This window comes from Fulvimarina fulva (genome assembly GCF_039652615.1).
In the GTDB taxonomy this organism is placed as follows: domain Bacteria; phylum Pseudomonadota; class Alphaproteobacteria; order Rhizobiales; family Rhizobiaceae; genus Fulvimarina.
Genome location: NZ_JBDJAC010000011.1, coordinates 94,659 through 144,984, shown reverse-complemented (window position 1 = coordinate 144,984; position 50,326 = coordinate 94,659). Strand labels below are relative to the sequence as shown.

46 protein-coding genes and 1 tRNA gene are annotated in these 50,326 nt (G+C 61.1%); 15 read left to right on the top strand and 32 right to left on the bottom strand.

Annotated features, from left to right (window positions below):
* From ABDX79_RS15380 to ABDX79_RS15370, 3 genes are all read left to right on the top strand, one after another.
* On the top strand, positions 1-384 hold a 384-nt coding region (locus ABDX79_RS15380), incomplete at its 5' end, for a hypothetical protein (protein WP_346221184.1).
* 504 nt (positions 385-888) lie between these two features.
* Positions 889-1,722 (top strand): DeoR/GlpR family DNA-binding transcription regulator, encoded by an 834-nt coding sequence (locus ABDX79_RS15375; protein ID WP_346221183.1) that lies wholly within the window; start codon positions 889-891, stop codon positions 1,720-1,722.
* On the top strand, positions 1,719-2,936 hold the full coding sequence (locus ABDX79_RS15370) for an MFS transporter (RefSeq protein WP_346221182.1): 1,218 nt from the start codon (positions 1,719-1,721) through the stop codon (positions 2,934-2,936). Before ABDX79_RS15375 ends, ABDX79_RS15370 begins: the two co-directional genes overlap by 4 nt.
* A 75-nt stretch (positions 2,937-3,011) precedes the next feature.
* Here ABDX79_RS15370 and grpE read toward each other — a convergent pair whose 3' ends face one another.
* The 4 genes from grpE to metH form a co-directional block, all read right to left on the bottom strand.
* Positions 3,012-3,698 carry a nucleotide exchange factor GrpE gene (gene grpE, locus ABDX79_RS15365; RefSeq protein ID WP_463671185.1) on the bottom strand — a complete coding sequence of 229 codons (687 nt, stop codon included), beginning with the start codon at positions 3,696-3,698 and terminating at the stop codon, positions 3,012-3,014.
* Between the two features lie 177 nt (positions 3,699-3,875).
* Entirely contained in the window at positions 3,876-4,973 is a 1,098-nt protein-coding gene (hrcA, locus tag ABDX79_RS15360; RefSeq protein ID WP_346221188.1) for a heat-inducible transcriptional repressor HrcA, read from the bottom strand.
* Positions 4,974-5,125: 152 nt separating this feature from the next.
* On the bottom strand, positions 5,126-5,950 hold the full coding sequence (locus ABDX79_RS15355) for a 3'(2'),5'-bisphosphate nucleotidase CysQ family protein (protein WP_346221180.1): 825 nt from the start codon (positions 5,948-5,950) through the stop codon (positions 5,126-5,128).
* Positions 5,951-6,017: 67 nt separating this feature from the next.
* Positions 6,018-9,815 carry a methionine synthase gene (gene metH, locus ABDX79_RS15350; RefSeq protein ID WP_346221179.1) on the bottom strand — a complete coding sequence of 1,266 codons (3,798 nt, stop codon included), beginning with the start codon at positions 9,813-9,815 and terminating at the stop codon, positions 6,018-6,020.
* Between the two features lie 169 nt (positions 9,816-9,984).
* Here metH and ABDX79_RS15345 point away from each other — a divergent pair, with 169 nt between their 5' ends.
* Entirely contained in the window at positions 9,985-10,605 is a 621-nt protein-coding gene (locus tag ABDX79_RS15345; protein WP_346221178.1) for a Uma2 family endonuclease, read from the top strand.
* A gap of 38 nt (positions 10,606-10,643) precedes the next feature.
* On the opposite strand, the gene ABDX79_RS15340 is transcribed toward ABDX79_RS15345, so the two are convergent.
* From ABDX79_RS15340 to rbfA, 4 genes are all read right to left on the bottom strand, one after another.
* Positions 10,644-11,579 carry an alpha/beta hydrolase gene (locus ABDX79_RS15340; protein ID WP_346221177.1) on the bottom strand — a complete coding sequence of 312 codons (936 nt, stop codon included), beginning with the start codon at positions 11,577-11,579 and terminating at the stop codon, positions 10,644-10,646.
* A 1-nt stretch (position 11,580) separates the two neighbouring features.
* Entirely contained in the window at positions 11,581-12,672 is a 1,092-nt protein-coding gene (gene corA / locus ABDX79_RS15335; protein ID WP_346221176.1) for a magnesium/cobalt transporter CorA, read from the bottom strand.
* A gap of 108 nt (positions 12,673-12,780) precedes the next feature.
* Positions 12,781-13,767, bottom strand: a complete 987-nt coding sequence (gene truB / locus ABDX79_RS15330; RefSeq protein ID WP_346221175.1) for a tRNA pseudouridine(55) synthase TruB — start codon at positions 13,765-13,767, stop codon at positions 12,781-12,783.
* The gene (gene rbfA, locus ABDX79_RS15325) at positions 13,767-14,192 is read right to left on the bottom strand and encodes a 30S ribosome-binding factor RbfA (RefSeq protein WP_346221174.1); all 426 of its coding nucleotides are present in this window, start codon (positions 14,190-14,192) and stop codon (positions 13,767-13,769) included. Before rbfA ends, truB begins: the two co-directional genes overlap by 1 nt.
* A gap of 418 nt (positions 14,193-14,610) precedes the next feature.
* Between rbfA and ABDX79_RS15320 the strand changes: the two genes are divergently transcribed.
* Entirely contained in the window at positions 14,611-16,128 is a 1,518-nt protein-coding gene (locus ABDX79_RS15320) for a peroxidase family protein (RefSeq protein ID WP_346221173.1), read from the top strand.
* A 135-nt stretch (positions 16,129-16,263) separates the two neighbouring features.
* Here ABDX79_RS15320 and ABDX79_RS15315 read toward each other — a convergent pair whose 3' ends face one another.
* The 4 genes from ABDX79_RS15315 to ABDX79_RS15300 form a co-directional block, all read right to left on the bottom strand.
* The gene (locus ABDX79_RS15315) at positions 16,264-16,704 is read right to left on the bottom strand and encodes a hypothetical protein (RefSeq protein WP_346221172.1); all 441 of its coding nucleotides are present in this window, start codon (positions 16,702-16,704) and stop codon (positions 16,264-16,266) included.
* A gap of 252 nt (positions 16,705-16,956) precedes the next feature.
* Complete coding sequence (locus ABDX79_RS15310) at positions 16,957-17,778, bottom strand: MBL fold metallo-hydrolase (RefSeq protein ID WP_346221171.1); 822 nt, start codon at positions 17,776-17,778, stop codon at positions 16,957-16,959.
* 112 nt (positions 17,779-17,890) lie between these two features.
* Complete coding sequence (locus tag ABDX79_RS15305; RefSeq protein WP_346221170.1) at positions 17,891-18,973, bottom strand: endonuclease/exonuclease/phosphatase family protein; 1,083 nt, start codon at positions 18,971-18,973, stop codon at positions 17,891-17,893.
* A 245-nt stretch (positions 18,974-19,218) separates the two neighbouring features.
* A complete protein-coding gene (locus tag ABDX79_RS15300) occupies positions 19,219-19,998 on the bottom strand; it encodes a 3-hydroxybutyrate dehydrogenase (protein ID WP_346221169.1) in 780 nt (259 codons plus the stop codon).
* Between the two features lie 276 nt (positions 19,999-20,274).
* Here ABDX79_RS15300 and ABDX79_RS15295 point away from each other — a divergent pair.
* Positions 20,275-20,350, top strand: a tRNA-Thr gene (locus ABDX79_RS15295).
* Positions 20,351-20,691: 341 nt separating this feature from the next.
* On the opposite strand, the gene ABDX79_RS15290 is transcribed toward ABDX79_RS15295, so the two are convergent.
* The 15 genes from ABDX79_RS15290 to ABDX79_RS15220 all read right to left on the bottom strand — a co-directional run bounded on the left by ABDX79_RS15290 (position 20,692) and on the right by ABDX79_RS15220 (position 37,003).
* Positions 20,692-21,108: a hypothetical protein gene (locus tag ABDX79_RS15290; RefSeq protein WP_346221168.1), complete on the bottom strand. Its 417-nt coding sequence runs from the start codon at positions 21,106-21,108 to the stop codon at positions 20,692-20,694.
* A 22-nt stretch (positions 21,109-21,130) separates the two neighbouring features.
* On the bottom strand, positions 21,131-21,676 hold the full coding sequence (locus tag ABDX79_RS15285) for a chemotaxis protein CheD (RefSeq protein ID WP_346221167.1): 546 nt from the start codon (positions 21,674-21,676) through the stop codon (positions 21,131-21,133).
* Positions 21,673-22,062, bottom strand: a complete 390-nt coding sequence (locus tag ABDX79_RS15280; protein ID WP_346221166.1) for a response regulator — start codon at positions 22,060-22,062, stop codon at positions 21,673-21,675. The genes ABDX79_RS15285 and ABDX79_RS15280 overlap by 4 nt, the downstream gene beginning before the upstream one ends.
* 117 nt (positions 22,063-22,179) lie before the next feature.
* On the bottom strand, positions 22,180-23,202 hold the full coding sequence (locus ABDX79_RS15275; RefSeq protein WP_346221165.1) for a protein-glutamate methylesterase/protein-glutamine glutaminase: 1,023 nt from the start codon (positions 23,200-23,202) through the stop codon (positions 22,180-22,182).
* Positions 23,199-24,116 carry a CheR family methyltransferase gene (locus ABDX79_RS15270; protein WP_346221164.1) on the bottom strand — a complete coding sequence of 306 codons (918 nt, stop codon included), beginning with the start codon at positions 24,114-24,116 and terminating at the stop codon, positions 23,199-23,201. Before ABDX79_RS15270 ends, ABDX79_RS15275 begins: the two co-directional genes overlap by 4 nt.
* Positions 24,113-24,580, bottom strand: a complete 468-nt coding sequence (locus ABDX79_RS15265; RefSeq protein ID WP_346221163.1) for a chemotaxis protein CheW — start codon at positions 24,578-24,580, stop codon at positions 24,113-24,115. The genes ABDX79_RS15270 and ABDX79_RS15265 overlap by 4 nt, the downstream gene beginning before the upstream one ends.
* Before the next feature lie 5 nt (positions 24,581-24,585).
* A complete protein-coding gene (locus ABDX79_RS15260) occupies positions 24,586-26,901 on the bottom strand; it encodes a chemotaxis protein CheA (RefSeq protein ID WP_346221162.1) in 2,316 nt (771 codons plus the stop codon).
* A gap of 62 nt (positions 26,902-26,963) precedes the next feature.
* Positions 26,964-27,326 (bottom strand): response regulator, encoded by a 363-nt coding sequence (locus ABDX79_RS15255; RefSeq protein ID WP_346221161.1) that lies wholly within the window; start codon positions 27,324-27,326, stop codon positions 26,964-26,966.
* 29 nt (positions 27,327-27,355) lie between these two features.
* On the bottom strand, positions 27,356-27,655 hold the full coding sequence (locus ABDX79_RS15250; RefSeq protein WP_346221160.1) for an STAS domain-containing protein: 300 nt from the start codon (positions 27,653-27,655) through the stop codon (positions 27,356-27,358).
* On the bottom strand, positions 27,655-29,451 hold the full coding sequence (locus ABDX79_RS15245) for a methyl-accepting chemotaxis protein (RefSeq protein ID WP_346221159.1): 1,797 nt from the start codon (positions 29,449-29,451) through the stop codon (positions 27,655-27,657). Before ABDX79_RS15245 ends, ABDX79_RS15250 begins: the two co-directional genes overlap by 1 nt.
* A gap of 1,037 nt (positions 29,452-30,488) precedes the next feature.
* Complete coding sequence (locus tag ABDX79_RS15240) at positions 30,489-32,480, bottom strand: HAMP domain-containing methyl-accepting chemotaxis protein (RefSeq protein WP_346221158.1); 1,992 nt, start codon at positions 32,478-32,480, stop codon at positions 30,489-30,491.
* Between the two features lie 526 nt (positions 32,481-33,006).
* Positions 33,007-33,627: a 3-isopropylmalate dehydratase small subunit gene (leuD, locus tag ABDX79_RS15235; protein ID WP_346221157.1), complete on the bottom strand. Its 621-nt coding sequence runs from the start codon at positions 33,625-33,627 to the stop codon at positions 33,007-33,009.
* A gap of 3 nt (positions 33,628-33,630) precedes the next feature.
* Positions 33,631-35,046, bottom strand: coding sequence for a 3-isopropylmalate dehydratase large subunit (gene leuC / locus ABDX79_RS15230; protein WP_346221156.1), 1,416 nt, complete (start codon positions 35,044-35,046; stop codon positions 33,631-33,633).
* A 244-nt stretch (positions 35,047-35,290) separates the two neighbouring features.
* Positions 35,291-36,076, bottom strand: coding sequence for an L-threonylcarbamoyladenylate synthase (locus tag ABDX79_RS15225; RefSeq protein ID WP_346221155.1), 786 nt, complete (start codon positions 36,074-36,076; stop codon positions 35,291-35,293).
* Between the two features lie 153 nt (positions 36,077-36,229).
* Complete coding sequence (locus ABDX79_RS15220) at positions 36,230-37,003, bottom strand: sulfate transporter family protein (RefSeq protein WP_346221154.1); 774 nt, start codon at positions 37,001-37,003, stop codon at positions 36,230-36,232.
* Between the two features lie 106 nt (positions 37,004-37,109).
* Here ABDX79_RS15220 and ABDX79_RS15215 point away from each other — a divergent pair, with 106 nt between their 5' ends.
* Positions 37,110-37,289 carry a DUF2256 domain-containing protein gene (locus ABDX79_RS15215; RefSeq protein WP_346221153.1) on the top strand — a complete coding sequence of 60 codons (180 nt, stop codon included), beginning with the start codon at positions 37,110-37,112 and terminating at the stop codon, positions 37,287-37,289.
* A 15-nt stretch (positions 37,290-37,304) separates the two neighbouring features.
* On the opposite strand, the gene ABDX79_RS15210 is transcribed toward ABDX79_RS15215, so the two are convergent.
* Positions 37,305-38,603: a cyclopropane-fatty-acyl-phospholipid synthase family protein gene (locus tag ABDX79_RS15210; protein ID WP_346221152.1), complete on the bottom strand. Its 1,299-nt coding sequence runs from the start codon at positions 38,601-38,603 to the stop codon at positions 37,305-37,307.
* A gap of 146 nt (positions 38,604-38,749) precedes the next feature.
* On the opposite strand from ABDX79_RS15210, the gene ABDX79_RS15205 reads away from it, so the two are divergent.
* On the top strand, positions 38,750-39,322 hold the full coding sequence (locus ABDX79_RS15205) for a carboxymuconolactone decarboxylase family protein (RefSeq protein ID WP_346221151.1): 573 nt from the start codon (positions 38,750-38,752) through the stop codon (positions 39,320-39,322).
* Positions 39,323-39,338: 16 nt separating this feature from the next.
* Here ABDX79_RS15205 and ABDX79_RS15200 read toward each other — a convergent pair whose 3' ends face one another.
* The 3 genes from ABDX79_RS15200 to ABDX79_RS15190 form a co-directional block, all read right to left on the bottom strand.
* On the bottom strand, positions 39,339-39,851 hold the full coding sequence (locus tag ABDX79_RS15200; RefSeq protein ID WP_346221150.1) for a thermonuclease family protein: 513 nt from the start codon (positions 39,849-39,851) through the stop codon (positions 39,339-39,341).
* Between the two features lie 686 nt (positions 39,852-40,537).
* Positions 40,538-40,744, bottom strand: coding sequence for a DUF1674 domain-containing protein (locus ABDX79_RS15195; RefSeq protein ID WP_346221187.1), 207 nt, complete (start codon positions 40,742-40,744; stop codon positions 40,538-40,540).
* 129 nt (positions 40,745-40,873) lie between these two features.
* Complete coding sequence (locus tag ABDX79_RS15190) at positions 40,874-41,149, bottom strand: hypothetical protein (protein WP_346221149.1); 276 nt, start codon at positions 41,147-41,149, stop codon at positions 40,874-40,876.
* 204 nt (positions 41,150-41,353) lie between these two features.
* Between ABDX79_RS15190 and htpX the strand changes: the two genes are divergently transcribed.
* From htpX to ABDX79_RS15165, 5 genes are all read left to right on the top strand, one after another.
* Complete coding sequence (gene htpX / locus ABDX79_RS15185) at positions 41,354-42,328, top strand: zinc metalloprotease HtpX (protein ID WP_346221148.1); 975 nt, start codon at positions 41,354-41,356, stop codon at positions 42,326-42,328.
* A gap of 5 nt (positions 42,329-42,333) precedes the next feature.
* Positions 42,334-43,755 (top strand): RsmB/NOP family class I SAM-dependent RNA methyltransferase, encoded by a 1,422-nt coding sequence (locus tag ABDX79_RS15180; protein WP_463671184.1) that lies wholly within the window; start codon positions 42,334-42,336, stop codon positions 43,753-43,755.
* Positions 43,756-43,759: 4 nt separating this feature from the next.
* On the top strand, positions 43,760-43,975 hold the full coding sequence (locus tag ABDX79_RS15175; protein WP_346221146.1) for a hypothetical protein: 216 nt from the start codon (positions 43,760-43,762) through the stop codon (positions 43,973-43,975).
* An 83-nt stretch (positions 43,976-44,058) separates the two neighbouring features.
* Positions 44,059-45,675, top strand: coding sequence for a bifunctional phosphoribosylaminoimidazolecarboxamide formyltransferase/IMP cyclohydrolase (purH, locus tag ABDX79_RS15170; RefSeq protein WP_346221145.1), 1,617 nt, complete (start codon positions 44,059-44,061; stop codon positions 45,673-45,675).
* 208 nt (positions 45,676-45,883) lie between these two features.
* A complete protein-coding gene (locus ABDX79_RS15165) occupies positions 45,884-47,284 on the top strand; it encodes a nucleobase:cation symporter-2 family protein (RefSeq protein WP_346221144.1) in 1,401 nt (466 codons plus the stop codon).
* A gap of 90 nt (positions 47,285-47,374) precedes the next feature.
* Here ABDX79_RS15165 and ppa read toward each other — a convergent pair whose 3' ends face one another.
* A complete protein-coding gene (gene ppa, locus ABDX79_RS15160; RefSeq protein ID WP_346221143.1) occupies positions 47,375-47,911 on the bottom strand; it encodes an inorganic diphosphatase in 537 nt (178 codons plus the stop codon).
* A gap of 297 nt (positions 47,912-48,208) precedes the next feature.
* Between ppa and ABDX79_RS15155 the strand changes: the two genes are divergently transcribed.
* Entirely contained in the window at positions 48,209-49,546 is a 1,338-nt protein-coding gene (locus tag ABDX79_RS15155; RefSeq protein ID WP_346221142.1) for a flagellin N-terminal helical domain-containing protein, read from the top strand.
* Positions 49,547-49,926: 380 nt separating this feature from the next.
* Positions 49,927-50,326, top strand: a 400-nt coding sequence (locus ABDX79_RS15150; protein WP_463671183.1) for a flagellin N-terminal helical domain-containing protein, incomplete at its 3' end; no start/stop codon positions are given.

The following is a 50,326-nucleotide window of genomic DNA, read 5'->3' as shown; positions in this document are numbered from 1 at the left end:
GGCAAAGGTACCGTCCAGAAAGCCAGGAACCGCAAAAACGCCGCCCACGTCTCTCTTTCTTCTCAATATCACATAACCAACTTGTCAAAGAACACGCAGTCACAAAAACCGCGCCGGACAAAAGCCAAAGACCGTAAAAGGCCATTCACCCATCCGTTGGAGAAAAAATCTTTCGTCCCGCCCGATCGATCCAGTGGACCAAATCCCGGAGGGCGAAAGCATTCCGCCGATATAGAAACACGTCACAAAAGCTTCAAGACCCAATCAGCGTTTCCGCCAATTGCAGCAATTCCAAATCCTCGGAACCACCGCCTCGAAGCCTGGGACCAGAGCGAGCTGGAGAGCTCGCCGGCGGCCCCTGCGCCGTCGATGAGCGGCATATAGGCCAATCAAATTCCAACCGTCAACAGCCAAATTCAAAAATCTCAAAGAAAATTCGCACCGCAACAAAACACGGCAAAACCACCCAAATGCTTGGAAAATAAGCTCTCCCCACGTCACCAATCCGTCAAACACAACAAATCAATGACAGAACCTCCAAACCCATAACCACGCCCCCAACACCACGCCAGGCATCCCCCTCCCCCGGACGCAACGCCCAGACGCAGCGCCAGACACGAACAAGCCTCAGCCCCCAAACCACGAAGATGGTGCAAGCGCCCGCCAACCATACGCGCGCCCATCCGCCGGACCGCAAGCGCGTGGAAAATCGCGGAGACAATTCGGAAAACGCAAGACAGAAGACAGGGCAGACGCCCGCGAGTAAGGCGCGCCTCGGTGACCCCCAATAGACTACCCCCTCGAAACGCTCCCGCATCGCCTCGCATTCGTGGTATTGCAAGGTTTTTCCGAATTATGCATGGTTCTGGAACGGTGATTGGAGGAACCATGACGGCAACCATCTCCCGGCAGAGGCTCGCAGACATTCGCGAGCGACTCGCAATGGAGGGGCAGGTATCAGCCACCCGGCTCGCGGCCGAATTTTCCGTTTCCGAGGACACGATTCGCCGCGACCTGCGCCTGCTTGCCGCCGAGGGCTATTGCGAACGTGTCTATGGCGGCGCGATTCGACCGAAGACCCTCCCTTCCAGTTTCACCCATCGACGTGACGAACAGACGGCGGTGAAACGCATTCTCGGACGGCTCGCGGCCGAACTTGTTCAGCCCGGCGAGACGATTTTCATCGATGCGGGCTCCACCAATCTGGAGATCGCCAGGCATCTTCCACGCCTCAAGCCGCTTACGCTGGTCACCAATGCGCCAGCCATCGCCGAGGCGGCGGCATCGCCCGACGGACCCGATATCGTCCTCATCGGCGGTCGCTTCGATGCCAATCTCGGTTCCTGCCTCGGTGGCAAGGCCCTTCGCGATATCGAGGAGATCAATCCGAGCAGAGCCTACATCGGCACCTGCGCTCTCTCCTCCGAAGGCGGACTATCGGCATTTTCCGCTGAGGAAGCCGAACTCAAGGCCGCGATCGCACGACGGAGCGCGAGGGTCGTCATCGCCGTGACGCGGGACAAGTTCGGCTATACAGCCCCATTCTCCTTCGCCGGTCTCGACGCGCTTGACCAACTGGTGACGGACGAGTGCGAACACGACTTGCTTCGCGATCTCAAGGGTCGGGGCGTGAACATCATAACCGCCGGTCGTCAGCCCGACGATGTGAACCGGACGGTGCGACCGGGCGATACATTCGAAGATCAGGACCAGGCCTCATGAGCGCTTTCAACCCGACGTCAGACCGCAAGGCGTCCCCGCGGCAGACCTTCATCCGCCTCGCGGTGAGCCTTGGCTTCTTCGTCAACGGGTTCGGCCTCGGCAGCTGGACGCCGGAAGTCCCGATCATCGGTGCGCGACTGGGCCTGACGCCCGCGACCTTCGGCTTCATGGTTCTGATCTTCGGTCTTGGCGCGGTCATGGCGATGCCGATCGTCGGCGCATTGATCGCCAAACGCGGATCGCGAGATGTCACAGTCGGAACGCAAGTCATCTTCGCGCTCGCCATCGCCTGCCTCACAACCGCCCCTCACCCCGCACTCGCGGGATTGGCGGTTTTCGTCTTCGGCATCGGGCTCGGCGGCATGGATGTCGCGATCAATGCGAATGCGGTGTCGGTCGAGCGTCACATGGATCGGGCGATCATGTCGTCCTGCCATGGCTTCTGGTCCCTCGGCGCCTTCGCCGGAGCCGGGCTTGGTGGCACGCTGATCGAAACCTTCGGTCCGGTCGGGCACACCCTCATCGTCGCAAGCTTTGCCCTTCTGACGCTGCTCTATGTGGCGCCAAACATGCTGGACGACAGACAGGCCCCCCTGCCCAAGGACACGACGGCGGCCCGCCTACCGATGCGGGACATGCTCGCAGCCCAGCGCACGCCGCTGCTTCTCGCAATCGCCATTGGTCTCGTTGCCCTCGGTGGTTTCGTCCAGGAAGGCGTGGTCATCGACTGGAGCGCGGTTTACCTGCGCGACGAGCTTGGCGTCACGCTCGCGGCCTCCGGCTTTGGTTTTGCGGCCTTTTCAGCAACGATGGCGCTGTTTCGCTTCATCGGAGACGGAATTCGCGAGCGCTATGGCGCCGTCAGAACCGTTCGCGTCTCCCTGATGATCGCCCTTTGCGGTCTCGTCGTGCTGATCTTCGCGAGCTCGCTGCCGACCGCCCTGATCGGTTTCCTCATTCTCGGCATCGGCTTGTCGAATGTCGTTCCGATCGCCTTTTCCGCCGCCGGAAACCTGAAGGGCCTCGCCGACGGCACCGGCATCTCCATTGCCTCCGCGATCGCTTATTCCGGCGGTCTGATCGCCCCTGCCCTCGTCGGGATCGTTGCCGCTGCCTATGGGTTTTCGACGATCTTCGCTGCCCTTGCCACGATTACCGTTGCGATCATGGCGTCGGCGAAGCTCCTGAAAAGGGCCGACCGCGACAGGGCGTGAGCCACAAACGAAAAACCCCCGAAGCCGATTCGGCTCCGGGGGCTGTCGAAAATTCATTCCGCATCAAGCGGTTGCTCAGAGAGAGCTGCCTGGCGCACTGGCCTGACCGGTGGTCTGCTCGGTCGCATCGTCATGGCCCATGGCGGGCTCGCTCGGCTTTGCGGCACCCTGCTTCGGGCCGCCCTTGGCAACGCCGACCATCGCCGGACGCAGCACCCGTTCGCCGATCGCGTAGCCGGCCTGAACGACCTGAACGACCGTGTTGTTCGGAACTTCCGGGTTCGGCACTTCGAACATAGCCTGATGGAAGTTCGGATCGAACTTCTGCCCTTCGGGATCGAGCTTCTTGACGCCGTGTTTTTCCAGCGAGGTCTGAAGCCCCCGCTCGGTCATCTCAACACCCTCGATCAGCGCGGTCAGGCCATTCTCGCCGCCGGCGCGGGCTTCTTCCGGCACCGCGTCGACGGCACGACGCAGATTGTCAGCGACCGAGAGCATGTCGCGCGCAAAGTTCGTCACCGCGTAACTGCGGGCGTCCTTCACCTCGCGTTCGGTCCGGCGACGCAGATTTTCCATGTCGGCGGCAAGCCGGAGCAGGCGCTCCTTCACATCGGCGTTTTCCGTTTCAAGCTCGATGATGCGCGCCTCGTAGCGCTCGGTGACGCCATCGCCCTCATCACTGGCTTCGGCGTCTTCGAAAGCGAGCGTCTCGTCGTCCTCGTTTTCGAGATTGGCGAATTCGCTTCTGCCGGTATCGCTCATCATGCCTCGACTGGTCCTTCGTGCATCGTGTCTTGCCCCGAGAACGCCAGGCCGCTTCGATCCGTGTTGAGCGGACCGCAGTGCGGAGCGTCGGGAAATGTCAGTATCTCGACCGCGCATATCGAATTGACGCGCCGGAAAATCAAGCCTTCGCACAGCGCTCCCCGCGATCTTCCCTCAGGGCCTCGACAGAAGCCGGGAGACCAGACGTGCCGTGTAATCGACCATCGGCACGATCCGGCGATAGTTGAGGCGCGTCGGCCCGATGACGCCGACGGCGCCGATCACCCGTTCGTAGCCGCCGCCGGTCGCCTCCTTCTCGTAGGGAGCAACGACGAGCGAGGAGCCGGACAGGGAAAAGAGGTTGTTTTCCTTGCCGATGAAGATGCGAACGCCATCGCCCTTCTCGGCAAGCCCCAGGAGTTCGATCATCCCGCTCTTGGTTTCCAGATCGTCGAAAAGCAGCCGAAGCCGTTCGAGATCCTCGGCCGCGGTCACGTTTTCGAGGAGGTTCGCGCGGCCACGTACGATGAGACGGGAAGGCTGATCTCCGCCAGCGCCCGACCAGACCGCGAGCCCCTGCTCCACCAGCTGCTGGGACAGAACGTCCAGCGCGGCATTGGTCTCGGTCTTCAGCTGGTCGATCCGCGCCCGCGCCTCTTTGAGCGTGCGGCCCGCCACATGGGCGTTGAGGAAGTTTCCGGCCTCTGTCAGCTGGGAATGGGTGACGCCCGTTGGCAGATCGAACAGGCGGTTTTCAACTTCTCCGTTGACGCCGACCAGCACCGCGAGCGCCCTGGTTGGCTCGAGACGGATGAATTCGATGTGCTTCAGTCTCAGGTCGGACGTCGCCGTCAACACGATCCCGGCCCCCCGAGACAGGCCGGAGAGCAGCTGGCTCGCCTCGGTCAGGAGCGAATCGAACGGTCTGCCGTCGCCGGCAAGACGAACTTTCTCCTCGATCTCCTCGCGTTCGGAGGCGGCGAGATCGCCGACCTCCAGAAAGGCGTCGACGAAGAAGCGCAGGCCGAGTTCCGTCGGCATGCGTCCCGCGCTGATATGGGGCGAATAGATGAGTCCGAGCGCCTCCAGATCGCTCATCACATTGCGGACCGAAGCGGGAGACAGCGAAGTGGTCAAGAGTTTGGAGAGCATGCGCGAGCCGACGGGCTCGCCCTGATCGAGATAGCTTTCGACGATCAGCTTGAAGATCTCGCGCGAGCGAGCGTCAAGCGGCTGGGGCATGTCGCCGAGCGGGTGCTTCAATTCGGTCATGGCTGAAGAGACTAGATAGTTTCGCGCAGTGATGAAACGGGCTTCGTCCGTTTTCATGTGGGTATCGATCGTTTCCCATGAAGGGCGGATCTGTGGATCGCCTGAGGCTTTTCGATCACTCGATCCCCTGAGAGGCGCGTTTTTGCTGGCGTTCAGCCTCTGCGGATCACGCCATCGCGGTCCAGGAGCTTCGGATCTCCGACTGCGATGAAGAAGCCGTTCGCGAAAACGTCTTCCCGCCTGATGCGCGTGCGTCCGTAAAGCCCGTAGAGAAAGGGTTCGCCGGAAGGCGTGACGACGCAGCCGCCGGCCGCGAGAAGAACCCCGTGACCAGCCGCCGTGTCCCACTGCATGGTCCGGTTGAAGCGCGGATAGAGATCGCCCCTGCCTTCCGCCAAGAGGCAGAGCTTCAGGGAGGAGCCTATGGCGATCGTTCCGGCGATGTCGAGGCCGTCGAGATAATCTTTCGTGGTGCTGCTCAGATGGTTGCGGCTCACCAACGCCTCGACCCGCTCGGGCGCCTCGCGCACGGCGAGCCTGATCGTCTCCCCGTTTCGCTCCACCGTCGGCTCAAGTCCGAGACCGCCGGAATAGATCTCGCCGGTCGCCGGAACACCGACGCAGCCGAAGACCGGCACGCCGTTTTCGACGATCGCGATGTTCACCGTGTAGTCGGGTTTACCGGCGATATAGCTTTTCGTGCCGTCGAGCGGGTCGACGAGCAGGAACCGGTCCCCGATCTCCGGCACGCGGCCCGCCGAAAAGCGCTCTTCGGCAACGATGGGGATCGACGACCGTGCCTCGATATGGGCAGTGATCGCGCGTTCCGCCGCACGGTCGGCCATGGTGACCGGCGAGGCATCGTCCTTGTATTCGACATGGACATCGGCATTGAGGGCCATGATTGCGTCCATCCCGGCTTTCACGGCCAGAATGATGTCTTGCGGGTCGATGTCCGCCGTTATCGCGCCCGGCAAATCGCTTCTCCGCAGATGGCCCTCAAAGGAGGAGACGTTAAGACGATCCGAGCAGTTTGGAAACCGCCTATTCGGCGGCTTCCTTGGTCACTTCTTCGTCGGGTCCCCCGACCTTCGCCGGCACATAGTTGAGAACCGGGCCAAGCCAGCGTTCGATCTCCGCTACTGGCATACCCTTGCGGGCCGCATAATCCTCGACCTGATCCCGCTCGACCTTGGCGACGCCGAAGTAATGGGATTCCGGATGGCCGATATAGAGGCCGGAAACGGACGAGGACGGCCACATGGCGAAGCTCTCGGTCAATTCGACGCCGATCTTTTCCTTCGCATCCAGAAGCTTGAAGAGGGTTTCCTTTTCCGTGTGATCCGGCTGGGCCGGATAACCGGGAGCCGGCCGAATGCCAGCATAGGTTTCCGAGATGAGATCTTCGTTAGAAAAGGCCTCGTCCGGCGCGTAGCCCCAGAACTCCTTGCGCACGCGCTCGTGCATGCGTTCGGCGAAGGCTTCGGCGAAGCGGTCGGCGAGCGCCTTGACGAGGATCGCGTTGTAATCGTCGTTCTGGCTTTCGAAGCGCTTGGAAATCTCCGCCTCTTCGAGACCCGCCGTGACGCAGAACCCGCCGACATAGTCCTGAACGCCGCTATCCACGGGCGCGACGAAGTCCGACAGGGCGATGTTCGGCCGGTCTCCGCGCCGCGCCAGCTGCTGGCGAAGGGTGAAGAACGTCTGGAGCTCCTCCGACCGGGCCTCGTCCTTGAAGAGCTTGATGTCGTCGCCGAGGGAATTGGCCGGCCAGAAGCCGATGACGGCTTTCGGCGTGAACCATTTCTCGTCGATGATCTTTTTCAGCATCTCCTGGGCGTCGGAATAAAGCGAGCGCGCGGTCTCGCCTTGGCTTTCGTCGTCGAGGATCGCCGGATAACGCCCCTTCAGCTCCCAGGACTGAAAGAACGGCGTCCAGTCGAATGTTTTGGCCAGATCCTCCAGATCCCAGTCCTCGAACACCTTGATGCCTGTGAAGCTTGGTGCCTTCGGCTTGTAGCCTGTCCAATCGATCTTCACCGGATTGGAGCGGGCATCGGCGAGCGTCAGGCGCTTCTTGTCGCGCTCCGACTTCAGATGTTTTTCGGCAACCTCGGCATATTCGGTGCGAACCTTCTGGATCGCGGTATCCCGGGTCTCCTTCGACAGAAGCCCGGAAACGACGCCGACAGCGCGCGAGGCGTCGTTCACATGGATCGCCTGCCCCCTCGAATAGGCCGGGTGGATCTTCACGGCGGTGTGGACGCGACTCGTCGTCGCCCCGCCGATGAGAAGCGGCAGGTCGAAGCCCTGCTTTTCCATCTCGGCGGCGACGTTCACCATCTCATCGAGAGACGGCGTGATGAGGCCGGACAGGCCGACGATATCGACCTTGTGCTTCCTAGCTTCCTCGAGAATCTTCGCAGCCGGCACCATGACACCGAGATCGATGACCTCGTAATTGTTACAGGCGAGAACGACGCCGACGATGTTCTTGCCGATGTCGTGGACGTCGCCCTTCACGGTCGCCATCAGGATCTTGCCCTTGGCTTCCTGCTTGCCGCTCTTTTCCGCTTCCATGAACGGATTGAGATAGGCGACCGCCTGCTTCATGACCCGCGCCGATTTCACGACCTGCGGCAGGAACATCTTGCCGTCGCCGAAGAGGTCGCCGACGACATTCATGCCGTCCATCAGCGGTCCTTCGATGACGTGCAGCGGACGCTCGGCCTTGAGCCGCGCCTCTTCCGTGTCCTCCTCGATGAAGGTTGTGATGCCGTTCACCAGCGAGTGGGTCAGCCGTTCGTTGACCGGCTTCTCGCGCCAGGAGAGATCCTTCTCCCGGCCCTTCGAGCCGCCCTTGTCCTTGTACCGCTCGGCGAGCTCCAGGAGGTTCTCGGTCGCGTCCTCGCCGTTCTTCGGTTTGCGGTTGAGGATCACGTCCTCGCAGGCCTCGCGCAGCTCATCGTCGATCGCATCGTAGACGATCAGCTGGCCGGCATTGACGATGCCCATGTCCATGCCCGCCTTGATGGCGTGGTAGAGGAACACGGCATGCATCGCCTCGCGCACGGCGTCATTGCCGCGGAACGAGAAGGAGAGGTTCGAAACGCCGCCGGAGATATGGACGAGCGGCATCTTCTCGCGGATCTCGCGCGTCGCCTCGATGAAGTCGACGCCGTAATTGGCGTGCTCCTCGATACCCGTCGCGACCGCGAAGATGTTCGGATCGAAGATGATGTCTTCCGGCGGAAAGCCCACCTCCTCGGTGAGAATCCGATAGGCGCGCTCGCAGATATCGACCTTGCGCTCCTTGGTGTCCGCCTGACCGGTTTCGTCGAACGCCATGACGACGACGGCAGCGCCATAGGCGCGCACGAGCCGCGCATGTTCGCGGAAGGCGTCCTCGCCCTCCTTCATGGAGATCGAGTTGACGATGCCCTTGCCCTGGACGCATTTCAGGCCGGCCTCGATCACCTCGAACTTGGAGGAATCGATCATCACCGGCACACGCGCGATATCGGGCTCGGACGCGATCAGGTTCAGATAGTCGACCATCGCCGCTTGAGAGTCGAGCAGGCCCTCATCCATGTTGACGTCGATGATCTGGGCGCCGTTCTCAACCTGTTGGCGCGCGACATCCAGCGCAGCGGCGTAGTCATTTTCCTTGATCAGCTTTCGGAAACGGGCAGACCCCGTGACATTGGTCCGCTCGCCGACATTTACGAACGGAATTTCCGAGGTCAGCGTGAACGGTTCGAGGCCGGAGAGCCGCATCAGCGGCTTCTTCTCGGGCAGTTTGCGGGGCGCATAGTTCGCGACCGCCTTGGCCACCGCCGCGATATGATCGGGCGTCGACCCGCAGCAACCGCCGACGATGTTGACGAGGCCGTCCTTGGCGAACTTCTCGACCTCGGCGCCCATCGCCTCCGGGCTCTGGTCGTATTCGCCGAATTCGTTCGGCAGGCCGGCATTGGGATAGGCGCAGACGAAGGTGTCGGCGGCCGCGGAAATCTCGGCGAGATGGTCCTTCATCGCCTCCGCGCCGAGGGCGCAGTTGAGACCGATCGTGAAGGGGCTGGCGTGGCGCACGGAATTCCAGAATCCGGTCGGGGTCTGGCCCGACAGGGTGCGGCCCGACAAATCGGTGATCGTGCCGGAAATCATGATCGGAAGGCGAACGCCACGCTCCTTGAAGATCTCCTCGCAGGCAAATATCGCAGCCTTGGCGTTCAGCGTGTCGAAGATCGTCTCGATCAGCACGAGATCAATGCCGCCATCCATCAGCCCGCGCAGCTGCTCGCCATAGGCCTCGCGCAATTCGTCGAAGCTCGTTGCGCGATAGCCGGGATTGTTGACGTCCGGAGAGATCGAGGCGGTGCGGTTCGTGGGACCGAGCGCACCGGCGACGAAGCGGCGCTTGCCGTCCTTGTCTTCGGCCCGCAGACAGGCCCGCCGGGCGAGCCGCGCACCGTCGCGGTTCAGCTCGTAGACCTGATCTTCCATCGTGTAGTCGGCCTGGGCGATCGAGGTCGACGAGAAGGTGTTGGTCTCCAGAATATCCGCGCCGGCCATGGCGTAGTTGAAATGGATGTCCTCGATTTGCTTGGGCTGGGTGAGGTTCAGAAGATCGTTATTGCCCTGCAGGTGGCATTCGCACTGGCCGAAGCGGTGGCCGCGAAAATCCTCTTCGCCAAGGCCCAGAAGCTGGATCTCGGTTCCCATCGCGCCGTCGAGCACGAGAATGCGCTCCGAGACGGCATTTTTCAAAGCTTCCAGGGTTTCCGCAGGATTGCGGCCTTCGGTCATCGGTCCGAAGAGCTGGTCGGTCGTGTCGGACATGGATCGATCCCTTTTAGAACGTTACCTGCGAAATCACATAAAGATATGTTTATGTCAACAACTCGCCAGTGCCACCGGACCTCCGAAACAGTCCCGACATGACTCGTCAAATGGCTCAAAACGCCCTTATAATCCAGAAAGAAGCGCAAGAAGGCACGAAGCTGTCACCATGTCCGCATTGTCCCGCGATGTCCTTGAGGCTGGCGATCAGGCGCCGAACACGACCCAGGCTGCGGAAGGCTTGCCGCGCCGTCGCTTTTCGGTCGCGGAAATCGAGGCCTTCGTGCGCACCGGCCTCATCCCCGAACACGAACGGTTCGAACTCATCGGCGGGGAGATCGTCCCGATGTCACCAAAGGGCATGCGCCACGAGCGTATCAAGACCTGGCTTGCCAAGACCCTTTACCGGCAACTTCCCGATCGCTTTCTGACGACGTCCGAAACGACATTGAAGCTCGGATCTGATACATTCCTGGAGCCGGATTTTGTGCTTTACGAAACGACATCCGGCATAGGGAGCCTCGATCCTTCGACCTGCCTTCTTGCGATCGAGATCGGCATATCGAGCCTTGCCTACGATCAGGGTCCGAAGGCCGCGATCTACGCCTCCTTCGGTGTCCGCGAACTCTGGGTGATCGACGGAACGCGCCTCAAGACCCGCGTCTTCCGCGAGCCCGGCCCGGACGGCTATGGCTGGATCGCCGATCATGCGCCGACCGAAGCGCTCGAACCGCTCGCCGTTCCGGGCTTTTCGCTCACACTTTACGATTACGAGAGTTTCGAGGGCTGACCGGCCACCAGCCGGACCGCCTTAACTTCGACCAGACTCTATCCGGCGTCGAGGAATTTGCCGATCATCTTTTGCGCTTCTTTCCCCTCGTCGATCCAGCCGGCCATTTGGAAGATGCCGTGGATCGTGCCTTCAAAACGCTGGTGATCGACCGTTACGCCAGCCTCGGCCAGACGATTTGCGAAAGCCTCTCCCTCGTCGCGCAGCGGATCGTGTTCGCAGGTGACGAGAAGCGTGCGTGGCAATTTTGCGAGATCGCCGGCCATCAGTGGCGAGACCGCGGGTAAGGACCGGTCCGCCTCATTCGGCACGAAGAGGGCGTTCTCATAGAGAAGGGACTCCTCGGTCATCACGTGTCCCGCCTCCGATCGAAGCGAAGGATGATCCCGGTCAGGGCGCAGATCCGTATTCGGATAGAGCATCACAATGGCGTCCGGCAGCGGATCGCCCGCATCCCTGAGTGCGATCGCCGTGAGCGCGGCGAACATCCCGCCGATGGAATCGCCCCCGATCGTGATGCCGCTTTTCGCGCAACTCAGACCGCTCGCTTGTGCCATCAGCGCCCGTGTCGCGGCGATGCAATCCTCCTGCGGGGCGGGCGACACATGCTCCGGCGCCAGACGATAATCGACCGAGGCGATGGTCCGTCCGGTCGCCCCGCAGAGCTGGCGAAGCGCGGTATCGTGACTGTCGAGGGAGCCCGCCATCGCGCCGCCACCGTGATACCAGATCAGAAGCTTCGGGTTTTCCGCCATCGCCGGCCGGTAAACGCGAACGCCGATTGCGCCTGCCGGCCCGTCCAGTTCAATGTCTTCCGTCAGGATGCCGTCGGGCGGAGAGCCCGAATAATCCGCCATCGCCCCGGTCAGGGCGCGCGCCTGTTCCAGCTTCTGCGCCTCGTCGCGAGGCGCCGCCTGAACGCCAACCTTGCGCGCGAGATCGGCAAGAACGCTCTTGGCCTGATCGCTCAGCATGTCAGATCCATCTCCTGCGCTTGAAATAGATCAGCAGTCCGACCGCGATCACGAGCATGATGCCGAGCGCGATCGGATAGCCGATCGGCGACTGGGTCAGCGGCATGTTCCAGGGCGAAATGCTCGGATCGAAATTCATCCCCCATAGCCCGGCGAGGAAGCCGAGCGGGATGAAGATCGTCGAGATGATGGTCAGAAGGTTGATCACCTCGTTGGTCTGCGCCGCCGAGAGCGTCATATGCAGGTCTACCAACCCGCCCGCCGTGTCGCGATAGGTGTCGTTGATATCGATCAGCTGGTCGCAATGATCCTGTACGTCCGCAAGATAGATCTTGGCCTCTTCGGAAAACCAGGGCCGATCGAGGCGTATGAGCGCGCTCAGGGCATCGCGCGTCGGGCGCACGAAGCGCTTGAAATACAGCATCTCTCGCCGCATGGCGTGGAGTTCCGGCACCTGAACGACACCGACATCCTCAAAGATCTCGTCCTCCAGCCGATCGATCTTGTCGGTCTGCTGATCGACGATCGGGAAATAGCCATCCACGACCGCATCGATGAGCGCATAGGCGAGATAGTCGGCCCGGCCCGCATGGAGGCGCGGGGCACCCTTCCGGATCCGGTTACGCACGGGATCGAAATTGTCGCCCGCCCTCTCTTGAAAGGTCAGGACAAACCGATCGCCGAAGAACACCGAGAGCTGCTCGGACCCACCCTCGGCATCCAGCATCCGCATCACCACGAAGGCGTGCGCGGCAAAGGCATCGCATTTCGGTCGCTGATCGGTGTTGACGATATCCTCCAGCGCCAGCTCGTGCAGGCCGAAGGCCTCGCCGATACGCTTGATCAGGTCGACATTTAAAAGCCCGGTGAGGTCGAGCCAGACAAGAGGCCATTCCTCCCGCTTGGCGAGCGCCGTGTCGAGATCGATATCCGCGATCTCCTCGTAGCGCCCTCCCCCGATGCCGCAGAAGTTCAATCGCGATCGTTCGGCCTCGGGATCGGCAATGAGCTGCCCCGGAGGCGCACCGATCTCCGATCGCTTTGCTTTTTCAGCCTTGCGCCTTCGGTGCTTGCCGAACGGTATCTTCACCATGGCCGTCCCTTCGTCGTCTTTGGCCCCCGCAGCGCGGGGCACCCTTGTCGATGATGGTAAGGCCAGAGCGGGCAGCCGGTTCCACGAAGCGGCGCTCGGGGAGCGCGCCTATCCCTTGCCGCCGAAGACCCTCTTGGGATGGAACGAGCCCTGATCGATCGCGCCGAGCGCAATCAGCCGGCCATGGCCGGTGGCGAAGGCTTCCTCGCAAAAGGCTGGCGCATCGCGCCCGCGCAACAGCACGGAATTGCCGGCCAGCACACGGCCCGCCTGATCGTCGCTCAGCATCACCTCGTAGAGTTCCGAGAGCGCCGCCTCCGGTTCGATGACATATTCGTCGAGCGGGCCGAAATCGAGGATACGCGCTTTCGCACCTGACTCGATCGCTTCCTCGTCCAGCTCCTCGCGGTTTTCGTCGGCAACATCGATCAGCTCGTCGAGGGGCACCATGTCCTCCTCCGTGAAGGCGCCGACGGCGGTGCGGCGAAGCTCCGTGATATGGCCCTGGCAGCCGAGATCACGGCCGAGATCGCGGGCAATGGCGCGCACATAGGTGCCCTTGCCGCATTCGGCTTCGAACACGGTCGTATCGTCATCCGGCATCTCGACAAGATCGAGGCTGTGCACCGTCACGACGCGGCTTTCGATCTCCGGCGCCTCGCCGCTGCGGGCAAGATCATAGGCTCTTTCGCCGCCGATCTTGATGGCGGAGAAGGAGGGCGGAACCTGTTCGATATCGCCGATATAATTCGGCAGGAGATCGCGGATCTCGTCCTCGCTCGGACGCAGATCGGAGGTCTCGACGGCCTCGCCCTCGGTGTCGTCCGTCGTGGTGCGAATGCCCCAGCGCACGGTGAACCGGTAGGTCTTCCGACCGTCCATCACATAGGGAACGGTTTTCGTCGCATCGCCGAAGGCGATCGGCAGCATGCCTGAAGCCAGCGGATCGAGCGTCCCGGCATGTCCGCATTTCTGGGCGGAATAGAGCCATTTCAGCTTGCTGACGCAATCGGTCGAGCCCATGCCCTTCGGCTTGTCGAGGATCACCCAGCCGCTGATCGGCCGGCCCTTCGGCTTCTTTCCACGGCGCGCCATCAGTTCGTCTCTCCCTGACTGCCGTCGTCCTCGTCTTCGTGAAGATCGCGCTGGACCTCCGGCGATTTCAAAAGCGCATCGATCCTTGCGAAGTTGTCGAAGGAGGTGTCCTCGCGGAAGCGTATTTCAGGCATGTACTTCATCTGCTTGAGGGATGGCGTCACACGGCCGCGAATGAATTTCGCATTGTCGTTCAGCGCCTTGATGAACGGCTGGATATCGTCCTGACCGAGCACGGTGACATAGGCCGTCGCAATCTTCAGATCGGGCGACATGCGCACTTCCGAGACCGAGATCACCGCGCGTTCGAGCAGCGGATCGCGGATTTCGCCGCGCTGCATCACTTCGGTCAGGGCGTGGCGAACCTTTTCGCCAACGGAAAGCTGGCGCTGGCTCGGGCCGGCGCCGGATTTGGATCGGGCCATAAGGGGCCTTTCGGAGTCTCTACTGCCGCCTTTTCCGGCCAATCGACCTCTCATCGATCGAATGCGACGAGGCTTCGTTCCTGCTTGACGCGAAACGAGGATCGGACAGCGGCTTTGTTCTGCTTGTTTCACTCACCGCCAGGGATGGGACTTGCACGGTGATGGGTTCGGAGCGGGGTCATCGCCGATTGCGCCGGTCGGTGTCAAGCGTTCAGCGGGCGAGCGCACACGCAAAGGCGACGCGCAGCGCCCCAGTCCCTTTTAGAAAGCAACACTCAAAATTGTTATAAATAAAACGCATAAACGCGCGCCACTTCGCAAATGCAGCAATCGCGCTAAAAGTTTTAACTCTATATTGACTTAAAGGAAACTCCTCGTAGAATGAAGTAGAAGGGTCGCAACTCGAAAGAGCATCCTCATGTCGCACGGAGGCCAGTCTCGCTCCGAAGTCGTCGCACCGCGTTCGAAGTTCTACCAAGGTCCGTTTGGACGCATCTGCGCCGATCTCGAGCCCTATTTCCCAAACAAACTGAAGGGGAATCCGAAAAAGGAAAAGGACCCTCAAGCACTCGAAGACCTGATGCTGAAGGTCGCTGCCAGCATGGTCGAAAAGGACGACGATGCAGCAGGTGAGTCCGATATTCCCGCGGGCTACACCTATTTTGGCCAGTTCGTCGATCACGACATCACATTCGATCCGGCCTCCAGCCTGATGCGCATCAACGACCCGGCCGGGCTCTTCAACCATCGCACGCCACGGCTGGATCTCGACAATGTCTATGGACGCGGGCCGGAAGACTCGCCCTATCTCTATCAGCGGGGCGACAAGGCAAAGCTCCTGATTGGGCAGATCGAGAAGGACAAATACCCTGATCTGCCGCGCAACAGCGAGACTGTGGCCCTGATCGGCGATATGCGAAACGACGAGAATTCGATCGTCTCACAATTGCAGCTCGCCTTCCTGCTTGCCCATAACCGGCTTGTCGATATCGCGCGCAAGAAGAAGAAGCCGGATCCGTTCGAAGCAGCCCGCACGACGCTCCGCTGGCTCTACCAGTGGGTCGTCTGGCACGATTTCCTGAAAAGGGTCTGTGACCCGGCGACCCGGGAAGCCGCGCTGGTTCTCAGGGACCATGGTGGTGGCAGCAAGTCCATGGAGCTGGGTTTCAAGCACGTCTACAACTGGAAGCACCATCCCTTCATCCCTGTCGAATTCTCCGTTGCGGCCTACCGCTTCGGTCATTCCCTCGTGCGCAACAGCTATCAGACGAATGTCGAGGTCCGCGGATTCGGCAACTTCGCGCCGATTTTCGACATGTCCGGCACGCCGGACGACCCGGACAGCCGGAAGGACTTGAGCGGCTTCCGCAGGATGCAGCCGGACAACATCATCCAGTGGGACTGGTTCCTGCAGATGGAATCATCCTCAGGCCCCTTTCCTCAGTTGGCGCGGAAGATCGACACAAAGATGTCGAAGGCTCTGACGACCTTGCGCGACGAGGAAGAGCCTCTGAACAAGCTCGCCTTCCGCAACCTCATGCGGGGCCTCAAGTTCGAATTGCCCCGTGGCCCCGAGGTGGCGCGCAAATACTGCCTCCCGACCGTCAAGGCCGATGCCCACGCGCTGTGGTATTACATCCTCAAGGAAGCGGAAGACGGGGGCGGCAACCATCTTGGCCCGCTCGGCTCGCTCATCGTCTGTGCGACATTCGCAGGTCTGTTGAAGGGCGATCCCTGTTCCTGGGTCAACGTGAAGCCGTGTTGGACACCGGACGACGACGATCTCTTGTCGAGCGAGGACGAGATCACCGGCAAGCCCTTCAATCAGGATGGCGACAACAGCGCCTGGGGCCTTCCCGCGATCATCCGCCTGTCGGGCCTCGCCGTCGACGGCAGCGGCATCGACCGCGTCAGAAAGAACGGCCCGCACCCGTAAGCCGGCCAAAGAACCCCATCGGAGAGTGGATTGACCCAATGGGTCGATTCACGCCCGGTGAACGGCTCAAATGCCGCTTGGACGTCCGTCGGACCTTCGATGACATCGGCCACGCCAAAGCAAGGCTGGCAGCCCCTAATCGAGAAGCGATCTCGTGTAGATAATGCTTCGATCGGGCAAGATCGCGCGAAGGGATTCTGGACGTCTAAGTCCTTTCAGACCTTCCCCGTCAAATAGTATGTTGATGTCCGTAATCGTCTCGCCGTCAGATTGAAAAACGCAGACCATCGCACCCTCTGCGTTTCCCAGCTTACTCTCGAATCGCGCATCTGCGTATATGAAAAGATATCCGTCATGAGTTTCGAATTGCCCATTCTGTCTGACAGCGATCTTCTCAAGTCCATCATAATCGTTTGAGATACTTTCCTGTATCGCTGAAAGGCATTTTTGGTCCTGCGATTTCATTTGCTGGTCATAGTATTCATACGCTCTCTCGATCGTTGGATTCGACTGCGCAACAGCACTTGCTGCAAAGGTCGCAACCAGACCGAATGAAAACAAGCCCAGAAATCTCATCGATCTTTATCCTTTAGGCTGCTCTTTGGATGAGAAAACACCATCGTAGGCCGGTCTGCTTATGGATGATGGCCAGAAACGGAATTCTGAGGGCGCCTCCATCCCGAGCGTTTCAACGCTGGCTCTTAAAACACTCGCAGAATAGTCTGTTTCAGCCTCGTGTCGCGAAATTGATTGTCTCCGACACCGCTCGCAACGCCGAGCGGTCACCGGTCCGACGTCGATTTTGGTCCATATCGAAGCGGCGCGTCCTTACGCGTCGCTGTCCCGCCCCAGCCATTCGATATGCTGCTCGATGGACCTATCCATGATCGCCCGGCCGCCCGCTCCGATCGAGCGATCCCAGAACGCGCCATAGACGGCGTCGAAGTTCACACCTTCGAGACGCTGTCCGATCCGCCGGACCAGGATTTCGCCAAGCGGAAGATAGTTCGGATAGGATCGCATGAAGCCCAGCCGGTCGCAGCCGGGCGTCACCTGCAAAACGTCGCCCACCATCAGGGCGCCCCTGCCCTCATGAGCATCGGCGACGTGAAGCACGCAAGCCCCCGCGAAATGCCCGCCACAGCGGATCATGGTCACGCCCGGCAACAGCTCCTTGCGCTCGCCCTGCCATGCATCGAGAAATGCCCCCGGCCGCATGACCCAGCGCGCATCGTCTTCATGGATATGAACCGGGATACCGCCGAACGCCGCCGACCATTCGGCCATGGACGAATAATAATGGGGATGGGATATGGCGATCCCGGCCAGCCCGCCGAGCCCGTTGACGATCTCAACGATTGCGTCGTTCACCAGCGGCACGCAATCCCACAACAGATTGCCGTGGGGCGTCTGGATCACAAAGGCCCTGTTGCCGATCCCGAAATCCGGCAATGGCGATAGGCTGAGGAATTCACCTTCCCTTGCGATCTGAAACCGCCGTCCGGCCCGCATTGTCTCGAACGAGACCCAGGACTGCCCCTTGGGCGGAACAAACTGACGATGGTCCGTGCAGATCGGACAGCCATCGGGCGCCGTGTCCGAGGGCGGGTACTGGGTGCCGCAGGCGGTGCAGAGATAGGTCGTGCTCACGAAGCTGGTCCCGCATTGGATCGTCCTTGGGCCGAACCTACCGTCTTCGAACGCCGGGTCGAGGTTTCATGCTCTTGCTTCGAGCGCCTTGACCCTGGCGCGAAACGTTATCTCACGATTTCATTGCCTGAGCCGCATCAATCGCCTGATGCAATTCCTCGCGATCGCCCGCCTCGATCGACGGCGCGCTCTGACGTGGTGCTGTTCCATCGCCGATACAAAGCGTTGCGAGGATCGGATAATGATCGGACCCCACATCCGGTAGGCGCTCGAAAGAAACAAGGCCGATCTCGTCCTGGAACAGTACGTGATCGAGCGGCCAGGCCATGACCAGATTGTGCGCGTCATAAGTCGGGATGACGCCGCGTCCGACCCGTGGATCGAGGAGCCCGCCGACACGCATGGCCCGGCGAACGATCCGCTCCCACGAGACGGCATTGAAGTCGCCGGCTGCGACCAGTGGCGCAGCCGTGTTTTCGGCATGGAACGCCATCTGCGCGATATGGCCGTCCCGCATGGTCGTCGGCTGATCGAAGGACTGGGGTGGGCGCGGATGAAGACCCATAAAGGAAAATTCTGAGCCATTGGGAGCAACGATCCGCGACTGGACGGTCGGTGTCACCGCATCGAAATAGGCGATCGTTTCGGGTTCGATCAGTTCGAGCCTGGAAAAGAAATGGAGCCCGAAGAATGTATCGCCATCAGGGATCTGCTGAACGGCGTTCGCGTAACGCGCCTCGAGCGGTTTAAGGGCATCGTCCCACCAGGCGTCGGTTTCCATGACGAAGAGCAGATCTGGATCCGCCATGTCCAGGACATCCATGAATTTCTGGATGTCGCGGTTCCCGCGCTTCACATTCGAACTCATGAGCGTGACGGTCGCGTTTTCCGGGCAGGACGCGACCTCGGCAGCCATGGGCGCAATGACAGGGCTGTAAGGATAGAGCCGGTAGGCGTGGTAGCCGAGAAGACCGACGCAGACGACGGCAATCGCCGCTCCGACCTTCTTGCCCCCTCCCGTCAGGACAACGATGACTGCAAGGACAAGGACCGCAATCAGCATCACTGATAGCTGCAGCCTGATGAAGTCCATATAGCGGATCCACCAGATATTCGTCTCGATCAGCGGAACGAGGGTTGCGACCGCGAGGACCGCAGTGAGCATGAAAAGGAAGACGAGAAAAAGGATGCGCAAGGGCTGCGGCTCCGGTTGCGTGACGAAAGCCGCGTGCGGATCTTCTCACGGCAGGAACATGGAGCAAGGACCACCCAATGTCTGTCACCGGCCCCAGCACAGGATCGGACGTGCAGGGATCGGTTTTGACCTGGCAAGTCCTCAACGTGAGCGCTGTGGATCGGTTCGTCGCCGCAACATGACAATCCCGGTTGCGGGCAACGACCCGGCTTCGCCGGAGGCGAGCCGGGCTTGGTTCGTCCCGTTTAGCCCATATACCAGCCATGGCTCGCGGTGATCGACTGACCCGTCAGCGCATTGGTCTTGAAGGCGGCGAGGAAGACGGCGACATCGGCGACATCCTGAATGGTGGTGAATTCCGTATCCACGGTCTCGCCGAGCATAATCTTCGAGACGACCTCTTCTTCGGATATCCCGAGATTTTGCGCCTGTTCGGGGATCTGCTTCTCGACCAGCGGCGTTTTCACGAAGCCCGGACAGATCACGTTGGAGCGCACGCCGTGCTTGGCGCCCTCCTTGGCCATCACCCGCGCCAGACCCAGAATACCGTGCTTTGCCGACACATAGGCCGTCTTCAGCGCAGACGGCTCATGGCTGTGCACCGAACCCATATAGATGAGCGAGCCGGATTTCTGCGGATACATGTGCTTCACGCAGGCCTTGGTCAGCAGGAAGGCACCACCCAGGTGAATGTCGATCATCTTCTTGAACTGGTCGTAAGGGAAATCCTCGATCGGGTGGACGATCTGGATACCGGCGTTGGAGACCATCGTATCGATCCTGCCGAACCGGTCGGCGACCTTGTCGACGCCCGCATTGACCGCGGATTCGTCGGTCACATCCATTTCGACGGCCATCGCTTCGCCGCCCATGCCCTCGATCTCGGAGACGACCTTGTTTGCGCCGTCCATGTTGATGTCGGCGATGGCGATCTTCGCGCCTTCCTTGGCGTAGCTCAACGCGATCTGGCGGCCGATCCCGGAAGACGCGCCTGTGACGATCGCGACATTGTCCTGAAGTTGCATGATGATGCCTCCTTGCCGTTCCATGTAGGCGGGGCGCGGGATTCGAAATGCCTGCGGATTTGCTTCGAATGGCGTGAGCCCGGCCGGACAGTGGATATTTGCTTTGCTCGGTGAACGGCGCATCGTCGCCGCCGTTGCATGAATTCGGCTTCATGTGGCCAAAGGCAAGGCACCGGAACGCATCATCGTCTTTCTGGAAATTTCGCCTCTCCGGCTGCTTGAACGCGGCGCCGTTTGGCGTTATCAGGGCTCACGTTCAGCCGAGCAATCGGCCGGGCCGCTTTAGCTCAGTTGGTAGAGCAACGCATTCGTAATGCGTAGGTCGCGTGTTCGAGTCACGCAAGCGGCACCACTTCTCATGCTATCATTTGCACGATACCTGGTCCGGCAGCTCTTGCCGGTTTGGCGAAAACGCTCGACGGCGGATTGACCGTTGCGTAGCCCACCGGGTCCGCATCATTCCTCAAGCCAGAAAACTCACAGTCTCGGAACGACAAGATTGCGGCCGCATCGCTCGATCCCGGCGACAGTTCAAGACGCCATCCGGGCTACCGACGGTCTTCCGAAGCCGATGGTTTGAAAATATCCACAGACAGAAAACCGGACGCGGATTGACCCGATGGATCAATCCGCGTCCGGCGAATGGCTTAAACGTCTGTCGGTCTCTGCGCCCGGCCATCCGGGCGCGGGACGTCAAAAATACTCGGACTCGCCCGCCTCGGTCACATCGTGCGCCTCGACCGGATCCACGTCTGTGATGGTCGGCTCCGTCGTCGCCATGAGGCGATAACACAGATCGCTCATGAGCAGAGACTGCTGGACAACCTCCCTCTCCACCTTCGTCTCGAAGGGGATCGTCAGCGAAACGCTTTCAAGCAGGCGCGCGAGGTTCGACAGGATTTGCGCATTCCGGTCGATCGCCTGGAGCTTGACCATGGCATTGGCGTCGAGGTTGTCGGCTTCGCCGAAGACATCGCCCAGTTCTTCCACCGCATGGGCGGTCAAATTCACCTCGTCGGCAATGGCGACGATCAGATTGGACAGGAAAAGTCCGCTGTCCTCCGCCTTGTCGAATTCATTGTCGAGTTTTTCGGCTGTCGCACAATCCATTGAACCGGCCATCCATGCAAGATCAGAAGAATTCGACTTCGCCGAGCGAAGACGAAGGCGGCGGGGTAAAGGTCGGCCGCGCGACGATGGGCGCGCTCTTGTCGCTCAAGAGCAGGCGCCGCGAACGGCCGCTCAAAGGAAAATATTCGATACGCCGTCCCTGAACACCGCCGACATCGACGCAGGCGGTCGGAATACCTTCCATCGCCAGAAAGCGCACCGCGAACTCCGCGTTCCGCGCGCCGATATCGGTCTGAAGCCCCATCGTGCGCGCGCCACCGAAGATCTTGGCCTCCAGCGCATGGCGCCGTGCCCCCTTCTTCAGGAGCCCGTTGACGAGCACCTCCATCAGATAGGCCCCGTAACTTTCCGATCGGCTGCCGACACCATTGCCGCCCTCGCCGGGAAGCAAAAAGTGGTTCATCCCCCCGACGCCGGCATCGCGGTCGCAGATGCAGGCTGCAACGCAGGAACCGAGAAGGGTCGTCAGAATGATATCCTGATTCGTGACGTAGGCCTCACCCTGAATGACGTTGTGTTTTCTCTGGGTGCTCTTGAACGAGTTCATTGTAAACGACCCACGACCGCTTCGATCGTTTTCTGGAGGACAGGAACCGTGATCGGCTTGAGCAGATAGTTGTTCGCTCCGAGCGTGATCGCCTTCTGCACGAGTTCACGGTCACCGCGTCCGCTGAGGATGATGAAAGGCGTCTTCGCCGTGGGGCGATAGCTTCTCAGCGCCTTGAGAAGCTGAAGCCCGTCGAGCTTTGGCATGTTGAAGTCCGAGATCACCATGTGCGACGGGCTCGCCATCATCATCTTGAGGGCTTCTTCCCCGTCACCCGCATAGGTTACGTTCGGAATACCAAGCTGATGCAGCGCATCCACGACGAGCATGCGACTTGTCCGGTGGTCGTCCGCGATCAGAACCTTCAAAGCTTTTTTAGAGGCCATCTTACCCACCATCCTTGTGCCGGGTCGGGCGCCTGCCAACCGACCTGTGCGTTCGCGTGTACGTCATCAACGTTTAGATCTTCTTGAGACCGCTCCCCCATTCGCGAGGGATGCGATCTAGCCGAACATTTCGGCTGTTATTTTCTTGAGCGGCGTTCCCTTGTTCACCGCGCCGATCTCATGGGCAGCTCGCGGCATGCCATACACGAGTGAGGTTGCCTCATCCTGTGCAACAGTGCGCCCGCCCGCCTCGCGGATCGTCAGAAGTCCCTGGGCGCCGTCCCGGCCCATGCCTGTCAAAAGGATACCGCTGGCCGACCCGCCATATTGCTCGGCAACCGATTTGAAGAGCACGTCGACGGACGGGCGATGGCCCTGAACCGGCTCCTGGTCACGATAGACGCAACGGGCAACGCCTGCCTTCTTCACGACCAGATGCCGGCCACCGCGCGCAAGATAGATATGGCCGCGGGTCAGTGGATCTCCGTCCCGTGCCTCCGAGACCTTCGCCTTGCAGGCGCGGTCCAGGCGGCTGGCGAACGAGGCGGTGAAGGTTTCCGGCATATGCTGGACGATCACCGTCGGCGGACAGTCCTCGGGATAGTCCGACAAGAGCGCGATCAGGGCCTCCACGCCGCCAGTCGAGGCGCCGATGCCGACAATGTCGGGCCAGGCGGTCTTGCGCTGGTGATTGGCAGAAGCTGGCGCCGGGCCCTCCGCCGAGCGCGATGTGCGCTGGCTGATGCGCCGTCCGGCGGACGCAGCCTGCCGGATCAGGTTCGGAAGGGCGTCGAAGGTCGAGCCGGCCGAGCCATTGGGCTTTCCCACACAATCGAACGCGCCGTATTCGAGCGCGGTGATCGCCGCGGACGCTCCAGGTGCCGTCAGGGAGGAGACCATGATGACCGGCATCGGCCGCAACCGCATGATCTTTTCCAGAAACTCCAGACCGTCCATTCCCGGCATCTCGACGTCGAGCGTCACGACATCGGGATTGAGCTCCTTGATCTTCTGGCGTGCATCGGCCGCGCTTTTCGCTTCGCCGACGATGGTGATATCGTCTTCCTGCTTCAGGGCGTTGCGCAGAAGCATCCGCATCGTCGCGGAATCATCGACGATGATGACCTTGACCGGGCTCATCGCGATCCTCCCTTCAGGCGGTATGTCGTCGAGGCCTCGACCGCCAGATGCTGGGTCGCGGCACCGCTGACACGCTCGGAATGACCCACATAGAGGTAGCCGGCCGGATCGAGCTTATCGCAGAAGCGGTGCCAGATGGCCTCGCGGGTTGCCTCGTCGAAATAGATGAGGACATTGCGGCAGAAGATCGCATCGAAGACACCGCTCATCGGCCACGGACCGATCAGGTTCAGTTCGCGAAAGGCGATCATGCTGCGCATTTCGGCGACCGCTTCGTACTGCTTGCCCCCACCCTTCGGCGTGAACCAGCGCTTCTTCAGATTCGGAGCCACCGGTTCCACGGCGGCGTCGTCGTAGACGCCCGCCTTGCCGAAGGCGACCACATAGGGATCGATATCGGTGGCGAGAATCTTGATGTCGTATTTCGGGGCGTCCGGCATCATCGACAGGATCGTCATCGCGATCGAATAGGGCTCGTGCCCGTTCGAACAGCCTGCCGACCAGAACCGCACGCGTCCGCCTTTCTTGGCCGCCTCGATCAGCGGCGGGAGCGTCACTTCGCGCATATGCTCGAAATGATGGTTCTCGCGGAAGAAATGGGTGACGTTCGTCGTCAGGGACGCGAGCATCTCGCGCCGCTCCGCCTTCCCGGCCTCGCTGGTGATCAGGTTGCAGTAATCCTGAAAGCCGGACAGGCCCAGCTTGCGCACGCGCTTGGCGAGACGCGAATAGACGAGCGCCATCTTGAACGGCTTGAGGACAATGCCCGCATCCTCGTAGATGACCGCGGCAATCGTCTTGAAGTCCTTTTCCGAGAGCTCGAACTCGCTCGCGCGCTCGCCCCGTGCCGCAGCCGCTCCGGCTGCTGGTGCGCCCGCAGCCTTCGAACGAAGAGCAGGAGCTGCCGAGGTCATGCCGCGATATCCATGCGCTGGGGATGAATGCTCGCCGCTTCGATGATCGCGATCATCCGGTCGTCGATCGTCATCATACCCGAGACGAAGGAGCGAGCCCGCTCGTTGTTGAGATCGGGATTCGGCTGGATCATGTCTTCGGTCACACCCAGAATGTCGGAGACCGCATCGACGAGCAGGCCGAACAATTGCTGGCCGAGCTTGACGACGATGATGACCGAGCGCGCCGTCGGCTCGATGGCCTTCAGACCCATGCGCAGGCCGAGATCGATGACCGGCAGTACGGTACCCCGAAGATTGATCACGCCGACAATGTAGTCTGGCGTCTTCGGCAGCGGCGTTGCCGCCGTGTAGCCGCGGATCTCCCGGACCGTCCGGATGTCTATGCAGAATTCCTGCTTGGCCATCCGGAAAGAGATGAGTTCGCGCTTTTCGCCGCTTTCCTTGCTCACAGTATTACTCATCACGCTTACTCCGCCGCTATGGACATGATTTCTTTGGAAGGACCGCCTTCGGCCCGGCCCGACGATGTCAAGGCATCGACATCGAGGATGAGAGCGACACGCCCGTCGCCCATGATCGTTGCAGCCGATACACCGTCGACCCGGCCGTAATTGGTCTCGAGGCTCTTGATCACGACCTGGCGCTGACCCTGGATCGCATCGACCAGAAGGGCCTGCCGGGTTCCGTTCTCGCTTTCCACGAGCACGGTCACACCCTCGCTTGGTTCTTTCTGTTCGCTGCGGAAGCCGAGGCAGCGCGCCACGTCGATGACCGGAAGATACTGATCGCGAAGCCGGATCAGATTCGTTTCGTTGCAGAAGTTCTGCACGTCCGAATGGTTGGGCTTCAGCGTTTCCAGAACCGCGGTCAACGGCAGGACCAGCGTATTGTCGCCAGCCGACACGATCATGCCATCGAGGACGGCAAGCGTCAGCGGCAGGCTCAGTGTGAACTTCGATCCGACGCCGGGCTGGGAGGCGATCGACACCCGTCCGCCGAGCGACTGGATGGACTGCTTGACGACATCCATGCCGACGCCGCGACCCGAAAGTTCGGAGGCCTGTTCCTTGGTCGAGAAGCCCGGACGGAAGATCAGGTTGTCGATCTCTTCGTCAGTGAGATTGGCTCCGGCGGGAACCAGGCCCTTCTCGATCGCGATATCCAGAACCCGCTCCCGATTGATGCCGGCACCGTCGTCGCTGATCTCGATCGCGATCCTGCCGGAGCGGTGGGCTGCGGACACCCAGATCGTGCCCTCCGCCTTCTTGCCGGCGGCGATCCGGGCTTCCGGCGATTCGATGCCGTGGTCGATCGCGTTGCGGATCATATGCGTCAGCGGATCGGACAGACGCTCGATGACGGTCTTGTCGACCTCGGTATATTCACCCTCGGTCATGAGCCTGACGCTCTTACCCGTGAGGCTGCAGACCTCGCGGACGAGGCGGGGAAGCTTCTGGAAAACCGATTTGACCGACTGCGCGCGGATCGCCATGACACTGTCCTGAAGCTGACGCGTCAGCTGTTCCAGGTCTTCGAGACCGAGCGTCAGCTCCGATGCGGGCGCAAGTCCGGCCTGCAGGGCACGCTGCGACAGCATCACCTGATGGATGACAAGCTCGCCGACGAGATCGATCAGGCGATCGACACGCTCCAGATCGACGCGGATGCTCGTCGAGGCCGGTGCGTTGCGGTTTTTCGCTTCGCCCGAAGCAGATGCCGCCTCGTTGGCCGCTTCGTTGACGGGCTCGCCGGCATGCTCGACCTGTTCTTCGGGAAGTTGGGCCTCTACGCGCTTGGTCTCGACCTCCGGATGAACTTCGGCGCTTGCGGCTTCCACTTCGGTCGTGTCGTCGTCGGAAGACGGGATATCCTGGCCACCTTCGGGATCGTCGTCCCCGGGCGTCTCGTCGGTTACCGGATCGCCGAGATTGAGCATCGCCAAAAGGCTGGCGACGTTATTGTCGAGGTCTTCACCGGCCAGCGCCGGCTCGCCTGCGTCGTCGCCGTCGACGGACTCCTTGTCGATGGCAAGCTCACAATCGCCCTCGACGAATTCGAAAATCTCTTCGATCGCACTGCGCGGCGCGCTGGTCTCGAGGCGGATGTCCCAGGAAAGATAGGCCGCTTCCGGATCGATCGTGTCGAGATCGGGAATGGCGCTCCGGTCGCAGCGCACCTTGGCCTTGCCGAGAGCAACCACTTCGCGGATGAGCCGCATGCTCTCATTGGCATTGGCATAGAGCGCGGGAAGCGGCTTGAACGCGATGTTGAAAACATTCTCGCCGCCCTCGTCGTCGCCGTCGATCAGCTCGTCGAGAGAAATCTGGACAGGCGTGAAGTCGAGATCGCCCATCCCATCGTCATCGTCGTCCATGGGAAGAACCACAGCGCCGGGAACAGTGCCCTTCAGCCCGTCGAGCGCCTGCGCAACCTCCGCATAGCTCGCCGGATCGACCGGCTCCTCGTTGCGCGCCTGTTCGACGAGATCGATAAGCACGTCCGCCGAACGCAGCAGGATGGCAAGGACGTCCGGCGTCGGCGCGAGCTTGTCGGAGCGCACCGCATCGAGAACGTTCTCGAACGTGTGGGCAAATCCGACCAGCTCCGTCAGGTGGAACGCGCCGGCACCGCCCTTGATCGAATGCACGGCTCGGAACACCGCATGAACGGTTTCCGAGTCCGACTCGCCATTCTGCATGGCCAGCAAGCCTTGCTCGAGATCCTCGAGCTGCTCGGCGCATTCTTCGAAGAAGGTCTGGCGGATTTCATCCATCCCACTCATCGTCGATCCTTCGGTTCAAAGGCAAAAAGGATTGGTGCAGGGCGTCAAACCGCTTGCGCGGCTCAGGCCGCAACCCGGTTGATCGCGGTGACGAGCTTGGGAGGATCGAAAGGCTTGACGATCCAACCGGTGGCACCGGCGTTCTTGGCGCGGGCCTTCTTCTCGGCGTCGCTCTCGGTGGTGAGGACGAGAATGGGGATGCCGCGATAGGCTTCGTTGAGACGAACGTTCTCGATGAAGGTCAACCCGTCCATACGCGGCATGTTGACGTCTGTGATGATGACGTCCGGACGCTCTTCGGCGAGCTTTTCCAGCCCGTCCACGCCGTCTTCGGCCTGTTTGACGTCGAAACCTGCATCTTGCAGGGTTCGCCGAAGCATTTCACGCATCGTGCGCGAATCGTCGATCGTCAGAATCATCTTCATTTTTCATCGCTCTCCGAACCAGACGGCTCTTAGTGAAAATCGTCGATCGACAGGCCAATCAGCTCAAGGCTGGTCACGAACGACTTCGAGGGCTGTGCGATCTTGAATTCGAGGTTGTCGGCCTGCCAGGTCTTGGACGCGGCCAGAAGCACTTGAATTGCCTGGGTCCCCGCCCGCTCGACCATTGAGGCGTCGATTGCGAGCGCGGATCCCTTCAGGGTTCGCAGCTGGGCTGCGAGAGGACCGGCCGAGGCGATGTCGAGGGTCGGCGGAAGATCGATCCAGCGCGAGTCCAGATCGTCCTGCGCCGGTGTTTGCTTCTGCGTCATCAAAATTCCTCCCAACTCTCGGCTTCGGCCTGCGGCTTTGGCTGGGCACCGCCGCGACCTACGGTCTTCATTGCAACGACAGTCTTACTGTCCATTGCTTTCGACAAACTTACAGACGCGCTCTCACGGCCCTTGGGTCTGGTATTTTTGTCCACGCGGAACTCGCCCACAGCTTTGTTGAGGCTTACCGTCTCGTCGGCGAGGCTTCGACTTGCTGCAGCCGTTTCCTCGACCATCGCCGCATTTTGCTGTGTGACCTGATCCATCTGGCCAACTGCGACGTTTACCTCTCCGATACCCGTCGACTGCTCCTGAACGGAGTTCGCCATATTGGACACAAGAGAGTTAACATTGTTTATCTGCTGAACGATCCGCTCGAGTGCACTGCCGGTTTCTTTCACCAGCTTGACACCGAGATCGACCTGGTCGCCGGACGTCGAGATCAGCGTCTTGATTTCTTTGGCAGCCTCTGCGGAACGTTGCGCGAGCCCGCGAACTTCCGAAGCGACAACGGCAAACCCTCGACCTGCTTCACCGGCACGCGCCGCCTCCACGCCCGCATTGAGGGCAAGAAGATTGGTCTGGAAGGCGATCTCGTCGATCACGCCGATGATTCGCTCGATCTGTCGGGACGAACTCTCGATCGAGTCCATCGCGGAGATTGCGTTTCCGACGATTTCGCCGGAGCGGACGGCATCGGTTCGGGCGCTTGCGACGGCATCGCTGGCCTGAGCTGCGTCCTTCGCTGTCTTCCTGACGTTCGCCGTCAACTCGTCGAGGGCAGCCGCGGTTTCCTCGAGGCTGGCGGCCTGGGTTTCGGTCCTGCGGGAAAGATCATCTGCGGCGACTGAAATTTCTTCCGTGCCCTGGCGGATACTATCCGAACTCTCCAGGATCCGGTTCAGGGTGGAACCGATCTGCGCGAGCGAGGCGTTGAAATCTAGACGGAGCGGCTCGAATTCAGGTGAAAACGGCTCCTCGAGACGGCAGGTCAGATCATTTTGCGCCAACAGCGACAAACCGCCGCTGATCGTACTGACAGCCCGAACACGCTCCGTGACGTCGCTTGCGAATTTGACGATCTTGATAATCTCGCCGGAGGGCCCGAACACAGGATTGTACGAGGCGTAGAGCCAGATCTCGCGCCCACCCTTGCCGACACGCCGGAAATCTCCGGTCACCGGCTCGCCGCGATTGAGGCGTAGCCAGAACTCGATATACTCGGGCGACCGGGCCTCGGCCGGGTCCATGAACATCCGATGATGGGATCCTGCGATCTCGCTTAGACGATAGCCAGTCGCAGACAGGAAGTTCTCGTTCGCGGTGATGATTTCACCCGACGGCAGGAACTCGATGACGGCCTGGATCCGCGAAAGAGCGGACATCTTCGCGCCCGTCTCGACGTGCTGGCGCCGCTCCTCCGTGATATCGGTCGCCTGTTTGATGACGCCGACAACCTTGCCTTTCCGATTCTTGATCGGGTTGTAGGAGGCGCGAAGCCAAATTTCCTTGCCAGACTTGGCGATCCGCTTGAACTCTCCAAAATGCGTCTCCCCCCGGGCGAGCTTCGCCCAGAAGTCGCGATAGGACGGGGCAGCGGCATCCTCGGAGGAGAGGAAGGCCCTGTGATGCTTGCCGTTCAGCTCGCTCTTTTCGTAGCCGAGGATGCGGCAGAAGACGTCGTTCGCACTAACGACCTGACCTGACGGGTCGAACTCGATGAACGCGAGCGAGTTACTCAGGGCATCGAGAACTGCGGAGGGATCACTTCTGGGGGAAGAACTCAGGAACTTCATCGCAGGATCTCACAAAATGAGGGGAGGAGAACACTTTCACGTGATAATACATAAGGCATATTTATGAAGGAACCGATAAAATCCGAGTTATGTGAGACACTTTGCCTGACTCTTCATCATTCTCGCGCTACAGATCTTATCGGCATGGTATAATCTCAGGCATCCAGCGTTAAAGGCCTTGTATAGTTGAGGAAACGCTTTGATTTTGCTTAAAAACGCACCTTTCAGTCACGCATTTGAACTTATACCAGCGACTCTTGAGATGTGCGCCAGACGAGAATGGGCCCAAAGGGGCAATTCTCTTGTCCGACCGTATTACGGACCACCTTCCCTGATCGTCCTTGCCGGCATGCTGCCTCGGTCAGCCGTTTTCGAACACCGACTTGTCCAGGCAGGCCGCCTTAGATTTGGCGCCTTATCATTGAGACGGGACGAGCATTCCGGTCAGAGGATCTTTGAAAGCCGCGCATACGGAGAATCCGCTCGCAGCATGCACAGCGCTCTGGCCCCGCGCAGGGCTAATACCGATGGACCTTTGAAAGCACCGCTTTTCAAGGTCCATCGGCAGCCAGAGCGGCGCTTGAGCCGTGCGCCGGACGAGAATTGGCCATGGGTCAATTCATTTGTCCGGCGGTATAAGAGCTGATACAAAGCTCAGTTCACGTGTGCTGCGGCGTCAAGCGCGGTGCAAACGGCTCGCCGGGTTCTTGTCTTGTGAAGCAAACAAGCGGTCTTTGCATAAAATCCGGAGCATCATGCGGGCGCGTTGCATGACCTTTCGGATGAGATCATCCGGAACAACCAGGGCTTGAAGCAAAACATCCATTTCGACCGATCGCATCTCGCGTTAAAACCGAAAATGCCCGCCATCCTTGCGGAAGACGGGCTTTACGTGAGGTCTATGCTTAAAAGCTCGACACCGAAGCTCCGGCACAAGTTGCGATATCGGGACCGGGACTGATGGTCCATCGCCTTCGGTCAATATTTGCGCTTACGAACGCCAGTGACCATTTCTCGAAGCGGCGTCTGGGCCGTGATCAAAACTCTTCCCAGTCGTCCTCGACTTTCGGGGCTGCTCCACCCTGTCCGACCGTCTTCATCTGTTGGACAGTTCTGCTCGGCGAATGGACGGCCCGGCTCGGCGCAGCAGGCCTGCCGGTCTTCGAAGGCGCGTTGAACTCCTTCTGGACGCGCTCGGAAAGCTCCTTGATCGGAAGGTCACGCTTCGGCTGCCAGCTCCGGCTCTGGGCCGAGGTCTGGAACCGCTCGACGGCATGGACCAGCCCGTCCGTCTCGCTCGACAGCGTGCGGGCAGCTGCGGAGGTCTCCTCGACCATCGCCGCATTCTGTTGGGTCACCTTGTCCATGTGATCGGCAGCACCAGAGACTTCCTTGAGGCTGGTGGCCTGTTCGCGCGCCGATGCCGCGATCTGACCGACCAGATCGGTCATGGCGGTCACCTCGCCGACGATCTCCGTCAAGGATGTGCCGGACTGGGTGACCAGATCGACACCCTGAGCGACCTGATCTCGAGAGGTCGCAATCAGCGTCTTTATCTCCTTGGCGGCCTCTGCCGAGCGCTGGGCCAAGCCCCGGACTTCCTGCGCGACCACCGCGAAGCCCTTACCCGCGTCGCCGGCGCGTGCCGCCTCGACACCCGCATTGAGCGCGAGAAGGCTGGTCTGGAAGGCAATCTCGTCGATGACGCCGATAATCTGGTTGATCTGCTGGGAGGACGCTTCGATCCGGTTCATGGCGTCGACCGCACGGGCAACGATGGCACCGCCGTGCTCGGCCTTTGTCAGCGCGCCGGTCGCCGTCTTCTGGGCCTGACCGGCACTGTTGGCCGTTTCGTTCACACCGCTGGAAACATCGCCGAGCGCGGCGACCGTCTGCTCCAGGCTCGCGGCCTGCTGTTCGGTGCGCTGCGACAGATCATGGGCGGCGGTCGTGATTTCGGACAGACCGGTGCGGATCGCCGAGATCGAGTTCACGACGGTTCCGATCGCCTCCTCTAGCTGAGAGACGCTCGAATTGAACTTGGCGCGGATCGGTTCGAATTCCTGCGACACGGAGGTTTCCATACGCACGGTCAGATCGCCGGCCGAAAGGCGGTCGAACCCTGTTTCCACCAGCCGGATAAACGTCTTGAGGTCTTCGGCCCGCGCATTGTCGATCTCGGCCTGACGCTCCTTTGCCTGACTTTCGTTGACGGCAGCGGCCTCCGCGGTCTGCACGAGCTCATCACGCTCGATCGCCTGCTGCTTGAAGATCTCGACTGCGGACACCATCTGGCCGATCTCGTCCCGTCCTTCCAAACCCGCAACGTCGATGGATTTGTCGCCCCTCGCAAGTCTTAGAACGAGTGCGGACAAAGCGGACAACCGACGAGCAATGACCTTGTTCAGGATCAACGCCAGGACGATCGCGGCACCGAGCATCGCGACCATGCCGATGACGACAATCCAGATCATGAAGGTCAAAGCACCATTTTCAGCAAGGCTCGCTGCTGCAACGCTCGCCCGCGCCTCGTCGCGAAAGCCGTCGAGCGTTTCCTCGATTGGCTCGATGAAGGTGTCTGCCTTACCGGATTCGAAGATCTTGAGAGCCCGGGGATAGGTGTTGTCACTGCCGGCAAGGCGGATGACGGGATCGGCGATCTCGCTCTGCCAGGCGTTCATGTCCTGCATGGCCTTTTCAAGCCGCGCGGCCGCCTGACTATCGACAAGCGACGTCAATTTTCCGATCGAGGTCACGAACGCATCGTAATGCTCTTTGGTACGCTGTGCGAAATACGGATCTTTCGTGATCATGAACCCGCGAAGGGAGTTTTCCTGGCGCGCCAGCTTGAAACGCGCGTCGACCGCTGCCGTCGCGACTTCGAGAGCCCTGTCCTTCTCATTGGCTTTTTCAAGCGTGTGCAGACTGTCCCAAAGAAGTAAGCTCATCGTCGCTGCCGCGATCATCGAGACCATGGCGAAAGCAATCCCGATCTTTCGGCCAACTTTGAGATTTTTGAGATCGAACACGAACGCTCCTCCAGACTGGCAAAGGCCTTCCGGAAACGGAGGCATCGCGGGGTTCTATTGGCGCTCGGAACGCTTAAAAACTGGTTAATTTTTGGGGCTTCACGTCAGGTTGTGCGTCAATTGACAGCATTAACAAACGTTATGGGAGCACGGGAACCGCTACTGGCTCAATAAAACGGAATATTCGCCTAGATTCTATTCCGAAAGCGTTGGTGGCCCTTCGCTTGGCGATCGCTAATTTGCTGCTTCACGTAATAATTCACGGAATATCACAAAGAACAGGACGCTCACACGAAACGATAATAAAGACTTACATTCAAGCCAATTGCGACCGAACACTTGCCGCCGTCTTAGCGGCGCTTACACTGTTGACCGGATGAGAGGCGCGATTCGGCCAATTCAGACCGCGGGTCTTCAAACCCGACCGTTTTGCGGGGTCGCACGTCCCACCTACGGTCCATGAGGCGTTCGCCGCACCGGCGGCATTCACGGGTCGGCCCGGCCAAACCGCAGCCGGGACACCAGATTACCCGATGGGCTCGCGTTCATAGAGCCAGGGCGTCACCTTGCGCTGCCTGTCCTCGAAGGCTGAAATGGCATCGCCCTGGTCCAGCGTCTGGCCGATCTCGTCAAGACCGCGCAAAAGAGCGTCGCGGCGATAATCCTCGATTTCGAAGGCATAGACTGTCCCGTCGGCGAGCCGTACTTCGCAGGCCTCCAGATCGACGGTGATCTCTTCGCCGCGCCGTGCAGCTTCCATCACGACATCCACCTCGTCCGGCGACAGGGTGACCGGCAGGATGCCGTTCTTGAAGCAGTTGTTATAGTGGATGTCGGCGTAGGAAATCGCGATCACCGCGCGGATACCGAAATCATACATCGCCCATGGGCTGTGCTCGCGCGAGGATCCGCAGCCCCAGTTCTCGAGGCTGACGATGATCTTCGCGTTGCGCCACGGCTCCTGATTGAGCACGAAATCCGGGTTTTCCGATCCGTCCGCCTTGAAGCGGTGCTCCTGAAACAGCGACCAGGCGAGCCCCTTCTTGGTGACGGCCTTCAGCACCTGTTTCGGCGTAATCATGTCTGTATCGACATTGTTGATGGGGATCGGCGCGGCGAACCCGGTGACGGAGACAAACTTTTCCATGGTTCAGCGGCCTTTATTCCAGCTGCGCACATCGACGAATCGGCCCGCGATCGCGGCCGCGGCCGTCATCGACGGGCTCGCGAGATGGGTGCGCCCACCCGGTCCCTGCCGACCGACGAAATTACGGTTCGAGGTGGACGCGCAGCGCTCGCCGGGAGCAAGCCTGTCGGCATTCATGCCGAGGCACATGGAGCAGCCCGGCTCGCGCCAGTCGAAACCGGCCTCGATGAAGATCCTGTCGAGGCCTTCCTGTTCGGCCTGCGCCTTGACGAGGCCAGAACCCGGAACGACCATGGCCGAGGTAATGTTCTCGGCGACCCTGTGCCCGGATACGACGGCCGCCGCAGCCCGCAGATCCTCGATCCGGCTATTGGTGCAGGAGCCGATGAAGATCCGGTCCAGCGGAACCTCGCCGATCGGCTGGCCGGGCCTCAGACCCATATAATCGAGCGCGGCCTCGATCGCCTGACGTTTCTTTTCGTTGGCGGCCGCATCCGGGTTCGGCACGGTGCCTGAAACCGGGATCACGTCTTCCGGGCTCGTGCCCCAGGTCACCATGGGCTGCACGTCCGCGCCGTCGAATTCGATCTCGCGGTCGTAACTCGCGCCCTCGTCGCTTGACAGCGTCGACCAGTAATCGACGGCCTTTTGCCAGTATTCGCCCTTCGGCGCGCCCGGCTTACCCTTGATATAGGCAAAGGTCGTCTCGTCCGGCGCAAAGAGCCCTGCCCGCGCACCGGCCTCGATCGACATGTTGGAGATGGTCATGCGCCCCTCCATGGAGAGCGCGCGCATCGCCTCGCCGGCATATTCCACCACATGCCCGGTGCCGCCGGCCGTGCCGATCCTGCCGATCGTCGTCAGCATCAGATCCTTCGCCGTCACGCCGAATGGCAGCGTGCCGGAGACGGAAATCCGCATGTTCCTGGAGCGCTTGGTCAGAAGCGTCTGGGTCGCCAGCACGTGCTCGACCTCGGATGTGCCGATGCCGAAGGCGAGTGCGCCGAACGCGCCATGGGTTGCGGTATGACTGTCGCCGCAAACGATCGTCATGCCGGGCTGGGTCAATCCCTGCTCCGGGCCGATCACATGGACGATACCCTGCCGCCGATCGGTCTGGCCGAAATAGGCGACGCCGAATTCCTTGGTGTTCTCGGCCATCAGCCGCAGCTGCTCGCGCGAATCCGGTTCGGCAAGATCGTCGCGGCGGCCGGGAAAGGTCGGGACATTGTGGTCGGCGACGCCAAGGGTCGCCTCAACGCGGCGCACCGGCCGGCCGGCATCGCGAAGGCCCTCGAAGGCCTGCGGGCTGGTCACCTCGATGATGAAATGCTGGTCGATGTAGAGGATCGTCAGGCCGTTCGCCTGACTCGCGACGACGTGTGCATCCCAGATCTTGTCGTAGAGGGTTTTTGGCATGGCGAAGCCCCGGTTCCTTTCGCACGCGGCGTCATGTGCCGCATGATCGCGCCGTCATCCTCGGGCTCCGTCCCGAGGATTCAGCTTGGACTCAACGGATATATTCCTTATCGGCGCCGGTTGCACCGTCGATCACGCTACCATCGCCTGGATCCTCGGGACGGAGCCCGAGGATGACGTATGGAGAGGCCAGAGGGTATCCCGCCGGTTTCGGTGGATAGCCGCCCCTCCGCCAGCGCTCGCCTCAGTAATACTGGCCGTGACGATAGTCCCAGCTGAGGAAATGCTCGGACAAAAGCGCCATGATCTTCTCGTTGTCGAGACCCTTGCGGATGAGGATCGGCGCCGGCGAAACCATGCGTTCGCCCTTCTGCTCGGGGATCAGCGTGCCCTTCTCGTCCACCATCGAGACCATCACGCCCTGTTCGTAGCGCGAGCCCTCGTCCTTGTCCGGCTGGATCGAGGCGACATAGTCGTTTGCCGAGATGATGAGATCGGCTTCCGCCTCGATGCGATCGCCGATGCCTTCGACGAGGCCGCGATTGCCCTTGCCGGACGGATTGGCCGAGGAGGCGAAGGCGAGCTTGCCATGGTCGCGCCACAGCGCTTCGGCGAGCTGTTCCGAGGGCGTGCCGAAGCGGATGACGAAGCAGCTTGTCTCGCGGCCATCCATGACGAAATCCTTCGATCCGTCATCGGGGATCTTGGCGATCGCCTCCTTCTTCCACGGCAGGATGCAGCCGAGAAGAATGTTCCGGTCCCAATGGGCCTGATAGAAGGCCTCGATCTCCGGCGTCATCTCGGCGAGGGTCTTCAGTTCGTCCATCGATCCGCAGAGCACGACGCCCGGCTTGTTGCGCTTGCGCACCTTGGCGTCGAACTTGCGTTCGAGACCGGCCTTGTCGGAAACCATGATGATGTAACCGACCTTGGTCGGCGACACGATCATGCCGCCGCCGCGGGTAAGGATGTCCAGCCCGTCCTTTTGCAGGTCCCCGGTCCAGGCGACGGTCTTTTCGTTGGCGGGCATGTCCACTCCATCAAAGGTCTCGTTGCGCGGGACCCCTGTTAACGCAGCGCCGGGCGGCGATGCGGCGGATGTCCCCCGCGAAAAAATCGGCAATGGACGCCGCAATAGGCGCAGTAGCGCTCTTTTGAAAGAGAAAAAACGCGCTGAAGGCGCTCAGCGGCTCACGCGCTCGCGCCCCTCGTCCCCCGCGAGCCGTTCCTGAAAGCTCTGCTGTGGGTCCGGCAGGGCCCCGTGTTTCGCGGACAGGCGCTGGTGCAGATGCACCATGAAGGAGGCCGCAAACAGCGGGGTCAGAACGTTGAGGATCGGCACGCTGAGGAAGGCTGCGATCACGAGCCCGGCGAAAAACACCGTCGAACTGTGCCGCTGGCGCAAGGCGCGTGCATCCTCGCCCATCCGGTAGCGCATCGCGGCGAATTCGAAATATTCCCGCCCCAGCAGGTAGCCGTTGACGAGGAAGAAGGCGACGAGATTGATCCCGGGAACGAGAAGAAGGGTCAACGCCAGAAGATTGCCGAGGATCACGACGCCGAAGAACTTGATGGACAGGATCATGCCCGGCACGAGCGGCATCGCCCGCCCGTTCGGCGAACCCGGATAGGACTGGGTCTCCACCACCTCCGCGACATCGTCGAGGAAGAGGCCGGCGATGATTGCGCTGATCGGTCCGATCAGGAAGGCGAGAAGCACCGCCAGCATCAGCCCGAGCGCCCATGAGGCCACCGTGCCGGCCTGATCGACCCAGTGCGGAAGGTCCGGCAGGAGATTGACGAGGAACGGCAGTGCGACGCTCTCGAAGACCACGCTGATCAGAAACCAGAGCGCGATCAGGACGACGGCGGCAAGGCCCAGCATCTTCCACAGCGCCGCGCGAAAGGGCTGTGAAAAGATATCCGAAAAAGCGAGGCCGGCGCTCGTTAAGATCATGGGCGCATTCCGAGATGAGGGTTGAGAAAGGCCCGGTTAAGCTAGGCATCCGGGCGGGGCGCAACAAGCAGCTGGCTGATGCGCCGGCGAGACCCATATCGCTCCAATGAGCGCCAAATCCGAACTCCCCGTCAAGATCTGTGTCCAGTGCGGCAAGCCGATGGTCTGGCGCAAGAAGTGGGAGAAGAACTGGGAGGAGGTCAAATTCTGCTCCCAGCGCTGCCGGAAGGAGGCCAAGGCGGGTATCCCGCCGAGGCAAGCGGCAAGACCTGCCGACGACCGGTAGCATCAACCCGGGTTCTCAGCCCTCATAAAGGTCGCGCCGGGTCGGGGGCAGTTCGCTCGGCCCCTTGCCGCGCTTCGATGAAAGCGTCTGGTAGATGAGAATGCCGCCGCGCGTGAAGCCGAGGGAACAGCCGGCAAGGTAAAGCAGCCAGAGGCGCGCCTTGCGCTCGCCGGCAAGCTCGCAAGCTTCATCGAACCTTGCGAGCAGGCGGTCGTGCCAGAGCTTGCATGTGAGCGCGTAGTGCTCACGCCAGTCCTCGATGTCGTGGACCTCAAAGCGATGCTTTTCCAGCATACGCGTCGAATGGCCGATATGGTCGAGCTCGGCGCCGGGAAAGATGTAGCGGGTGATCGCCCGGTATTCGGGCGTGCCCTTGTGGAAGGCTTTTTCCGTCTTTTTCGCCGGCCGCGTGATGGCGTGGTGAAGATAGAGCCCCTTCGCCCGCAAGAGCTTGCGGACGGCCGAGAAGTAGTCGTCGTGGTTCTTGAAGCCGACATGTTCATACATGCCGATCGAGGCGACTTTGTCGAAGGTGCCGGTCAGCTCCTGGAACGGCTTCAGCTCGATGGTGATCTTGTCTTCGAGGCCGGCTTCGCGCACCCGCGCGGTGGCGAGATCGAACTGCTCCTGGCTCAGCGTCACGCCCTGCCCGCTCACCCCGTAGCGCGAGGCGGCGTGAATCAAAAGCGCGCCCCAGCCGCAGCCGATATCGAGAAACCGCTCACCCTCCTTCAGCCGCAGCTTGCGGCAGATCATGTCGAGCTTGTCCTCCTGCGCCTTGCCGATATCCTCGTGCCAGCCGTCGAAATAGGCGCAGGAATAAAGCATGCGTTCATCGAGAAAGAGCCGGTAGAAGTCGTTTCCGACGTCGTAGTGATACTGGATCGCTTCCTTCGAGGAGCCGCTGCGGCCCGAGCCAGCACCGTCCTTTTCCTCAACGCCCGCTTTACGCGACAGGCGCCACAGCGCCGGAAGTGCCTTGGCGATGCGGCCCTTCTCGATCTGCTTCAGCGCATCCTTCGTCCGGGTTTCGGAGCGTTTGCCGGCGAGGTCGAAGATCGTGCCGTTCTTGAAGTCGATGCTCTTGTCCATCCAGAGCGCGACCACCCGGCCGATCGAGGGACGCATGACGAGCCGGGCAAGCCCTGCCGGATCGGACAGGACCACGACCGGACCTTCGTCGGGGCCGATCCGCTCGCCATCCCAGAGTTCGATGGCAAACCCCGGCTTCATCACCTGGATCACATGGCGGACGATCCCCTTCAGCCGGGCCTCGTCGCCATTCGATGAACCGATATCACGTGCCACAGACATAGCCGTTCCCGCTTTTGTTCCTACGCCTGCCGAGGCTCATGGGCGTCTTGATTACCGATTCGCCATGTTGCTGCACTGCACGCATCCATCGGCTTTTGTGTTCGTTATCGCTTTACAACCCATCCAATCAGGAAAGCCACATCGTCATGCGCCTGCCACTGATCGAACCCGACCAACTGACCGAAGAACAAAAGCCCCTCTATGAGGATATGAAGCAGGGGATCGACAGCAAGTTCAACGTCTTTACTGCGATCGCCGAGAACGGCGCGCTCATGGGGCCGTGGAACCCCTGGCTGCACGAGCCGAAAATCGGCAAGGCCATCTGGGATCTGACGAAGATCATGGCCATGGAAGCAACGCTGCCACCCAAGGCGCGCGAGATCGCGATTCTCGTCACCGGCGCGCATTTCAACTCGGCCTACGAGATCTATGCTCATGATGCGGTTGCCGAAGACAAGGGTATCGACGAAGAGACCATCTCGACCCTCGTTGCCGGCGTGAAACCGACCGGAATGGAAGGCGAGGAAGAGGTTGCCTACGATGTCGCCTATGCGCTCGTCACCGGTTCGGTTCTCCCGCGCCCGACCTACGACCGGGCGGTCAAGACCTTCGGGCAAAAGGGCGCGCACGAGCTGATCTATCTTGTCGGGCTCTACTGCCTCGTCTCGATGACGCTGAACGGGTTCAACGTGCCGGTGCCGGACGCGGACAACAAGTAGACCACGCCAGCCTGTGTCAGCTTCGCGGGGAGGGTGACGGCCTTGGTGCAACCGAAAGCTCGGTGCACCAGTCGCGCCGGGCATCGCCTCCATATTCGACGACAAGCCGGTCATCGAGCAGCCGCTTGGCGACATCGGGCTCGGTCTCGGTCGCGACCTTCGCGAGGACGCGGCCGAAATATTTGTCGCCCTTGATCTCCGTCAGGGTGATCTCGCCGGATGCGACGATCTCCTCGAGCCGCGCCGTGGCCATGGCGGCCGCCTGTTTCTCGGCGGCGCAGGAACCGCGCTTTTCCGGTGCGTCGATTCCCTTCAAGCGAACCGCCACATGGACCGACTGCATCGGCCAGATGAAAGCCTGCACCTCGATCGTATCGCCGTCGCGGACTTTGACCACACGGGCGGATACCGGCCCGTCGATCGATCTGGGCGGCTCCTCCGCAAAGGCGATTGCCGACGGAAAGACGCATCCGAGGGCGAACACCCCAGCCGCCAAAGCACCGACACAACCCTTAAGCGAATTTGCCACGAAAAGAACCACCTTTCCTGCAGGAGATACCTGCATACGATATGGATATAATTCCTAAAAAATCGTTTTTGAAGAGTGGATTGGGAAAATTCGCTTCGAAATCCCGGGCATCAGATTGACGCGACCAGAATAGGCGCGACACGGTGGCCGCTCCGAGGTTCTGCCGTTGTCGCGAGTAAAGCATCAATCCGCGTTTCCTCATTCTCGGGCTCTATCGCGAAAATCCAAGGCTGCACATCAGGTCTTTGAAACTTTAGCATTATCGCCATTTTCGGAACGCAGGCCGAGAATGGCGGCCGAGGGGACAAACTCCGTCCGCCAACGGGTTTCACGCGTGAGCGGGCAAAAACAAGCCAGTCATCGCACCCCGATCACACGAACCGGGAAAGAGTCTTTTCAAGGCCGAGAGCGGCGTCGGCAGGCCTGTCGAATCAGGATAATTTGCACACACGCTATGCGGTCAAATTCGCAAGAGCGAAGCCGTCGCGTGGATGGCGCGGGCAATCACTTGGACGCGCCGCTTTCAACAACCGGTCTGCATGCTGCGCACGAAGACCTTGCCCGGAAGTGGGTGCGAGAAACGTCTCTCCACACCAGAAAGGGCGCATAGCGCGAACGGGCGCGGGACGCGGCAACAGGCGGCAACAGCGAGATATGAAGCCTCGGGAGCGAGCGCCTCCCGGCGATCAGAAATCGCTGACGATGCCGTCTTTCTCCCAATCGCCGTAGCGAACGGGCTCCACGCCCGATTTTCGCCCGTCGATCTCCGTCGGCAGGCTGTCCGGATCGACCTTGAACGCTTCCCTGGATCGCCGCCGCTCTTCGGCTTCGGCCAACGCGCGCTTGGCCGCCGGGGAGAGCTTTTTGACGTTCGTCTCCGTCGAGACCTTCATCGCGCCGAGAATGTCGTCCGTAGGGTGGTCCACCATGAGAAGGATCGTCCGCTCAGTCCAGGGTTCGGTTTCGCCCTTAATGTAAGGAACGCACCTGACAAACCAAATCCGGCTCGCCTGCGAATGCCGTCATTCGACGAGTTCGCCCCAGGCAGGATCCCATTCGATACCGGCTTCAAGCATGACACGGACCTCCGCATCGCCGATCATATCACGCTTGTTTTCAACAATCCGGAACGCCTCTTCCGGCGACATCTCTTCTGGCGGGAAGACCGAAGGCTCGGCTGGATCGCCCGTATTCTCGATATTCGTGATGAACGCCTTTCGTGCATCTCCCTCCTTGATGATACGAACGACGATTTCACCCTCTTCGGGCTCCCCGGTCAGCCTGCGATACTGCGCCATGATATGGTTCCCTTTTTTCCATGTCCTTGTTGGCAATCCGCAAGGAGGCGATCCGGTTGCGCGCCAGGTCGAAAGACCGGAAATTCATCGGCGAGGCGCGCACGGGCTTTAAACTTGAACGGTGCGCTGACGCGGACCATCTTTTACCTGACCAGAGACGCAGGGCTCCTGCGCTCGCCCAGCATCTGAAAAGCGTGGATTTCCATGAACATGCTCAAGACAGCCGCTCTGATTGCCGCGCTCACCGCCCTCTTCATGGGCCTCGGCCTTCTCATCGGCGGGCGCGCGGGCATGATGATCGCGCTCGTAATCGCCGCGGGCATGAATCTCTTTGCCTATTGGAACGCCGACAAGATGGTGCTGAAGATGCACCGCGCGAAGGAGGTCGACGAGCGGTCCGCGCCGGAATTCTATTCGATCGTCGCGAGCCTTGCCCAGCGGGCGGGCCTGCCCATGCCGAAGATCTATGTCATCGACAATCCCCAGCCGAACGCCTTCGCAACCGGGCGCAATCCGGACAATGCGGCTGTCGCGGCCACCACCGGGCTTCTCAACCAGTTGTCCCACGAAGAGGTTGCCGGCGTCATGGCGCACGAGCTTGCCCATGTGCAGAACCGCGACACCCTGACCATGACGATCACCGCGACGATCGCGGGCGCGATCTCCATGCTTGCCAATTTCGGCATGTTCTTCGGCGGCAATCGCAACAATCCGCTCGGCATCGTCGGCATGCTGGCCGCCGTCATCGTGGCCCCGCTTGCCGCAATGCTCGTGCAGACAGCCGTGTCGCGAACCCGCGAATATTCGGCCGATCGGCGCGGCGCCGAAATCTGCGGCCAGCCCGGCTGGCTTGCTTCCGCACTCGAAAAGATCGCAAAAGCGTCAGGTCGCATTCCGAACGAGACCGCAGAGCGCAATCCGGCGACCGCGCATATGTTCATCATCAATCCGCTTTCAGGGAACAAGATGGCCGGCCTTTTCTCGACCCATCCCGATATCAACGAACGGATCGCCCTGTTGCGGGAGATGCGGGTCGAGGGCAGCACCGACTTTGTCGCCCATGAGCCGACGCGCGGGCGAGAGAGTGGCCGAAGCCCGCTTCCGGACACGGGCTATCGCAGCCACGCGGCCGAAAGCTGGCGCCGCGGCTCCGACATGCGTCGGGGGCCTTGGGGTTGAGCGGCGTGAACGATGCGCCCGTCTCGCCGCAGCTTCGCAAGGAGCGGGCTCGCGCACGGCGCGGCGAACCTTCCTCACCCGCAGTCGGCAGACCGAAGTCCGAGCAGGCGGCATCCATCGACAAGCCCGGCCTGAAGGCCCGTCAGGTCGCGACCAAGCTGCTCGGTGCGGTCATCGAGCAGCAGACATCCCTCGATGGCCTGACCGATCCCGATCACGGTCATCCCCATCTGCGCCAGCTTGAGGGCCGCGATCAGGGGTTGGTGAAGGCGATCCTTCTGACCGCCCTGCGCTTTCGCGGCACGCTGAGCGAAGAGATCGCGGCGCGGCTCGATCGCCCATTGCCGGGCAATGCGACGGCGCTCAACCATCTCCTGCATGTGGCGGCAGCGCAGATCCGCTTTCTCGATGTCCCGGACTCCGCCGCCGTCGATCTCGCGGTCACGGCCGCCGAAGCCGACCCGCGCACCAGGCGCTTCAAGGGCGTCGTCAACGCGGTCCTGCGGCGAATGACCCGCGAGCTTGCCGGCGCGGAGGTGACGACCGCCCCCGTGATCGACTGCCCGCCCTGGCTCTTCGAAAGGCTCGTTGCGGCCTATGGCGCGCCGCGCGCCGAGGCGATTGCCCTGGCGCACCGCACGCCCGCTCCTATCGACCTGACGGTGAAGAGCGATCCGGAGGGATGGTCCGAACGGCTTGGCGGGCGCGTGATCTCGGGGCCTTCGATCCGCCTCGATGCGGAAACGCAAGGAAGTATCGCCACTCTTGAAGGATTTACCGACGGCGCATGGTGGGTCCAGGACGCCTCGGCCGCCCTCCCCGTACGCCTCTTCGGCGATCTTCAGGGCCGGACCGCTGCCGATCTCTGTGCAGCCCCCGGCGGCAAGACCGCGCAGCTTGCCCTGGCGGGTGCGACGGTCACGGCCTGCGAAGCCTCCAGATCCCGCGCCAAGCGCTTGGGCGCGAACCTGACGCGGCTTGCCATCGATGCGGAAACGCTCATCGGACCGTTCCAGGAAACCCTCGGCGAACGGGTCTTCGATGCCGTTCTCCTCGACGCGCCCTGCTCGTCCACCGGCACCCTGCGCCGTCATCCCGATGTCGGCTACACCAAATCGCTCGACGATGTGCGGCGGCTGGCGGAGGTGCAAAGGAAGCTTCTCGACGCTGCCGCGGATCACGTCGCGCCCGGTGGTACGCTGGTCTTTTCCAATTGCTCGATCGACCCCAAGGAAGGCGAAGATCTCATTGCCACCTTCCTTTCCGAGCGGAGCGATTTCGAACGCCAGCCCATCGAGCCGGGCAGCCTTCCCGGCTTCGAGGACGCGGTCACCACCGAAGGCGATCTACGAACGACACCCGACATGCTGTCGGAGATCGGCGGCGTCGACGGCTTCTTCGCGGCGCGTGTGAAAAGGGCGGGCTGATTCGATGAACGAACGCAGATCTTGCAGCGTGGCTCTCGCCGCTGCGTCATTCGCCCTGGCGCTTGCCACGCTCTCTGCCTGCGGCGGCATGACGAATGCCGTCGGCGTTTTGCCCAAAACGCTCGACGATCTCGAAGCCAAGAGTGCGGCGGCACGCGGCGAACCCTTACCCTCGCAAAGCTGCGAAAATCCGCCTTGCCCGGACGCGGCGGGCCGATAGACCGTTTCGGCATTGCAGCAAGCTCGGATCGATCCTATCACGGCGTCAGTTTCCCGCCGTAACAGATCGATGAGTGCCGCCCCATGTCCGTCAAAGCCAATGCCACGCCCCTCCCGGACCGCGTCAAGGTCAAGCGCGCGCTGATCTCGGTCTCGGACAAGACGGGTCTCGTCGAATTCGCATCGGAACTTGCGAATATGGGCGTCGAGCTCGTCTCCACGGGCGGCACGCGCAAGGCCCTCGCCGATGCCGGCCTTACCGTCCGGGACGTTTCCGATCTCACCGGCTTTCCCGAAGTGATGGACGGCCGGGTGAAGACCCTGCATCCCGGCGTCCATGGCGGTCTCCTGGCGATCCGAGACGACGCAGCCCACGCGGATGCGATGAGCACCCATGGCATCCAGCCGATCGATCTTCTGGTCGTCAATCTCTATCCCTTCGAGGAGACCCTGAAGAGCGGCGCGGATGCGGCGACACAGGTGGAGAACATCGATATCGGCGGTCCGGCCATGATCCGCGCCGGGGCGAAGAACCACGGCTATGTGACGGTCGTCGTCGATCCATCCGATTATCCCGCCCTTCTCGACGAGCTGCGCACCAATGCCGGCGAGACGACGCTTGCCCTTCGCCGTATGATGGCCGGTCGGGCCTTTGCCCGCACCGCCGCCTACGACGCAGCCGTCTCCGGCTGGTTTTCCCAACAGACGGGGGACGCAACCCCGCGCCGCCTCTCCATTGCGGGCGAGCTGGCCGAGTCCCTTCGTTACGGTGAAAACCCCCATCAGGACGCCGCCTTCTACCGCACGGGCGAGGACCGGCCGGGCGTTGCAACGGCGCGGCAGGTGCAGGGCAAGGCGCTGTCCTACAACAATATCAACGACACCGATGCCGCCTTCGAGCTGGTGGCCGAGTTCGATCCGGCCCGCACCCGGGCCGTCGCGATCATCAAGCACGCCAATCCTTGCGGCGTCGCGGAGGGTGAGACGTTGAGCGAGGCCTATCGCATGGCGCTGCGCTGCGATCCCGTCTCGGCCTTCGGCGGCATCGTCGCGCTCAACGCCCGGCTGGATGCGGCGAGCGCCAGGGAGATCACCGAGGTCTTTACCGAGGTCATCATCGCACCCGAGGCGGACGACGAGGCGATCGAGATCGTCAAGGCAAAGAAGAACCTGCGCCTTCTCCTCACCGGCGGTCTGCCGGACCCGCGCGCCAGGGGTCGCTTCGTCAAATCCGTGGCGGGCGGGCTTCTTGTCCAGTCGCGCGATGCGGGCGTCGTCGACGATCTCGATCTGAAGGTCGTGACGAAGCGCGCGCCTTCGGAAAGTGAACTGGCCGATCTCCGCTTCGCCTTCCGGGTCGCCAAGCATGTGAAGTCCAACACCATCGTCTATGCGAAGGATCTGGCGACGGTGGGGATCGGCGCCGGGCAGATGAGCCGTGTCGATGCGGCCGGCATCGCCGCCCGCAAGGCCGCCGACGCGACGAAAACCGCAGGTCTTTCAGAGCCCCTCACCAAGGGCTGCGTCGTTGCCTCCGACGCCTTCTTCCCGTTCGCGGACGGGCTTCTTTCCGCCATCGAGGCCGGCGCGCGCGCTGTCATCCAGCCCGGCGGCTCGATGCGCGACGACGAGGTGATCGAGGCCGCCGACGAACACGACGTCGCCATGGTCCTCACTGGCATGCGCCATTTCAGGCATTAATCCGGCCTGCCGTTCTTCGATTGGCATGTTTGATGCTTTTCTCCCGTCAGGGACGGGTTCGGCGGCTTCGGCCGTCGCTCCCTGCCCTAGCGGAGTTGCAAGGGCGTCGCGTCCGATATCAGCCTGACATCATGGCCTTCCAAGCCACAGACATGTCGGGAAGCGCCCAATCTCTCCGGTCTGGTGTCATGGGTACGGGACAATCGGCATGAGCGAAAAACAGGCAGTTCCCCTCGGCAGTCTGATCTACACGCTGGAAGACAGGCCGCCGCCGGGGCCGTCGTTCCTCGCCGCCATGCAGCATATTCTGGCGGCGATCGTCGGCATCGTGACGCCGAGCCTCATCATCGGCGGCGTTCTCGGCCTTGGCGCCGAGGTCCCCTATCTCATCGCCATGTCGCTCTTCGTTTCGGGCGTTGCGACCTTCATCCAGTGCCGGCGCATCGGGCCGGTCGGCTCCGGCCTTCTCAGCCTCCAGGGCACCAGCTTCGCCTTTCTCGGCGCGATCCTTGCGGCCGGGTTCGCGGTCAAGGCCCGCGGCGGTGGGCCGGACGATATTCTGGCAATGATTTTCGGGCTCTGCCTCGTCGGGTGTCTTGTCGAGATCGTGCTCTCACAGTTCATCGGCAAACTCGGCAAGATCATCACGCCGACGGTGACCGGCATCGTCATCACTGTGATCGGCCTGTCGCTCATCAAGGTCGGCTTCACCGATTTCGCAGGCGGGGCCAATGCGGGCGATGCGCTGGGCGCGCCGATCAACCTCCTGCTCGGCTTCATCGTCGTGGTGATGATCCTGGTCCTCACCTTCCAGAGGAACCCGATGGTGCGCATTTCGGCGATCATGCTCGGACTGTGCGGCGGCTTCGTCATCGCCGCGCTCATGGGCGAAGTCGACTTTTCGCGCTTCGGGACCGGACCGATCGTCGCGCTGCCGATTCCCTTTCGTTACGGTATCGACTTCGATCTCGGCCTCTTCCTTCCGATCGCCTTCATCTATCTTATCACCGCCATCGAGACGACCGGGGATCTCACCGCCAATTCCGTCATCTCCGGCGAACCGGTCGAGGGTCCGCTCTATCTCGAACGCATCAAGGGCGGCGTTCTGGCTGACGGGATCAATTCCGCCATCGCGGCGGTGTTCAACACCTTCCCCAACACAACGTTTTCCCAGAACAACGGCGTCATCCAGATGACCGGCGTCGCAAGCCGTCACGTTGGGCTCTATACCGCCGCGATCCTGGTCGTTCTGGGCTTCCTGCCGGTGATCGGCAGCGTGTTCCTGCTGGTGCCGAAGCCCGTTCTCGGCGGTGCCACCCTCGTCCTTTTCGGCACGATCGCGGTGGCCGGCATCCGCATTCTGGCGACCCAGGAGATCGATCGACGCAAGGTCTATATCATGGCGATCTCGTTCGGCCTTGGCCTCGGCGTCACACTCGTCCCCGACGCGACCCAGCAACTGCCCGACTTCGTCCGCCAGGTCTTCGCAACGCCGATTACACTTTCGGGAATTTCGGCGATCCTCCTGTCGCTGCTTCTGCCGGAGGAAGAGGTGGAGCCGGCGAGCGCAGACGTGACTGGTCCGAAAGAAGCAACGCGATCGGTCTGAAGCCGGAACATCAGCGCCCATCAGAAGAAAAGCCGCCTCGGGATCAAACGATCCCGGGCGGCTTTGTCAGGTGAAGCGTTGGATTGGCGCTTACTTTTTGCCGTTCTCGTACCGGTCGACGGCTTCGCTGATCATCTTGCGGGCATGCGCGACATCGCCCCAGTTATGGATCTTCACCCATTTGCCGGGCTCGAGATCCTTGTAGTGCTCGAAGAAGTGCTCGACCTGCTTGAGCAGAATCTCCGGCATGTCGGTGGCCGTCTTCACATTCTCGTACTGCCGGGTCATCTTCGAGGTCGGCACGGCGACGACCTTCTCGTCCTGGCCGGCATCGTCCTCCATCACGAGGACGCCGATCGGACGGCAGGGCAGAACGGAGCCCGGCACGAACGGACGATCGTTGAGGACGAGGACATCGATCGGATCGCCGTCGTCGGACAGAGTATGCGGCACGAAGCCGTAATTTCCGGGATAGCGCATCGGCGTGAACAGGATGCGGTCGACGAAGAGCGCGCCGGACTCCTTGTCCAGCTCGTATTTCACCGGTTCGCCGCCCACCGGCACCTCGATGATGACATTGACCTCGTCCGGCGGGTTCTTGCCGCGTGAAATCTTCGAAACGTCCATGAGATCCTCTCTGCCTGTTGGATGCGGCGCGGAGCCGCAATTCGCGTTCCGCGGTTTGATAGGCCTCGGGGCGGTGGAGTCAATCGCCGGCGCCCTCCGCAAGGAAGATGCGCGAATTCAAATGGTGTTTTCCTGCGTTCGTTTTGTCTCGGGAAGAAACGCAAATCTTACGATCCGGGAAACCGATCGTTAACCCTAACAACCTATCAATTGCTTCGAACGAGACGTTGCATGAAGCCACGGTTCACACTCCTAAAATGCCCATGAGGGGCGCTCGAAGTTCAGGGCAAGACTCTTATGACCAGCATCAATACCAACGTCGCGGCTATGACCGCTCTGCAGACCCTGCAGAACACGAACCGGATGATGGAAGACACGCAGAACCGCATTTCGACCGGTTACCGTGTCGCAGAAGCCAAGGACAATGCCGCCTACTGGTCCATCGCGACCGGAATGCGCTCCGACAACAGCGCCATGTCCGCCGTCTACGACTCGCTCGGCATCGGCCAGGCAACCGTTGATACGGCTTATACCGGCCTCTCCTCCGCTAAAGACGTGCTCGACGAGATCAAGGCCAAGCTGACGGCCGGCTCCGCCGATGGTGTCGACAAGTCGAAGGTGCAGGACGAGATCAAGGCCTTGCAGGGGCAGTTGAAGACGATTGCCGATACCGCGTCCTTCTCGGGTCAGAACTGGCTGTCGACAGGTTCATCCACGGCGATGAGCAAAGAAATCGTCTCTTCGCTTTCACGCGATTCGGGTGGATCCCTGACTGTCGGCTCGATCCCGGTCGATATCACCAATCTGCGTCTTTACTCCGATGACGGCGCTGGCGTGAATACGGGTATCATCAACAAGAGCATCACGCTTAAAAAGTACACCACGACGGCGACTGCTGCGACGACGGTTGCGACGTCGACGGACAACCAGACCTTCAACCTTGCGGAAAACGATAAGGTCACCTTCTCCGTCAAGCAGAATGGTGCAGCCGCACAGACGGTCGAGATTACGGCTCAGACCCTGAAGGATGCCGGTCTTAAGACCACAGGTTCGGTCGCGGGCGCAGACTTGTCTGGTACAATCAGGTCGGAAGCCGACCTGACGGCCGTCCTCGAGCAGGCTTTCAAGGATGCCGACATTACGGGAATTGACGTCGACATCGATGCGTCTGGTATGGTGAAATTCTCGTCTACCGACTCTTTCGAAATCGGCACCCCCGCAACTTCGGGCTCGGCAACGGCACCGGACCTGACCATCCTCGGCCTTGACACGGTTCCGGCAACGCCGACGGCGAATGTTGCAACGACTGTTGCATCGGTCGCGACGATCGACATCACGAGCGCCACCGCCTCCCAGATCAGCAACTTTATACAGGTCGTGGATAAAGCGCTCTCGGAGGTCACGACTGCAGCATCAACACTGGGTGCCATTCAGAACCGCATCGAGATGCAGCAGGAGTTCGTCTCCAAGCTCATGGACACCATCGATAAGGGTGTCGGCACCCTCGTCGATGCCGACATGACCGAAGAGTCGACGAAGCTGAAGGCTTTGCAGACCCAGCAGCAGCTTGGCGTTCAGGCGCTCTCGATCGCCAACAACTCCTCGCAGGCTATCATGCAGCTCTTCCAGGGCTGATATCGAACAGATCCTTTCCTCGACAGTAAGGCAAAAGGTCGCCTCCGGGCGGCCTTTTTCGCGTTTCGGAGACCCGGCTGCCCGATGCAGCAGACAGCCAAAGCCGTGCCCCACACTCTTGAAAAGGCGACGAGACCCAATCCAGCCAAGTCGACAACACCGTCGGCGGCAGCACCAAAGACACGTTTTGTTTAGTACAAGTCACGCAAAGCTATATAAATACTTTGTTAAACATGCCTTTTAAGTGAACAGTAGCACGGCAAGCCTAACTTCGTGGTCATAGCGAAGTGATCGAAACAACTGATCCCAGGCATGATGCCGTTTTGCTATCCCGGCCGATCCGGACTGTCCCTTTCTTCCAAGCGTATGGGACGCTCACTATGACCAGCATCAATACCAACACCTCGGCGATGACGGCTCTTCAGAGCCTGCAGATGATCAACGGCGATCTCGAGACCACGCAGGGCCGTATCTCGACCGGCTACCGTGTCGCGGAAGCCAAGGACAACGCAGCTTATTGGTCGATCGCGACCACCATGCGGTCGGACAACAATGCTCTTTCCGCCGTCTCCGACTCGCTCGGCATCGGCGCTGCGACGGTCGACGCGGCCTATACGGGCCTCAATTCCGCAAAGGACATGCTCGACACGATCAAGTCCAAGCTGACCACGGCCACCTCCGACGGTGTCGATAAGTCCAAGGTCCAGAGCGAAATCTCCGCTCTTCAGGGCCAGCTCAAGACGATCGCCGACTCCGCTTCCTTCTCGGGTCAGAACTGGC

What these genes read in the sequence shown, in the direction of transcription:
- ABDX79_RS15375 (WP_346221183.1), top strand. Translation starts at nt 889, where the DNA reads ATGACGGCAACCATCTCCCGGCAGAGGCTCGCAGACATTCGCGAGCGA.
- ABDX79_RS15370 (WP_346221182.1), top strand. Translation starts at nt 1,719, where the DNA reads ATGAGCGCTTTCAACCCGACGTCAGACCGCAAGGCGTCCCCGCGGCAG.
- grpE (WP_463671185.1), bottom strand. Translation starts at nt 3,698, where the DNA reads ATGAGCGATACCGGCAGAAGCGAATTCGCCAATCTCGAAAACGAGGAC.
- hrcA (WP_346221188.1), bottom strand. Translation starts at nt 4,973, where the DNA reads ATGACCGAATTGAAGCACCCGCTCGGCGACATGCCCCAGCCGCTTGAC.
- metH (WP_346221179.1), bottom strand. Translation starts at nt 9,815, where the DNA reads ATGTCCGACACGACCGACCAGCTCTTCGGACCGATGACCGAAGGCCGC.
- ABDX79_RS15345 (WP_346221178.1), top strand. Translation starts at nt 9,985, where the DNA reads ATGTCCGCATTGTCCCGCGATGTCCTTGAGGCTGGCGATCAGGCGCCG.
- ABDX79_RS15340 (WP_346221177.1), bottom strand. Translation starts at nt 11,579, where the DNA reads ATGCTGAGCGATCAGGCCAAGAGCGTTCTTGCCGATCTCGCGCGCAAG.
- corA (WP_346221176.1), bottom strand. Translation starts at nt 12,672, where the DNA reads ATGGTGAAGATACCGTTCGGCAAGCACCGAAGGCGCAAGGCTGAAAAA.
- truB (WP_346221175.1), bottom strand. Translation starts at nt 13,767, where the DNA reads ATGGCGCGCCGTGGAAAGAAGCCGAAGGGCCGGCCGATCAGCGGCTGG.
- rbfA (WP_346221174.1), bottom strand. Translation starts at nt 14,192, where the DNA reads ATGGCCCGATCCAAATCCGGCGCCGGCCCGAGCCAGCGCCAGCTTTCC.
- ABDX79_RS15320 (WP_346221173.1), top strand. Translation starts at nt 14,611, where the DNA reads ATGTCGCACGGAGGCCAGTCTCGCTCCGAAGTCGTCGCACCGCGTTCG.
- ABDX79_RS15315 (WP_346221172.1), bottom strand. Translation starts at nt 16,704, where the DNA reads ATGAGATTTCTGGGCTTGTTTTCATTCGGTCTGGTTGCGACCTTTGCA.
- ABDX79_RS15300 (WP_346221169.1), bottom strand. Translation starts at nt 19,998, where the DNA reads ATGCAACTTCAGGACAATGTCGCGATCGTCACAGGCGCGTCTTCCGGG.
- ABDX79_RS15290 (WP_346221168.1), bottom strand. Translation starts at nt 21,108, where the DNA reads ATGGATTGTGCGACAGCCGAAAAACTCGACAATGAATTCGACAAGGCG.
- ABDX79_RS15285 (WP_346221167.1), bottom strand. Translation starts at nt 21,676, where the DNA reads ATGAACTCGTTCAAGAGCACCCAGAGAAAACACAACGTCATTCAGGGT.
- ABDX79_RS15280 (WP_346221166.1), bottom strand. Translation starts at nt 22,062, where the DNA reads ATGGCCTCTAAAAAAGCTTTGAAGGTTCTGATCGCGGACGACCACCGG.
- ABDX79_RS15275 (WP_346221165.1), bottom strand. Translation starts at nt 23,202, where the DNA reads ATGAGCCCGGTCAAGGTCATCATCGTCGATGATTCCGCGACGATGCGG.
- ABDX79_RS15270 (WP_346221164.1), bottom strand. Translation starts at nt 24,116, where the DNA reads ATGACCTCGGCAGCTCCTGCTCTTCGTTCGAAGGCTGCGGGCGCACCA.
- ABDX79_RS15265 (WP_346221163.1), bottom strand. Translation starts at nt 24,580, where the DNA reads ATGAGTAATACTGTGAGCAAGGAAAGCGGCGAAAAGCGCGAACTCATC.
- ABDX79_RS15260 (WP_346221162.1), bottom strand. Translation starts at nt 26,901, where the DNA reads ATGAGTGGGATGGATGAAATCCGCCAGACCTTCTTCGAAGAATGCGCC.
- ABDX79_RS15255 (WP_346221161.1), bottom strand. Translation starts at nt 27,326, where the DNA reads ATGAAGATGATTCTGACGATCGACGATTCGCGCACGATGCGTGAAATG.
- ABDX79_RS15250 (WP_346221160.1), bottom strand. Translation starts at nt 27,655, where the DNA reads ATGACGCAGAAGCAAACACCGGCGCAGGACGATCTGGACTCGCGCTGG.
- ABDX79_RS15245 (WP_346221159.1), bottom strand. Translation starts at nt 29,451, where the DNA reads ATGAAGTTCCTGAGTTCTTCCCCCAGAAGTGATCCCTCCGCAGTTCTC.
- leuD (WP_346221157.1), bottom strand. Translation starts at nt 33,627, where the DNA reads ATGGAAAAGTTTGTCTCCGTCACCGGGTTCGCCGCGCCGATCCCCATC.
- leuC (WP_346221156.1), bottom strand. Translation starts at nt 35,046, where the DNA reads ATGCCAAAAACCCTCTACGACAAGATCTGGGATGCACACGTCGTCGCG.
- ABDX79_RS15225 (WP_346221155.1), bottom strand. Translation starts at nt 36,076, where the DNA reads ATGCCCGCCAACGAAAAGACCGTCGCCTGGACCGGGGACCTGCAAAAG.
- ABDX79_RS15220 (WP_346221154.1), bottom strand. Translation starts at nt 37,003, where the DNA reads ATGATCTTAACGAGCGCCGGCCTCGCTTTTTCGGATATCTTTTCACAG.
- ABDX79_RS15215 (WP_346221153.1), top strand. Translation starts at nt 37,110, where the DNA reads ATGAGCGCCAAATCCGAACTCCCCGTCAAGATCTGTGTCCAGTGCGGC.
- ABDX79_RS15210 (WP_346221152.1), bottom strand. Translation starts at nt 38,603, where the DNA reads ATGTCTGTGGCACGTGATATCGGTTCATCGAATGGCGACGAGGCCCGG.
- ABDX79_RS15205 (WP_346221151.1), top strand. Translation starts at nt 38,750, where the DNA reads ATGCGCCTGCCACTGATCGAACCCGACCAACTGACCGAAGAACAAAAG.
- ABDX79_RS15195 (WP_346221187.1), bottom strand. Translation starts at nt 40,744, where the DNA reads ATGAAGGTCTCGACGGAGACGAACGTCAAAAAGCTCTCCCCGGCGGCC.
- ABDX79_RS15190 (WP_346221149.1), bottom strand. Translation starts at nt 41,149, where the DNA reads ATGGCGCAGTATCGCAGGCTGACCGGGGAGCCCGAAGAGGGTGAAATC.
- htpX (WP_346221148.1), top strand. Translation starts at nt 41,354, where the DNA reads ATGAACATGCTCAAGACAGCCGCTCTGATTGCCGCGCTCACCGCCCTC.
- ABDX79_RS15175 (WP_346221146.1), top strand. Translation starts at nt 43,760, where the DNA reads ATGAACGAACGCAGATCTTGCAGCGTGGCTCTCGCCGCTGCGTCATTC.
- purH (WP_346221145.1), top strand. Translation starts at nt 44,059, where the DNA reads ATGTCCGTCAAAGCCAATGCCACGCCCCTCCCGGACCGCGTCAAGGTC.
- ABDX79_RS15165 (WP_346221144.1), top strand. Translation starts at nt 45,884, where the DNA reads ATGAGCGAAAAACAGGCAGTTCCCCTCGGCAGTCTGATCTACACGCTG.
- ppa (WP_346221143.1), bottom strand. Translation starts at nt 47,911, where the DNA reads ATGGACGTTTCGAAGATTTCACGCGGCAAGAACCCGCCGGACGAGGTC.
- ABDX79_RS15155 (WP_346221142.1), top strand. Translation starts at nt 48,209, where the DNA reads ATGACCAGCATCAATACCAACGTCGCGGCTATGACCGCTCTGCAGACC.